This is a genomic window from Pontibaca methylaminivorans (genome assembly GCF_900156525.1).
Taxonomy (GTDB): Bacteria; Pseudomonadota; Alphaproteobacteria; order Rhodobacterales; family Rhodobacteraceae; genus Pontibaca; species Pontibaca methylaminivorans.
In genome coordinates, this window is the sequence record NZ_FTPS01000001.1 from 726,557 (window position 1) to 782,370 (window position 55,814).

At 67.4% G+C, this 55,814-nt stretch carries 52 protein-coding genes and 1 tRNA gene (2 of these 53 running past the window's edge); 29 read left to right on the forward strand and 24 right to left on the reverse strand.

Features of this window, described 5'->3' with window-relative positions; translation table 11 throughout:
* Positions 1-255 carry the beginning of an RluA family pseudouridine synthase gene (locus tag B0B01_RS03540; RefSeq protein ID WP_076647477.1) on the reverse strand. Its footprint begins 777 nt before the window's first position, so the window shows 255 of its 1,032 coding nt (coding positions 1-255); it begins with the start codon at positions 253-255; its stop codon lies beyond the left edge, outside the window.
* On the opposite strand from B0B01_RS03540, the gene B0B01_RS03545 reads away from it, so the two are divergent.
* Positions 254-556, forward strand: a complete 303-nt coding sequence (locus B0B01_RS03545; RefSeq protein WP_076647480.1) for a DUF6476 family protein — start codon at positions 254-256, stop codon at positions 554-556. The genes B0B01_RS03540 and B0B01_RS03545 overlap by 2 nt on opposite strands.
* Positions 557-612: 56 nt before the next feature.
* On the opposite strand, the gene B0B01_RS03550 is transcribed toward B0B01_RS03545, so the two are convergent.
* Positions 613-689: transfer RNA gene (locus tag B0B01_RS03550), tRNA-His, on the reverse strand.
* A 111-nt stretch (positions 690-800) separates the two neighbouring features.
* On the opposite strand from B0B01_RS03550, the gene B0B01_RS03555 reads away from it, so the two are divergent.
* A complete protein-coding gene (locus tag B0B01_RS03555) occupies positions 801-995 on the forward strand; it encodes a DUF6324 family protein (RefSeq protein WP_076647483.1) in 195 nt (64 codons plus the stop codon).
* 398 nt (positions 996-1,393) lie between these two features.
* Here the strand turns inward: B0B01_RS03555 and B0B01_RS03560 are convergent, their stop codons facing one another.
* Genes B0B01_RS03560 through B0B01_RS13000 form a run of 3 tightly spaced genes read right to left on the reverse strand, consistent with a single transcriptional unit; the run spans position 1,394 to position 4,076 of the window.
* Positions 1,394-2,122 carry a response regulator transcription factor gene (locus B0B01_RS03560; RefSeq protein ID WP_234967697.1) on the reverse strand — a complete coding sequence of 243 codons (729 nt, stop codon included), beginning with the start codon at positions 2,120-2,122 and terminating at the stop codon, positions 1,394-1,396.
* The gene (locus B0B01_RS03565; protein ID WP_083946020.1) at positions 2,104-3,582 is read right to left on the reverse strand and encodes a sensor histidine kinase; all 1,479 of its coding nucleotides are present in this window, start codon (positions 3,580-3,582) and stop codon (positions 2,104-2,106) included. The genes B0B01_RS03560 and B0B01_RS03565 overlap by 19 nt, the downstream gene beginning before the upstream one ends.
* Positions 3,579-4,076 carry a hypothetical protein gene (locus B0B01_RS13000; RefSeq protein ID WP_076647487.1) on the reverse strand — a complete coding sequence of 166 codons (498 nt, stop codon included), beginning with the start codon at positions 4,074-4,076 and terminating at the stop codon, positions 3,579-3,581. Before B0B01_RS13000 ends, B0B01_RS03565 begins: the two co-directional genes overlap by 4 nt.
* A gap of 352 nt (positions 4,077-4,428) precedes the next feature.
* Here B0B01_RS13000 and B0B01_RS03575 point away from each other — a divergent pair, with 352 nt between their 5' ends.
* The 18 genes from B0B01_RS03575 to B0B01_RS03660 all read left to right on the forward strand — a co-directional run bounded on the left by B0B01_RS03575 (position 4,429) and on the right by B0B01_RS03660 (position 21,887).
* Positions 4,429-6,333: a methanol/ethanol family PQQ-dependent dehydrogenase gene (locus B0B01_RS03575; protein WP_234967698.1), complete on the forward strand. Its 1,905-nt coding sequence runs from the start codon at positions 4,429-4,431 to the stop codon at positions 6,331-6,333.
* 121 nt (positions 6,334-6,454) lie between these two features.
* Positions 6,455-7,309, forward strand: coding sequence for a methanol oxidation system protein MoxJ (gene moxJ / locus B0B01_RS03580; protein WP_076647490.1), 855 nt, complete (start codon positions 6,455-6,457; stop codon positions 7,307-7,309).
* Positions 7,306-7,839, forward strand: coding sequence for a cytochrome c(L), periplasmic (gene moxG / locus B0B01_RS03585; protein WP_076647493.1), 534 nt, complete (start codon positions 7,306-7,308; stop codon positions 7,837-7,839). Before moxJ ends, moxG begins: the two co-directional genes overlap by 4 nt.
* Positions 7,840-7,894: 55 nt before the next feature.
* A complete protein-coding gene (locus B0B01_RS03590; RefSeq protein WP_076647496.1) occupies positions 7,895-8,206 on the forward strand; it encodes a methanol dehydrogenase [cytochrome c] subunit in 312 nt (103 codons plus the stop codon).
* 140 nt (positions 8,207-8,346) lie between these two features.
* On the forward strand, positions 8,347-9,378 hold the full coding sequence (locus B0B01_RS03595; RefSeq protein WP_076647499.1) for an AAA family ATPase: 1,032 nt from the start codon (positions 8,347-8,349) through the stop codon (positions 9,376-9,378).
* A complete protein-coding gene (locus B0B01_RS03600) occupies positions 9,375-10,247 on the forward strand; it encodes a DUF58 domain-containing protein (protein WP_076647502.1) in 873 nt (290 codons plus the stop codon). Before B0B01_RS03595 ends, B0B01_RS03600 begins: the two co-directional genes overlap by 4 nt.
* Positions 10,244-11,074, forward strand: coding sequence for a nonribosomal peptide synthetase MxaA (locus B0B01_RS03605; protein WP_076647505.1), 831 nt, complete (start codon positions 10,244-10,246; stop codon positions 11,072-11,074). Before B0B01_RS03600 ends, B0B01_RS03605 begins: the two co-directional genes overlap by 4 nt.
* Entirely contained in the window at positions 11,071-12,084 is a 1,014-nt protein-coding gene (locus B0B01_RS03610; RefSeq protein ID WP_076647508.1) for a vWA domain-containing protein, read from the forward strand. The genes B0B01_RS03605 and B0B01_RS03610 overlap by 4 nt, the downstream gene beginning before the upstream one ends.
* On the forward strand, positions 12,081-12,632 hold the full coding sequence (locus tag B0B01_RS03615) for a hypothetical protein (RefSeq protein ID WP_076647511.1): 552 nt from the start codon (positions 12,081-12,083) through the stop codon (positions 12,630-12,632). The genes B0B01_RS03610 and B0B01_RS03615 overlap by 4 nt, the downstream gene beginning before the upstream one ends.
* Positions 12,632-13,567 carry a VWA domain-containing protein gene (locus tag B0B01_RS03620; protein WP_076647514.1) on the forward strand — a complete coding sequence of 312 codons (936 nt, stop codon included), beginning with the start codon at positions 12,632-12,634 and terminating at the stop codon, positions 13,565-13,567. Before B0B01_RS03615 ends, B0B01_RS03620 begins: the two co-directional genes overlap by 1 nt.
* A gap of 113 nt (positions 13,568-13,680) precedes the next feature.
* The gene (locus B0B01_RS03625; RefSeq protein ID WP_159438953.1) at positions 13,681-14,709 is read left to right on the forward strand and encodes a LysR family transcriptional regulator; all 1,029 of its coding nucleotides are present in this window, start codon (positions 13,681-13,683) and stop codon (positions 14,707-14,709) included.
* 101 nt (positions 14,710-14,810) lie between these two features.
* On the forward strand, positions 14,811-14,891 hold the full coding sequence (gene pqqA / locus B0B01_RS03630) for a pyrroloquinoline quinone precursor peptide PqqA (protein WP_076647517.1): 81 nt from the start codon (positions 14,811-14,813) through the stop codon (positions 14,889-14,891).
* A gap of 40 nt (positions 14,892-14,931) precedes the next feature.
* On the forward strand, positions 14,932-15,867 hold the full coding sequence (pqqB, locus tag B0B01_RS03635; RefSeq protein ID WP_076647520.1) for a pyrroloquinoline quinone biosynthesis protein PqqB: 936 nt from the start codon (positions 14,932-14,934) through the stop codon (positions 15,865-15,867).
* A gap of 50 nt (positions 15,868-15,917) precedes the next feature.
* Positions 15,918-16,637, forward strand: coding sequence for a pyrroloquinoline-quinone synthase PqqC (gene pqqC, locus B0B01_RS03640; protein WP_143733054.1), 720 nt, complete (start codon positions 15,918-15,920; stop codon positions 16,635-16,637).
* A gap of 13 nt (positions 16,638-16,650) precedes the next feature.
* A complete protein-coding gene (gene pqqD, locus B0B01_RS03645) occupies positions 16,651-16,965 on the forward strand; it encodes a pyrroloquinoline quinone biosynthesis peptide chaperone PqqD (RefSeq protein WP_076647527.1) in 315 nt (104 codons plus the stop codon).
* Entirely contained in the window at positions 16,962-18,161 is a 1,200-nt protein-coding gene (gene pqqE / locus B0B01_RS03650) for a pyrroloquinoline quinone biosynthesis protein PqqE (protein ID WP_076647530.1), read from the forward strand. Before pqqD ends, pqqE begins: the two co-directional genes overlap by 4 nt.
* Before the next feature lie 7 nt (positions 18,162-18,168).
* The gene (gene pip / locus B0B01_RS03655; RefSeq protein WP_076647533.1) at positions 18,169-19,140 is read left to right on the forward strand and encodes a prolyl aminopeptidase; all 972 of its coding nucleotides are present in this window, start codon (positions 18,169-18,171) and stop codon (positions 19,138-19,140) included.
* Entirely contained in the window at positions 19,137-21,887 is a 2,751-nt protein-coding gene (locus tag B0B01_RS03660; protein WP_076647536.1) for an insulinase family protein, read from the forward strand. Before pip ends, B0B01_RS03660 begins: the two co-directional genes overlap by 4 nt.
* A 105-nt stretch (positions 21,888-21,992) precedes the next feature.
* Here the strand turns inward: B0B01_RS03660 and B0B01_RS03665 are convergent, their stop codons facing one another.
* Positions 21,993-24,284 (reverse strand): adenosylcobalamin-dependent ribonucleoside-diphosphate reductase, encoded by a 2,292-nt coding sequence (locus tag B0B01_RS03665; protein WP_076647539.1) that lies wholly within the window; start codon positions 24,282-24,284, stop codon positions 21,993-21,995.
* Between the two features lie 131 nt (positions 24,285-24,415).
* On the opposite strand from B0B01_RS03665, the gene B0B01_RS03670 reads away from it, so the two are divergent.
* Positions 24,416-24,841 (forward strand): DUF1489 family protein, encoded by a 426-nt coding sequence (locus tag B0B01_RS03670; RefSeq protein ID WP_076647542.1) that lies wholly within the window; start codon positions 24,416-24,418, stop codon positions 24,839-24,841.
* A 55-nt stretch (positions 24,842-24,896) separates the two neighbouring features.
* Here the strand turns inward: B0B01_RS03670 and hisG are convergent, their stop codons facing one another.
* From hisG to hisS, 3 genes are read right to left on the reverse strand one after another with little or no spacing between them, the layout of a single operon-like run.
* Positions 24,897-25,595, reverse strand: coding sequence for an ATP phosphoribosyltransferase (hisG, locus tag B0B01_RS03675; RefSeq protein WP_076647545.1), 699 nt, complete (start codon positions 25,593-25,595; stop codon positions 24,897-24,899).
* On the reverse strand, positions 25,592-26,686 hold the full coding sequence (locus B0B01_RS03680) for an ATP phosphoribosyltransferase regulatory subunit (protein WP_076647548.1): 1,095 nt from the start codon (positions 26,684-26,686) through the stop codon (positions 25,592-25,594). The genes hisG and B0B01_RS03680 overlap by 4 nt, the downstream gene beginning before the upstream one ends.
* On the reverse strand, positions 26,683-28,197 hold the full coding sequence (gene hisS, locus B0B01_RS03685; protein WP_076647552.1) for a histidine--tRNA ligase: 1,515 nt from the start codon (positions 28,195-28,197) through the stop codon (positions 26,683-26,685). Before hisS ends, B0B01_RS03680 begins: the two co-directional genes overlap by 4 nt.
* Positions 28,198-28,342: 145 nt before the next feature.
* On the opposite strand from hisS, the gene B0B01_RS03690 reads away from it, so the two are divergent.
* On the forward strand, positions 28,343-28,549 hold the full coding sequence (locus B0B01_RS03690) for a SlyX family protein (RefSeq protein WP_076647555.1): 207 nt from the start codon (positions 28,343-28,345) through the stop codon (positions 28,547-28,549).
* A 31-nt stretch (positions 28,550-28,580) separates the two neighbouring features.
* On the opposite strand, the gene dnaE is transcribed toward B0B01_RS03690, so the two are convergent.
* A complete protein-coding gene (dnaE, locus tag B0B01_RS03695; protein ID WP_076647558.1) occupies positions 28,581-32,084 on the reverse strand; it encodes a DNA polymerase III subunit alpha in 3,504 nt (1,167 codons plus the stop codon).
* A 71-nt stretch (positions 32,085-32,155) separates the two neighbouring features.
* Positions 32,156-32,578 carry an HIT family protein gene (locus B0B01_RS03700; protein ID WP_076647561.1) on the reverse strand — a complete coding sequence of 141 codons (423 nt, stop codon included), beginning with the start codon at positions 32,576-32,578 and terminating at the stop codon, positions 32,156-32,158.
* A 226-nt stretch (positions 32,579-32,804) separates the two neighbouring features.
* On the opposite strand from B0B01_RS03700, the gene ctaD reads away from it, so the two are divergent.
* Both ctaD and B0B01_RS03710 read left to right on the forward strand, forming a co-directional pair.
* Complete coding sequence (gene ctaD / locus B0B01_RS03705; RefSeq protein ID WP_076647565.1) at positions 32,805-34,481, forward strand: cytochrome c oxidase subunit I; 1,677 nt, start codon at positions 32,805-32,807, stop codon at positions 34,479-34,481.
* A gap of 228 nt (positions 34,482-34,709) precedes the next feature.
* On the forward strand, positions 34,710-35,201 hold the full coding sequence (locus tag B0B01_RS03710) for a DUF2244 domain-containing protein (protein ID WP_076647569.1): 492 nt from the start codon (positions 34,710-34,712) through the stop codon (positions 35,199-35,201).
* Between the two features lie 25 nt (positions 35,202-35,226).
* Here B0B01_RS03710 and B0B01_RS03715 read toward each other — a convergent pair whose 3' ends face one another.
* Positions 35,227-35,691, reverse strand: a complete 465-nt coding sequence (locus B0B01_RS03715) for a GatB/YqeY domain-containing protein (RefSeq protein ID WP_076647575.1) — start codon at positions 35,689-35,691, stop codon at positions 35,227-35,229.
* A 190-nt stretch (positions 35,692-35,881) separates the two neighbouring features.
* On the opposite strand from B0B01_RS03715, the gene carA reads away from it, so the two are divergent.
* Positions 35,882-37,024, forward strand: a complete 1,143-nt coding sequence (carA, locus tag B0B01_RS03720) for a glutamine-hydrolyzing carbamoyl-phosphate synthase small subunit (protein ID WP_076647578.1) — start codon at positions 35,882-35,884, stop codon at positions 37,022-37,024.
* A gap of 98 nt (positions 37,025-37,122) precedes the next feature.
* A complete protein-coding gene (locus B0B01_RS03725) occupies positions 37,123-39,051 on the forward strand; it encodes a glycosyltransferase (RefSeq protein WP_076650038.1) in 1,929 nt (642 codons plus the stop codon).
* A 322-nt stretch (positions 39,052-39,373) separates the two neighbouring features.
* Here the strand turns inward: B0B01_RS03725 and B0B01_RS03730 are convergent, their stop codons facing one another.
* The gene (locus B0B01_RS03730; protein ID WP_076647581.1) at positions 39,374-40,030 is read right to left on the reverse strand and encodes a GntR family transcriptional regulator; all 657 of its coding nucleotides are present in this window, start codon (positions 40,028-40,030) and stop codon (positions 39,374-39,376) included.
* Positions 40,031-40,134: 104 nt separating this feature from the next.
* Here B0B01_RS03730 and B0B01_RS03735 point away from each other — a divergent pair, with 104 nt between their 5' ends.
* Positions 40,135-40,779, forward strand: a complete 645-nt coding sequence (locus B0B01_RS03735) for a pyrimidine 5'-nucleotidase (protein WP_076647584.1) — start codon at positions 40,135-40,137, stop codon at positions 40,777-40,779.
* Positions 40,780-40,868: 89 nt separating this feature from the next.
* Entirely contained in the window at positions 40,869-42,062 is a 1,194-nt protein-coding gene (locus B0B01_RS03740) for a UbiH/UbiF family hydroxylase (RefSeq protein ID WP_076647587.1), read from the forward strand.
* Between the two features lie 29 nt (positions 42,063-42,091).
* Here the strand turns inward: B0B01_RS03740 and B0B01_RS03745 are convergent, their stop codons facing one another.
* The 3 genes from B0B01_RS03745 to B0B01_RS03755 all read right to left on the reverse strand — a co-directional run bounded on the left by B0B01_RS03745 (position 42,092) and on the right by B0B01_RS03755 (position 44,249).
* Positions 42,092-43,216, reverse strand: coding sequence for an aminotransferase class V-fold PLP-dependent enzyme (locus tag B0B01_RS03745; RefSeq protein ID WP_076647590.1), 1,125 nt, complete (start codon positions 43,214-43,216; stop codon positions 42,092-42,094).
* A 105-nt stretch (positions 43,217-43,321) separates the two neighbouring features.
* A complete protein-coding gene (locus tag B0B01_RS03750; RefSeq protein ID WP_076647593.1) occupies positions 43,322-43,777 on the reverse strand; it encodes an Lrp/AsnC family transcriptional regulator in 456 nt (151 codons plus the stop codon).
* A 16-nt stretch (positions 43,778-43,793) separates the two neighbouring features.
* Positions 43,794-44,249 (reverse strand): Lrp/AsnC family transcriptional regulator, encoded by a 456-nt coding sequence (locus B0B01_RS03755; RefSeq protein WP_076647596.1) that lies wholly within the window; start codon positions 44,247-44,249, stop codon positions 43,794-43,796.
* Positions 44,250-44,381: 132 nt separating this feature from the next.
* Between B0B01_RS03755 and ilvC the strand changes: the two genes are divergently transcribed.
* Positions 44,382-45,404, forward strand: coding sequence for a ketol-acid reductoisomerase (gene ilvC, locus B0B01_RS03760; RefSeq protein ID WP_076647599.1), 1,023 nt, complete (start codon positions 44,382-44,384; stop codon positions 45,402-45,404).
* A 106-nt stretch (positions 45,405-45,510) separates the two neighbouring features.
* On the opposite strand, the gene glmM is transcribed toward ilvC, so the two are convergent.
* The 8 genes from glmM to B0B01_RS03800 form a co-directional block, all read right to left on the reverse strand.
* Positions 45,511-46,854: a phosphoglucosamine mutase gene (gene glmM, locus B0B01_RS03765; protein WP_076647602.1), complete on the reverse strand. Its 1,344-nt coding sequence runs from the start codon at positions 46,852-46,854 to the stop codon at positions 45,511-45,513.
* The gene (gene folP, locus B0B01_RS03770; RefSeq protein WP_076647605.1) at positions 46,847-47,875 is read right to left on the reverse strand and encodes a dihydropteroate synthase; all 1,029 of its coding nucleotides are present in this window, start codon (positions 47,873-47,875) and stop codon (positions 46,847-46,849) included. The genes glmM and folP overlap by 8 nt, the downstream gene beginning before the upstream one ends.
* The gene (locus B0B01_RS03775; RefSeq protein ID WP_076647609.1) at positions 47,872-48,804 is read right to left on the reverse strand and encodes a dihydroneopterin aldolase; all 933 of its coding nucleotides are present in this window, start codon (positions 48,802-48,804) and stop codon (positions 47,872-47,874) included. Before B0B01_RS03775 ends, folP begins: the two co-directional genes overlap by 4 nt.
* Positions 48,805-48,938: 134 nt before the next feature.
* Positions 48,939-49,643: a cell wall hydrolase gene (locus B0B01_RS03780; protein ID WP_076647612.1), complete on the reverse strand. Its 705-nt coding sequence runs from the start codon at positions 49,641-49,643 to the stop codon at positions 48,939-48,941.
* A gap of 145 nt (positions 49,644-49,788) precedes the next feature.
* Positions 49,789-52,398: a putative PEP-binding protein gene (locus B0B01_RS03785; RefSeq protein ID WP_076647615.1), complete on the reverse strand. Its 2,610-nt coding sequence runs from the start codon at positions 52,396-52,398 to the stop codon at positions 49,789-49,791.
* Positions 52,399-52,524: 126 nt separating this feature from the next.
* Positions 52,525-54,579 carry a glycine--tRNA ligase subunit beta gene (gene glyS / locus B0B01_RS03790; protein ID WP_076647618.1) on the reverse strand — a complete coding sequence of 685 codons (2,055 nt, stop codon included), beginning with the start codon at positions 54,577-54,579 and terminating at the stop codon, positions 52,525-52,527.
* Positions 54,579-55,115: a DUF6446 family protein gene (locus B0B01_RS03795; protein ID WP_076647621.1), complete on the reverse strand. Its 537-nt coding sequence runs from the start codon at positions 55,113-55,115 to the stop codon at positions 54,579-54,581. The genes glyS and B0B01_RS03795 overlap by 1 nt, the downstream gene beginning before the upstream one ends.
* Positions 55,112-55,814: the 3' portion of a glycine--tRNA ligase subunit alpha gene (locus B0B01_RS03800; protein ID WP_076647624.1), read on the reverse strand. The gene runs 230 nt beyond the window's last position; the window shows 703 of its 933 coding nt (coding positions 231-933); the start codon falls outside the window, past its right edge; its stop codon occupies positions 55,112-55,114. Before B0B01_RS03800 ends, B0B01_RS03795 begins: the two co-directional genes overlap by 4 nt.

Sequence of the window (55,814 nt, forward strand, 5' to 3'; positions counted from 1 at the left end):
AAGCGCGATGGGCTCCGGGGCGATCACGCTCTCCGCCGCCTCCTGCAGGGTGATATCGACCTCCGCCCCCGCAGTCGGGCGCAGCCGCGCATCGCGCACCACCTGCCCGTCCAACCGGACCGCCCCGTCCGCCAGCAGCCGCGCAAGCCGCGTGCGCGAAAGCGCCGCCGTCTCTGGCACATCGCGGGCAAGCGCCTTATCAAGGCGCGGCGGCGGATCCTCCGCGATGATGAACCTGACGCGACGGACAGCCATGACGCCCTCCCCGGATGCCACGGAAGAGCCCGCCAACCTGCGCTTCCTGCGCCGGCTGGTCACGACCCTCGCCGCGGTAATGATCGTCGGGCTTGTAATCGTGATCGTGCTGCTTGTCATCCGCCTCTCGACTCCTGCCGCCGTGCCCGCCCTGCCCGACACGATCACCCTGCCCGAGGGCGCCTCGGCGCAGGCCGTGACCATCGGGGCGGACTGGTATGGCGTGGTGACCGATGACGGCCGCTTCCTGATCTTCGACCGCACAAGCGGTGCCCTGCGCCAGAGCGTGACGCTGGACTGAGGCCACGGAACGCGGACACGCCCGGGCACCACAGAAAGACGAGGGATATCCGGAACTGGTACCGCCTCCCCGGCTTGAACGGGGGACCTCTGGATCCACAATCCAGCGCTCTAACCAACTGAGCTAAGGCGGCACGCGCCCGCGATGTAGCGGCGGCCTGCCTCGATTGCAAGGGCTTTCCCCACCGCGCTTGCGCTTCCATGCGCCAGGCGATAGCAGGACCGGCGAATTCAGGAGACCGGCCATGGGCATCAATACCGAGAGCGACATCGTCGCCAACCTGCAGATCGGCCCGACCGACAAGGGCATGGTGCGGCTGTTCGTCGAAGCCGGCGAGATCGAGATCCCGATGGATTTCGAACCCGAAGAGGCCGAGGAAATCGCCGAGGAAATCCGCGCCGCCGCGCAAAGCGCCCGGACCCGCAAGACCAGGGGCTGACCGCGCCGCCGGTTCTGCACCCGACCGGGCAATCGCGCGGCAGGGTTTCTTCTGGCCGGAAATATCCCCGCCGGAGGCCCCCGCCGCCGCAACCCGCGGCACCAGGGGGAATTAAGCCCCCGCCCGGGGGGATCCCGCGCGCCGATCTTCCGGCCGATCCCCGCACCACCCCTTGCCGCGGCGCCGCCGGCTGCCTATCTGTCTCGGCGTGGCGGGTTCTGCCCTTCGCGTGCGGCTGCATTCCAGTGGCCTTAAGCAACTCCGAGGGAGCTGGCTCTGTTCGGATCCTGGTCCGATTACCCGGCGCCCACCTGTACATACAGGTCCTCGGGAATCATCGCCCCACGGTTGCCGGCGGTCCCGTCACATGTCCGCCCGCGCCGAAGCAGGGGCGGCGCTCACATCTCCTCGAAATAACGGATGCCCTTGACCACCAGGTCGGCCAGATTCGATGCCCCGAGCTTTTCCCGCAGGGCAAAGCTCACGTTCGAGACGGTCTTGTAGCTGATACAGGCGCGGTTCGCGATCTCGCGATAGGGCAATCCGTCGGCGATCATGCCGAGGATCTCCTCCTCCCGCGGCGTCAGCCGGGAGCGGCGGCTCGCACCGCCCGACACGTTCATGAGCGCGATCTGCGTGGCCAGGCGGCTTTCGACGAAATTCCCCCCCGCAAGAACCTCGCTCAGCGCGGTCAGGATCTCTTCGGGGGGCGAATCCTTGTTGATGATCCCGTTCGCCCCCGCATGCAGGGCGCGGCGCGCGAGAACCGGGCTGCGATGCATGGTAAAGACGAGAATCGGCAGTTGCGCGTCCGAGCGCCGCAGGCGGCGGATCAGCTTGATGCCGGCGATCTTGTCCTCGCCGAGGGTCAGGTCGATCACCATCAGATCGGGCCGGTCGCGGCGCCAGGCGCGCCAGCCCTCGAGCGCGGTGGTGGCCGAGACGATCTCGCAGGGGAGCCGGGCGCGGATGATGCGCCCCCAGCCCTCCACCACCACCGGATGGTCGTCGATGACGACGATGCGCTTGAGCGGCGCGGAGCCCGCCCGGGTTCCGGTTCCGCTCCCGGCACCGGTCTGGACATCGGTTTCGGCTTCGGCTTCGGCGATCATGGCAGGAACAGGCATTGGAAGGGCATCCTCAGTTCGGTTATGGTCCATGCCCCGTCGCGGCAGGGGGCGACATAGGTGGCGCCGAGCGCGCGGGCGCGGTCGCGGATTCCGATCAGTCCGTAACCGTGCCGGACCGGAGCAGTCGGGGGGCCGCAGCCGTCATCGCTGACCCGCACCACGATCTGCGACACGCAGCCGGCATCGGACCCGTGGCCGGGGCTGCGCCGGATTTCCCCGCCCGGCCCGGGGCCATGTTCGGTGCGCAGGCTCACGCGGATGTTCCCCGCTTTCCCGTGACGCACGGCATTCAGCAGGCTTTCGCGCACGAAACGATAGATCGAGAGTTCGGAAAGCTCGTCCGAGTCGAGCACGCACTCCCCGGTCAGGCGGATGTTCACATCGGGCGCGATCTCGGAAAACTGCGCGATCAGTTCACCAAGCAGTTCGGTCAGCGACCCGTAACCCAGCAGCATCGGCCGCAGGGTGTTGATGGCGTCGCGGGCGCTGTCGCGCACCGCATGGGCGTGAATCTCGGTCGCGCGCAGCGCCTCGTCAAGCTGCCCGCGCCCCGCGCCGTTCACGCTCTGCACCGCATCGCGGGCCTCGGCCAGCGCCGCGTTCAGGGCAAACAGCCGCGGCCCCATCTCGTCATGCAGATCCGAGGCGATCTTGGCCCGTTCGGCTTCCGAAAGGGTCAGCAGGCGGGTCTGCAGCAGGTCGTTCTCGCGATGCTCCGCCTGCAGATGGGTCGCAAGGTCGTTGACCCCCCGCGCGAGGGCGGAAAATTCGGTCAGGCAGTCATCCGGGGCGCGGCAGCTCATGTCGCCGCGGCGCACCGCCGCCAGCGCGTCGAGCAGCCGCCGCAGCCGCCGCAGGATCAGCCGGTTGACCGCCACGATCAGCCCGACCACCCCGAACACCGCCATGACCAGCATGGGCACGACCAGGCGAAAATTGTTCCAAAGCTCCGTGATCCGCGCACTCGGGTCCGAAACGATCAGCACGTTGCTGGGAAGATTGGGGTGCGGAACCTGAATCTGGTCCATCTGCAGCGGCGGGCGCAGCAGCGCATCGAACCATTCGGGCACCTCGGGCGAGGACAGCACGCTGCCCACCGCCGGCGGCGCGGCGCGCGCGATGCGCCCCGGAAAGACGATATCGACCGCCACATGCGGCATGGCGCCGATTTCCTCGGCCACCCGCGTTGCCTCGCGGATCATCTGATGCGCGTCATGGGTAAAGGTCATCCGCTGCGCCGCCGCCTGCCGCGCGGCATGAAAGGCTGCCGCGGTTTCCGCCTCGATCGAACGGCGCGCGTTCAGCATGAGAACCGCCATCACCGCACCGCAGAGCGCAAGCCCGCCGAGAACGGAAAACGCGGTCGCCAGCCCGTTCAGCGACAGCCGCCGCTGCGGCACCAGCACCGCGATCCAGCGGATGATGTCCAGACCGAAACGGTCTTCGACATGAATCACGATCCTTCCCCGGTCGCCATCGCCACCGCCTCCGCATGGTTGCGCCCCTGCCGGCGCTGGACGCGATAAAGCTGGATCACCGCGGCGAGGCTGTCCTCGGCCCGGTGCCGGTCGGATGCGAGATCATCGAGCAACTGACGCAGGCCCAGCCCCGGCCCGTCGTTGCGTTCGATCTCGCGCCAGAGCTGCAGCACGCGATTGGCGATCATGCGCGGGCTCTCGCTGTAGTCGTCGCCCAGCCGCCGGAAACCCGGTGCGAGATCGTCACCGGCGGCCCCGCTGCGGCGCGCGAGAAAGACGAGAGGCGCCTCGGATTCCTCCACCCGCAGCCAGTCGTCGCCCCGCTCCGCCTCCGGCTCGCTGATGGCGGCGGTGCCGGGCTCGCTTTCTCCCGCGAGCGTCTCGTCCTCGTCCTCATAGCAGCCCGGCAGCATCAGCATCATGACCAGACCCACGGCCATGACCCAGTTGCCACCGGAGATTTCCTGACGCATGCCTCTGCCCCGCTGCGACAATGATTCGCGTTCATACTATAGCAGCGGTCTGGCAAAGAGCCCGGACATGACCTCGGGATTCGGCGGTTTCAAGCGGAAATGGCCGGATTTCGCCCTCTTCCCCTTTCTCTTTCCCCGGCAATCCGGGGCATTTCCCCCCTGCGGGATGGGACATTTGCCCCGTGCAATTCGAGGCGCATCGCCCAAAGACAGCCTTCCCCACTCTATGCTCCAATCAGGCTGCGCAGGACCGCTGCCGGCAGGGCACCGGTCAAGATGCAGGATTGCGCCGACCGGGAGGGGGGAGACTTCGGTCCGGTTCCGGGACGGCGCAGCAACGGGAGAGGATCATATGAAAATGACACTTCGCAAGGCGATGTTGCGTGCTTCGCCGCTGACCTTGCTCAGCGCGGTGGTGGTGGGCACGCTCGGGCTGCAGCCGGCACAGGCGAATGACAAGCTGATCGAGCTGGCCGAGGATCCGGCGAACTGGGTCATGCCCGGGCGCGACTATGACGAGCGCAACTATTCCGTGATGGACGAGATCAACAAGGAGAACGTCGGTTCGCTGCGTCCGGCCTGGTCCTTCTCGACCGGGGTGCTGCACGGCCACGAGGGCACGCCGCTGGTGGTCGATGGCAAGATGTATGTCCACACGCCGTTCCCCAACACCGTCTTTGCGCTCGATCTGGACGATCCGGGCCGGATCCTGTGGCAGAACAAGCCGCAGCAGGATCCGACCGCGCGCACCGTGGCCTGCTGTGACGTGGTGAACCGGGGCCTGGCCTACTGGCCCGGGGATGACGACATGGGGCCGCTGATCTTCCGCACCCAGCTTGACGGGCATATCGCCGCGCTCGACGCCGAAACCGGCAAGACCGTCTGGATGATGGAAAATGCCGACATCAGGGTCGGCGCGACCCTGACCATCGCCCCCTATATCATCCGGGACATGGTGATCGTCGGCAGTTCCGGCGCAGAGCTCGGCGTGCGCGGCTATGTCACCGCCTATGACGTCAAGACCGGCGAAAAGCGCTGGCGCGCCTATGCTACCGGCCCCGATGAAGAGCTTCTCCTGGCCGAGGACTTCAACGAGCCGAACCCGCATTACGGCCAGTTCAACCTCGGCACCGAGACCTGGGAAGGCGACGCCTGGAAGATCGGCGGCGGCACCAACTGGGGCTGGTATGCCTATGACCCCGACGAGGACATGTTCTATTACGGGTCCGGCAACCCCTCGCCCTGGAACGAGACCATGCGGCCCGGCGACAACAAGTGGACCATGGCGATCTGGGGCCGCGATGCCGAAACCGGCGAGGCCAAGTTCGCCTACCAGAAGACCCCGCATGACGAATGGGACTATGCCGGCGTCAACGTGATGATGCTGTCCGAGCAGGAGGACGCCGAGGGCAACACGCGCAAGCTGCTGACCCACCCGGACCGCAACGGCATCATCTATACGCTCGACCGCACCAACGGCGACCTGATTTCGGCCGACAAGATGGACGATACGGTCAACTGGGTGAAGGAGGTGCAACTGGATACCGGGCTGCCGGTGCGCGATCCCGAGTTCGGCACCCGCATGGACCACAAGGCCCGCGACATCTGCCCGGGCGCCATGGGGTATCACAACCAGGGCCACGACAGCTATGACCCCGACCGCAAGCTGTTCATGCTGGGGATCAACCACATCTGCATGGACTGGGAACCGTTCATGCTGCCCTACCGCGCCGGCCAGTATTTCGTTGGCGCCACGCTCAACATGTATCCCGGCCCCAAGGGCGACCGGCAGAACGGTCTCGGCCTCGGCCAGATCAAGGCCTACAACGCCATCAGCGGCGAAATGGCCTGGGAGAAGATGGAGCGCTTTGCCGTCTGGGGCGGCACCATGGCGACCGCCGGCGGGCTGACCTTCTACGGCACGCTCGACGGGTTCATCAAGGCGCGCGACAGCGACACGGGCGAACTGCTGTGGAAGTACAAGCTGCCCTCGGGCGTGGTCGGCCATCCGATGACCTATACCCATGACGACCGCCAGTATGTCGCCATCTACTACGGTGTCGGCGGCTGGGCCGGTGTCGGGCTGGTGTTCGACCTCGAGGATCCGACCGCGGGCCTTGGTGCCGTGGGCGCCTTCCGCCGTCTGCAGGAATTCACCCAGATGGGTGGCGGCGTGATGGTGTTCTCGCTCGACGGCGAAAGCCCCTACACCGACGACGTCAATCTCGGCGAATACGCGGACGACGACGAAGCCTGATGATCGAGGGACGCACCGGGCGGCGCATCCTGCCTCGCCCGGTGCCGTTCGCGAGAACGGGTGACGTTCGGAAAGTGACGGAAAAAGACATGACAGTCAGAGATATGACGGAGCAAGCGACATGAGCACGAGACTTTCGTGCCTGCTGGGCAGCGCGGCACTGGCCCTTACGACGACAGCGGTTGCGGCCCAGGATGCCGAAGACAGCCTGCGCGTCTGCGCCTCGACCGATGATGCCCCCTATTCGACCGCCGATCGGGACGGGTTCGAGAACCGCATCGCCGAGGTCATCGCCGACGAGGCCGGGATGACGCTCGAACTGGTGATGATCGACCAGCCCGGAATCTTCCTGTTCCGCGACGGTATCGACGCCGGCACCTGCGATGTGCTGATGGGCGTCGACGAAAACGACGACCGGCTTCTGGTCAGCGAACCCTATTACCGGTCCGGCTATGCCTTCGTCAGCCGCGAGGACCGCGACTTTCAGGGCGAGAAATGGGAGGACGTGGACCAGGAGGGATATGAGACCTTCGCCTATCGCTACTACACCCCGGCCGAAACCATCCTGAAATATACCGGCCGCTACGAATACAACCTTGTCTACCAGGCATCGCTGACCAATTTCACCGACCGGCGCAACCAGTACACCCAGGTTCCCGCCCGGCTCGTGGTGAGCGAGGTCGCGGACGGCAATGCCGATCTCGGCATCATCTTCGCCCCCGACGCGGGACGCTATGTGCGCGATTCCCGCACCCCGCTCAGGATGACGCTGATCACCAATGACATCGAACGGTCGGACGGGGTGATCATCCCGCTGCAGTTCAACCAGGCGGTCGGCGTATCGAAGGACCGGCCCGGGATCCTGGAAACCGTGCAGGATGCGCTGAACAGCGGACAGGACCGGATCGAAGCCATCCTCGACGAGGAAGGCATCCCCACCCTGCCGCTGGACAAGACAGACAAGGACGAGAAATGAGAAAACTATCGCTGGCAGTTGCGGCTTTCGCGCTCGGCACCACCGCGGCCATTGCCGAGCAGCAGTTCTATCACACCACCGAAGGCACCCCGCTGGATCTCGATCTGGCCAGGGAAGAAGGGCGCGACACCGAGGCCGTCAAGGAATTCCTCGACACCGGGGTCAACATCTATGTCGAGGATCCCGAAGTCCTTCCCGAGGGCGAAGACCTGTACCTGACCATGTGCTCGGGCTGTCACGGCCATTACGGCGAGGGCAAGATCGGCCCCGGCCTGAATGACGCCTACATGAGCTACAGAAGCAACGAAACCGATGTCGGGCTGTTCTCGACCATCTTCGGCGGCGCGTCGGGCCAGATGGGGCCGAACTACAGCACCCTGACGCTGGACGAGATCCTCAAGGTCATGGCCTGGGTGCGTCATCTCTATGTCGAGGATCCGGCCGATGCCGTCTGGCTGACCCCGGAACAGCGCGAGGAATTCACACCATTCGACCCGGATGCGGACGGCGGTGGCGACAGCGAGGAGTAACCACCCCGGCCCGTTCCGGCCAAAGCGGCTCAACATGGAGAAGGAGGAGACGACCATGAAACTGACACTGCTCGGCATTGCTGCTGCCGTTGCGCTGGCGACACCGGCGCTTGCCTATGACGGCACCAACTGCAAGGCGCCCGGAAACTGCTGGGAGCCGAAACCGGACTATCCCGAAACGGTCGAGGGCTCGAAATACGACCCCCAGCACGACCCGGCCGAAGTCTCGAAACAGGGTGATTCACTGGCCGCCATGGACGAACGCAACCAGTGGCGGATCTGGAACATGAAACAGACCGGCGATTTCGTCTATGACGTGAACAAGATCCCGGACTACGAGGAAGGCTCCGCCCCGCCGAGCCAGTGATCGCGGCCCCGCGGGATCGCCCCTGAAACAGGCAGTCCACGAGGTTCGTGCCGTGCGCGTCATGCGCTCCCCCGGCGCAACGCCTCCCCCTGGCGGCGTGTGCGGCACGGACCCTGCCCTTTGCGGAAGACGAACAATTCATGTCGGACAAGGACGACCCGGCCACCGATGACTGGCGGCAGCGCTTTCGCGCGGCCGAAGCCGAACTCGGGCACATCATTCTCGGCCAGCAGCGGGTGATCCGCCTGCTGCTGCTTTCGGTGCTGGCGCGCGGCCATGTGCTTCTGGCCGGGGATGTCGGCACCGGCAAGACGACGCTCCTGCGGGCCATGGCGCGGGCACTCGGCGGCCCCTTTGCCCGCATCGAGGGCACGGTCGATCTGCTGCCCAGCGACCTGATCTATGACGCCCATCTCGACGACCAGGGCCGCCCCCTGATCGAGCCGGGGCCGGTGTTGTCGCGGGGCGAAGACCTTGCCGTTTTCTTCTTCAACGAAATCAACCGCGCCCGGCCGCAGGTTCATGCCCTGCTGCTGCGGCTGATGGCCGAGCAGAGCCTCACCGCCTTTCGCCGCGAACACCGCTTTCCCCATCTCCAGGTCTTTGCCGACCGCAACCAGATCGAGCGGGACGAGACCTTCGAACTGCCGGCCGCCGCCCGCGACCGGTTCATGTTGGAAATCGAGGTCGGGCTGCCGCAGACGCGCGAGGACCGCATCGCGCTTGCCTTCGACACCCGCTTTCACGACACCGACAGCCTGATTTCCCATGTCACCGAAGGGTCGCTGCCCTATCGCGGGCTGAACGGGCTGGCGCGCGAGGTTCAGGACCGGGTGCATGCAAGCGAGGCGCTGCAGCGCTACGTGTTCGACCTTTGCGATGCGCTGCGCGACCCCGGGGCAGCGGGGCTTTCGATCGAGGGCGCCGACGCGGAGCGGCTTGTGCGCGGGGGCGTCAGCCCGCGCGGCATGCAGTCGCTCGTGCGCGTGGCCCGCGCCGCCGCCTGGATCGAGGGGCGCGACATGGTGCTGCCGCAGGACGTGCGCGCGGTGTTCCAGCCGGTCATGGCCCATCGCACGTTCCTCAATCCCGCCTATGAACCGCGCCGGGAGCTTCTGGTTCCGGCGCTGATCTCCGCCGCGTTCGACGCGATCCCGGTTCCGGCGCAATGACCGCCGGGGGGGAAGAACTTTATCTGTTCGACGCGCTCGCCTGGCGGCTTGGCCGGCGCCAGCCGGGCCAGCACGAGGGCGCGCATCGCGGGCGGATGCGCGGCAGCGGCGATTCATTCGCCGACATCGCGCCGCTGCTCGCCTATCCCGATCCGCGCCGGCTGGACATACGCCGCTCGCTCACCGATCCTTTCGGCGGCTTTTTCGTGCGCCGTTTCGAGCGCCGCACCGACATCGCCCTGCATATCCTGCTGGACGGATCGGCCTCGCTCGGGGCGGGGGCGGCGTCGGACCGTCAGGGGCTGGCGGCGCTGCTCGCGGGGGGGCTCGCGCAGGCCGCGCGCCGGGGTGGCGACCGTGCCGCGATACAGGTCATCGGCGGCGAGCAGGTGCTGTTCGAGGCGCCCGCGACCCGCCGCCCGGGCCTGGGCGAGGAACTCCGCGCCGGAATCAATGCGCTGCAGCCCGCAGGCCGGGGCACGGCGGGGCTCATCCGTGCGGCGGAGGCCCTGCCGCTGCGGCGCGTGCTGGTGGCGCTCGTGTCAGATTTCGATCACGGGGCGGATGAACTCGACCACTTGCTCGGCGCGCTGACACCGCGCCCGGTCCTGCCGTTCTGGCTGCGCGACAGCGGTCTGGAAAACCCGCCGGGCCGGCCCGGCCTCGCCGAGGCACGCGACCCCGAGACCGGGCGCCGCCACACCGTCATCACGGGCCGCAAATGGGCCGCCCGCCAGCAGGAGGCCGCGCGGGAGCGCCGCCGCGACCTGCGCCGTGTGTTCTCGAACCACGGGCTGCGCGCGGTCGAGATCCGCGACAGCATCGACATCGACCACCTGGTCGCGGCGCTTGGCGAGGGGCTGCCATGAAATGGCTGATGGTCCTTGCCCTGCTGCCGCTTCCGGCCCTTGCCCAGCCCGTGATCGAGGCCGAAAATCCGCGTCATCATGGCTGGTGGCTGGGCGATGAGCTGATCCAGCGCCTGCATGTCCCCCTGCCCGAGGGGGTCATGATCGAAAGCGCGAGCCTGCCGCGCCCGCGCGCTGTGGATTACTGGCTCGACCTGCGCGAGGTGACGACCCGGAGGACCGAAAACGGCGTCGATGTGACGCTGCGCTGGCAGAATTTCTATGCGGCGATGGAACCCAAGCTGCGCGAAGTGCCGCCCTCGCCGATCCGCCTGTCCGACGGCACGGAAACGACGCTCCCCGGCTTTGAATTCGTCACCTCGCCGATCCATCCGATCATGATGCGGCCCGGCCCGGACGAAATGATGCCCGATCCCGTCTATCGCCTGATCGACGCGCGCCCGAACCGGATCGGGCTGGCGCTCATGGCGCTCGTGTTCGTGCTGACGCTCGCGGTTCTGGCCTGGCATCAGGCATGGTGGCCCTTTCATGCCCGCCCGGCGCGCCCCTTTACCCGTGCCGCGCGGCAGATGGGCCGGGCGAATGACGCGGGCGCGCAGCGCCGGCTGCTGCATCGTGCCTTCGACGCCGCGTTCGGGCGGGTGCTGATCGGGGCGGACCTGCCCCGGTTTCTGGCCGCGCGGCCCGAATTCCGCCCGCTCGAGGATCGGCTGGCAACGTTCTTCCACGACTCGGATGCCGCCTTCTTCGGCGCCGGACAGCAGGTCACGGGCGAGGCGCCCACGCTCGCCCGTGACCTCTCGCGCATCGAGCGGGGGCAGCGATGATCGCCTTCGGCCTGCCGCAGATGCTGTTCGCCCTGCCCCTCGCGCTGTTGCCGCTGGTCGCGCGCTGGCTGCGGGCGTCGGATGTGCCGCGGCTCGACCTGCGCCCCGCCGACCAGGCATCCGGTATCATCGACCGGGCGCTGACCGGTTCCGGGATGCTGGCGATCGCGGCGCTGGTTACAGGGCTGGCCGATCCCCATCTTGCAGGCGGCACGGTCAGCTATCGCGGCAAGGGCACGAACCTTGTGCTGCTGATCGACCGCTCGGCCAGCATGGACGACACCTTTGCCGGGCTCCGCCCGGATGGCGAGAACGAAAGCAAATCGGTCGCGGCGCGGCGGATCCTGCAGGATTTCATTGCCGAACGCCCGGACGACCGCATCGGCATTGCCGCCTTTTCGACCTCGCCCATGCAGCTTTTGCCGATGACCACCGACCGCGCCGCGATCCGCGCCACGATCGACGCCCAGGGCGAACGGGGCCTGTCGCAGACCGATGTGGGGCGCGGGCTCGCGCTCGCCATGGACATGATGCAGGATGCCTCGATGCTTGGCTCGCGCGCGGTGGTCATGGTCTCGGACGGGGCCGCCGTCATCGCCCGCGAGGTGCAGGAACAACTGCGGGAGATGGCGCTTGAACAGCAGGTGAACCTTTACTGGCTTTATCTGCGCAGCGCCGGCGACAAGAGCATCTTCGACAAGGGCAAGCCCGGCGAACCCGACACGCCGCAGGCACGGCCCGAACGCCACCTGCACCTGTTCCTGCAGCGGCTGGGCGTGCCCTACCGCGCCTTCGAGGCCGAGGATTCCGAAGCGGTCCAGCAGGCGGTGGACGAGATCGGCAAGCTCGAGGCCAAGCCGATCCTGACCGAGCACAGCGTGCCGCGCCGCGATCTCGACTGGATGTTCTATCTGGTGGCGGCGCTCGCGGCGGCGGGGCTTACGCTCGCGCGCTGGGTCGAACGCCCGTTTGCGCCGCGCCGCCCCGAACCGCTCATGAGGTCGCGATGAGACGTCTGGCGCTGATCCTGATGCTTCTGATCCTGCTCGCTTCGGGCGCCGGAATCGCATGGTTCGCCCATGGAGCCTGGGGCGACTGGCGCGACAATTCCGACATCCGCGCCATGGCGGCCGGGCGGCAGGCGGTGCCGCGCGAGAATGCCGATGCGCGGGCGATTCAGGGGCGCGTGCTGTACCTTGCACATCGCGACCTGCTGACCGAGGCGCTCGAGGTGCTGCCGCTGCTGAGCGATGCGCCCCCCGCGCTTCTGGCCGAAGCACGATATGCGATCGGCAATTCGCGGCTGCGCGGCGCCTTCGTGACGCTTGAAACCGGAATCATCGACGACGCCACCCCCGAGGTGAACCTTGCCAAGTCCGCCTATCGCGCGGCGCTGCGGGCCAGACCCGGGGACTGGAACGCCAAGCTCAACCTCGAACTGGCCATGCGGCTGGTCCGCGACCTTCCCCGCCCCGAAGCCGAGGGCGAGAGCGACCCCGACACGCGCCCGCGCCGGCTCTGGACCGATGTGCCGGGGATGCCGCGGGGTGGCCCGTGATGCGCCGGATCCTGCCGCCGCTGATCGTGACCGCGCTGGCGCTGCTTGCCGCCTTCCGCCCCGGATTCCTGCGCGAACAGCGGGTGAGCGACGCGCTGGTGATCGTGGACATCACCCGTTCGATGAACGTGCGCGACATGGGCGGGGAATCGCGGCTCGATTACACGCGCCGCGCCATGCGCGACTGGATCGCCACCCGCCCCTGCGGCAGCCGGATCGGGCTTGGCGTGTTCACCGAACGCCGCAGCCTGACCCTGTTCGAGCCGATCGAGGTCTGCGAGAGCTTTGCCGCGATCGAGGGTGCGCTGTTCGGGGTCGACTGGCGCATGGCCTGGGATGGCGACAGCATGATCTCGAAGGGGCTGAACTACGCGGTGGAGCGGGCGGCGGAGCTCGACGTGCCGCTGATCTTCATCACCGAGGGGCAGGAATCGCCGCCGCTGCCCTATTCCGGCGCCGACCCGTTCCGGGGCGACAGTCCCGGCGGGCTCGTGCTTGGCGCCGGCGGCGATACGCCGGCACCGATCCCCTTTTACGATGACCTCGGGCGCGAGGTCGGATTCTACGGACCCGAGGATGTGCAGCACGCCCCGGCCCGGATCGGCCCGGCGCCCGAGGACGCATCCGAGCGCCCCGGCTATCACCCCCGCAACAACCCCTATGGCGAATCCGATCTGGAGGGGTCCGAGCATCTGTCCGAACTGCGCATGTCCTACCTTCAGGACCTGGCGCAGGAACGCGGGCTCGGTTTTCTGCGCGTCGATGCCGGCACGGCAGCGATCGACCGCGCCCTGGCCGAAAACGCACCGCAGCACCTGGTTCGCGCAAGGCAAAGCCTCTCGCCGCCCGTCGCCCTGGCGGCGCTGATCCTGCTGGTCGCGGCCTGGGTGCCGGCGCTTACGCTGCCGCGGCTCCGCCGGCAGGCGCCGGCATGACCCGGCCGATGCCACCCCGCGAGGCGAGCCGCGCGGATCGGGTCGCGCAATCGCCCGGTGCCGCCCCGTCGGGAAGGCCGGGCCGGAGGCCGGAAAGGAAGAGGCAGAAGGCAATGGATGATCGCAACGAGGCCGATACGGACGACGCTGCATTCGGCCAGAGCATGATCTCGGGCGGGGGCGTCACGCTTCGGCGACTTCAGATTTTCATCGTGGTCGCCTATTGCGAGACCCTGACCCGGGCGGCAAAGCAGCTTGGCCTTGCGCAGCCGTCGCTGTCGCAGCAGATTTCGGCGCTGGAACAGGCGCTCGGGATGCAGCTTTTCGACCGCCGCTCGAACCGGATGGAACTGACCGGCGAGGGGCACAAGGCGCTCGCGCTGGCCGAACGGGTGCTGAACAGCATGCAGGCGCTCGAGGACGGGGTTCGCGCCATCGGTTCGGGCGCGCGCCAGACGATCCGGGTGGCGGGGCTGAGCTCGGTCCTGCGGGTGCTGCTGCCGCCCGCGCTCGAGGCGATGCCGGGCGCGACCACGGGACTTGATTTCGACATTCACGAAAGCGCGCCGGCCGATGTGCTTGATCTGCTTTACGGCCGGCATGTGAGCCTCGGGCTCGTGGCCTCGGAATCGATCGAGGCGCCGCCCGCCGGATTCCAGATGGTGCCGATCATGACCGATCCGCTGGTGCTGGCGGTGCCCGGGCATCTTGACCTTGCGGGAATGCGCGACCCGGCCGAGGACCTTTGCGCCGATGACCTCGCGCTGCTTCATCGCACCGTGCAGTTCGTCTTTGGAACGCGCACCGGCGACGGGGTGCGCGAATGGTACGGCCGCGCCCTGCCCCGCAGCCGGATGCTGGCACAGGTGCGCAGCTATGAAAGCGCGCTCGCGCTCGTGCAGCAGGGGCTCGGCATCTGCGTCGTGCCGGTGCTCGCCACGAGGCTCGGCGGCAGGGTGGCCGAGAACCTCCGCCTTTACCGGACCGGGCTCGAACCGCGCCACATCGTTGCGATCCTTCCGTCGCAATATCTGCACAACCCGACCTATTCGGCCCTGATCGAGGCGCTCCAGCGCGCGGCCGGGCGTCTTTCGGGGGCGCCCCTGCATGATTGCCCGCCGTTCATCGGGGCCGCGTTATAGGCAAACCCTATGGGAGCGATAGATGGACATTGGACAGGGGTGCCATACCTTGAACACTGCAGCACAGCGCTGTTCATATCATCAGAACGGGAGAAATCACCATGGCATGGAATGCCCCCAAGATCGAAGAAATGCCGGTCGGCATGGAAATCAACATGTACTCCTGCGCCAAGCAGAAGTGATTTCCGACCTTCGCCCGCCTGAGGCCGGGGACCGCCGGACATGCTGAAGGTGATCGTTCTCGGCGTGGCGGCGGGCGGAGGGATTCCGCAGTGGAACTGCAACTGCCCGGGCTGCCGGGCAGCACGCGAAAGGCCGGAGCTTGCGGGAACGCAGGCTTCGATCGCGGTCAGCGCCGACGGGCGCAACTGGTTTCTGGTGAACGCATCGCCGGATATTCGCCAGCAGATCAACCGCACCCCGGCGCTTTTTCCGGCCGAGGGCACGGTCCGGCACAGTCCGATCACTGGCGTGATCCTGACCAACGGCGAGATCGACGCGATCACCGGGTTGCTGTCGCTGCGCGAAGGGTCGCCCTTTACCATCTACGGCCACCGGCGGGTGCTTGACGGGCTTGCCGGGAACAACGTCTTCAACGTGCTGAAGCCTGAACTCGTCCCCCGCGTCGCGATCAGGGCCGACACGGATTTCGAACCGCTCCTGCCGGACGGCAGCCCTTCGGGCCTTCTGGTCACGCCTTATGAGGTGCCCGGAAAACCCGCCTGGTATCTGGAGGAAACCGCGAGGGCGACCGCCGAGGTGCTGGAATATACGCCGGGTGATACGCTCGGCCTTCATATCCGGGAACGGGGCAGCGAGCGCGGTTTTCACTTCATCGCCGCCTGTGGCGGCATGACCGGAGAACTGGCCGAGAGAATCCGGGGAACCCCGCTTCTGTTCTTCGATGGCACGCTCTGGAAGGATGACGAGATGGTGTCGGCCGGGCTCAGCCACAAGACGGGGCGAAGCATGGGCCATGTCCCGATGACGGGCGAGAGCGGCGCGATCAACGCGCTGGCCGGGCTCGGGATAGGGCGCAAGATGTTCGTCCACATCAACAATTCGAACCCCGCGCTGCGGCCCGAGAGCCCCGAGCGCCGCCGCCTCGAAGCTGCGGGCTGGCATATCCCCCACGAGGGAGAGGAGATCACCCTGTGAGCACCGCCGAAGAGTTTTCCGCAACCGGATCCGCAACCGAAGCGCCGCTCATGGATGCCGAGGCGCTCGAGCGGCGGCTGCGCGAAATCGGGGCCGCGCGCTATCACAACCTCCACCCGTTTCACGACCTGCTGCACGGCGGCAAGCTGAACCGGGGGCAGGTGCAGGCCTGGGCGCTGAACCGCTACTATTACCAAAGCTCGATCCCGATCAAGGATGCGGTGGTGCTTTCGCGTTTCCGCGACCGCGAGACCCGGGTCGAGTGGCGCCACCGGATCGAGGATCACGACGGCGACCGCGGCTCCGAGGGCGGCATCGAACGCTGGCTGAAGCTCACGACCGGGCTCGGCCTCGACCCCGATTATGTCCGCTCGACCGAAGGGATCCTGCCGGCGACGCGCTTTGCGGTCGATGCCTATGTGAATTTCGTGCGCGACCATTCCCCGCTCGAGGCGATCGCGTCCTCGCTCACCGAGCTTTTCGCGCCGACGATCCATGAACAGCGGATCGCCGGGATGCTCGAGCATTACGATTTCATCAATCCCGATGTCATGGTCTATTTCCGGCGCCGGCTTGAACAGGCGCCCCGCGATGCGAATTTCGCCCTGAACTATGTCAAGGCCCATGCCACGACCCCACAGATGCGCGAGGACGTCTGCAAGGCGCTGATCTTCAAGACAAATGTGCTCTGGGTGCAGCTTGACGCGCTGTATCATGCCTATGTCTCGGGCTTTCCGCCGCCCGGTGCCTTCGTTCCCGCGGAACACTGAAAGGGGGTCCGGGATGACAGCCAGAGCGCCGAAATTCAGCATAACCCCGGAAAGCCGCCCGGTGCTGCCGCGCTATGTGACGCTGAAACACGACCGGATGCGCGAACGCTGGCTGCTGCTGGCGCCCGAGCGGATTCTCATCCCCGACGACATCGCGGTCGAGGTGCTGAAGCTCTGCGACGGCAGGGCGACGGTGCAGGATCTCGTCGTCACGCTCGCGGCCCGCTACAGCGCGCCCGAAAGCACGATCATGCAGGACGTGACCCATATGCTGCAGGGGCTTGCCGACAAGGGTTTCCTTGTCGAAACGAAGGAGGTCGCATCATGACCGAGAACCGGCCCGGAAGCATCGAACCGGACAAATCCTCCCCCTACGGCCTGCCGCTTTCGGTTCTGGCCGAGATCACCCATCGCTGTCCGCTGCAGTGCCCCTATTGCTCGAACCCGGTCGAACTCGAACGTGCGAAAGGCGAACTCACCACCGAGGAATGGCACCGCGTGCTCGGGGAACTGGCCGATATGGGCGTGCTTCAGATCCATTTTTCGGGCGGCGAGCCCACCGCGCGCAAGGATCTGGTCGACCTCGTGCAGCGCGCGACCGATGTGGGGCTTTATTCCAACCTCATCACCTCGGCGGTGCTGCTTGGCCGCGAGCGGCTGAAGGCGCTTTACGATGCGGGGCTCAGCCATGTGCAGATCAGCTTTCAGGGCAGCGAGGATGCGCTCGCGAACCGCATCGGCGGCTACAGGCGGGGCCATCAGAAAAAGCTCGAGGCGGCGCGCTGGACCCGCGAGGTCGGGCTGCCGCTTACCGTGAATGCGGTGATGCACCGCCAGAACCTGCACCAGCTTCCCGACATGATCGACATGGCGGTCGAACTGGATGCCGCCCGGCTCGAGGTCGCCAATGTGCAGTATTACGGCTGGGCGCTGAAGAATCGCGCTGCCCTGATGCCGACCTATCGCCAGCTTGAAGAAACCACCCGCATCGTCGAAGAGGCCCGCGAGCGCCTCGCCGGCATACTGGAAATCGACTATGTGATTCCCGATTACTATGCCAAGCGGCCCAAGAAATGCATGGGCGGCTGGGGTCGGCAGTTCTTCAACATCTCGCCCTCGGGCAAGGTTCTGCCCTGTCACGCGGCCGAAACCATCACCGGCCTCCGCTTCGATTCGGTGCGCGACCACTCATTGGCCTGGATCTGGGACAATTCTCCTGCCTTCAACCTTTATCGCGGCACCGACTGGATGCCCGAGCCCTGCCGCAGTTGTCCGATGAAGGAAGAGGATTACGGCGGCTGCCGCTGCCAGGCATTCGCCCTTACGGGAAATGCCGCCAGCACCGACCCGGCCTGCGAACTTTCGCCCCTGCACGAAGAGATTTTCGCCATGGCCGCCGAAGAGGCCGAGGGCGAACAGAACCGTTTCGTCTATCGCAATTTCGTCGGTGGAACGCCCGAACGGGATCCCGCCGCCGATGCGCCCGCCGCGCAGACCCCGGCAACGGAGAAGGAAAATACCTGACGACAGCATGAAGCCGGCCCCGGGCCCGGGGCTCCTGAGCGCCGGACACGTTCCGGTCGGCGAGGGGCATGACATCTATGTCGAAACATCGGGCGATCCCGGCGGGGTGCCGGTCGTTTTTCTGCATGGCGGCCCGGGCAGCGGCTTTCGCGCCGAACAGCGCCGGCTGTTTCCCCCGGATGCCTTTCTCGTGATGTTCGACCAGCGCGGCGCCGGACAGAGCCGCCCGGCACGCAGCCGGATCGACAACACCACCGTTCACCTGATCGCCGACATGGAACATCTGCGCGACCGTCTCGGCATCCGGCGCTGGATCGTGACCGGCGGTTCCTGGGGGGCGACGCTTGCGCTGGCCTATGCCGAACGCCATGCCGAGCGCGTCGCGGGGCTGGTGCTGCGCTCGGTGTTCCTCGGCACCCGGCAGGAACTGGACACCGCCTTCCTGCACAACCCGGCGCTGTTTCACCCGGACCTGCATCGCGACTTTCTGGCGCTGCTGCCACCATCCGAACGCGGTGATCCGCTGCCCGCCTACTGGGCGCGCATCCTCGGGCCGGACATGGCCGAAAGCCGCCGCTTTGCCCATGCCTGGCACGACACCGAGCGGATCCTTTCGGTCATCGCGCCAGCGCAAGCGCGGCTGGACCCGGCGGCGCTGAACGATCCAGCCCGCCCCCTGCCCGCGACGCCCTTCATGGAGGCGCATTATTTCAGCCACGGCTGTTTTCTGGACCACCGCCCGCTGCTTGAGAACGCCGCTGCGCTGCATGGCATTCCGGGAATCCTCATCCAGGCGCGCCACGACCTGCTGTGCCCGCCCGCGACCTCCCATGCGCTGGCCGCGCGCTGGCCGGACGCCGAAATCCGCCATGTGGAGCAGGCCGGCCATTCGGTGAGCGACGGCGCGACGGCGGAGGCGCTCAAAGCGGCCATTCGCGACATGTCAGCCCGCATCGTGACTGCCCCTGCTGTGCCATGACCCGCACCGCCCATCCGGGGTTTGCCGGGATCGAGCGGCGCGACCTGCCCGAGATCGGGGCGCGCGCCCTGCACCTGCGCCATATCCGCACCGGCGCGGATGTGATCTTTCTGCAGGACGGCGACAGCACCCGGAGCATCGCCATCGCCCTGCGCACCCGACCCGAGGATTCCAGCGGCGTCGCCCATGTGCTGGAACACTGCGTGCTTTCTGGATCGCGCGCCTATCCGGGCGCCCAGCCCTTTGCAGACCTGCTGAAAACTTCGCTCCACAGCCATCTGAACGCCGCGACATTTCCCGATTTCACGATCTATACGGCCGCCAGCTTTCACCCCGGGGATTTCCGCAATCTTTCCGACGTCTATCTGGATGCGGTGTTCTTTCCGCTTCTGCGCGAGGATGATTTCGACCGCGAAGGCTGGCACGGCGGACCGGGCGGCGCGAAAGGCGGGATCGTCCTGAACGAGATGCGCGGGTTCCATGCGTCACCCGATGCGCAGATCGAGGAATTCGCGCGCCGTTCCCTGTTTCGCGCAGGGCCGGGCCGCCATTCCGAGGGCGGCGAAGCAGATGCGATTCCCGCGCTCACGGTGGCAGGGATGCGCGCCTTCCACCGCCGTTTCTATCACCCTTCGAACGCGCTTGTCGCCTTTGCGGGTGCGGTGGACATGGCGGCGGAGCTTGCGCGGCTCGACAGGCTGTTTTCCGATTTCGCCCCCGCCGCGGCGGCCCCGGCCGGAACTGGCGAAACGATCCCCGCGCCGCGGTTCCTGACGCTCGACCATCCGGGGGCGCGTCATGCGCAACTGGCGCTGAACCGGGCCTTTGCCCCGCCCGAAACACGGTTTCACGAGCTCGGACTCGAACTGCTCTGCGAGGCGGTGATCGGCCATCCCGGCGCGCCGCTGCGCCGGGCCCTTGCCGACGCCGGCGTCTGCCGCAGCATCCGCGAAGCACGCTATCGTGACGACACCTTTCCGCCGCGTCTTGCGATCCGGCTTGACGGGATCGCGCCGGACCGGGCCGAGGCCGCCAGCGAGATGGTCGAGGCGGCCCTTGCCGGCCTTGCGCGCAAGGGGATTGCCCCGCAGGTCGCTGCCGCCGCGCTCGATGCGCTGGAACTCCGCCTGCGCGATCCGGCGACCCGCAAGCGGCCCGAACCACTCGCGCGGCTGCTCGGGGCGGCAAAGGCATGGCGGGCGGGACGGCCGCCGCTTGCCGCGCTCGGCTTTGCGCCCGAGATCGCGTCGCTGCGCAGCCGCACGGCGCCGATCCTTATGGATCTGCTCGAACGCGAGATCGTCGCCAATCCCCGCCGCAGCGTCATCCTGATGCGACCGGCGCCGGCAGCGATGGCCCGCGACCTGCCGCCCCCGACCCCGGCCCCGCGCCCGCAGATGGGACACGACGCGCCGGCAACGCCCGGCTCCGTGCCGCGACTGCGCCGCGCCGCCCTTGGCCAGCCGGCGCCGCACCCACGCATGCATGCCGAGCGCGTCCATGGCGTGCCGGTTCTGCTTTGTCCGCGCCGCACGAACGGCCTTGTCCATATCGACCTTGCGTTCGATGCGGGCGGCGCCGGGCTGTCCCTCGCGTCGCTCCTTGGTCCGGTGCTTGTGCATGGGCCGGCGGGGCGGCGGATCGCGGGGCTTTCCGTCGCGCGGCAGAGCGTTCCGGGCGCCGCGGGCGGGGCACGGGGGCTGCTCCTGCTGCGCGCGCGGGCGCTGCCCGGACAGGCCGCCGCTGTTATCCGCGCCGTGAGACGCATGCTCGCGCCACCGGAGTCGCCGCCACCCCCCGACCGGTTTGCCCGCATCATAGCCGCCGAAATCGCGCGCATCCGCGCCGCCCTGCTGCCCCGCGCGCACGAGTTTCTGGACCTGCGCCTGCGCGATCCGGCCGGCGACCATATGAGCGGGATCGAATATCTGCGGTTCCTGCATGTTCTTGACGCGCTGAACGGCGCGGATCCGCAAGCGGCGGCGGCAGCAATCGGTATGGCCCGCGATACACTCATCACCCGCACCCGGCTCGGGATCGCGGTGACGTGGGACGGGACGGACAGCGACGCGCTGCTCGCCACCGTGGCAGAGCTGGCCGCGGTGCTGCCGGGCGGCCAGGACAACCGCGCGCCCGCCCGGCCTGCGCCCGCCCTGCCCTGCGCGCGCGAGGGATTTTCGATCACCGGCAGCGCCAGCCACATCGGCATGGGCCTTGCTCCGGCGGCACCGCCGGCGGCGCTGTTCGTGGCGCTGCGGGCGCTGGAAACCGGCTGGCTGCGCCGCAAGCTGCGCGACCGGGGCGGCGCCTATGGCGTGGTCTGCCGCGGCGACCGGGAAGGCGGGCGCTGCGCGCTGCTGTCCTATCGCGATCCGAACCTGCTCGGGACGCTCGACACCATGGCCGGCGCGGGGGATGCGCTTGCGCGCGGGATCGGCGGGCAGGCGGTTGAGAATGCCGTCATCTCGGCACTCGGCCTGCTCGACCGTCCGCTTGCGGTGGGCGAACAGGGGCCGGCCGCGCTTGCCGACCGGCTCGCGGGGCGGGACGAGGCGCAGCGGGGGCGATTCCGTGCCGAGGTGCTCGGGCTGGCCGCGCAGGAGATCCGCGCCGCCGGCGACGCGCTTTCCGCCGCGGCGGCAAATGCGCGAATCGCGATCCTTGCCAATGCGGCGACGCTGGAGAGCGCCCTTTCCGAAAGGCCCGGCCTGTTCGAGGTCGGCCGGCTTCCCGGCAGCGCCGGATAGCCGCCGCGTTGAAACCGGTCCCGGCGGTGCCGCCCGGCATGACGTCCGCGACAGGAACGGCGGCATCACCCGATCACGAATCCGGGCCCACCCGGCCGGGGGCAATCAGGAACAGCGTGAATAGCCGCAGCTCGGGCAGGTCATGCAGCCCTCGATCATGCGCATGCCGAACTGTCCGCAGGACGGGCAGACCGCGCCGGGCGCGCCCTCTCCGGCCGCCATGGCCAGGGCTTGCGGATCGTTCTTGAGGCCGAGCCCCTCGCCTTCGAGAAAGCCGATCGCGATCATGTGCTGCTCGATCACGCCGCCGATCAGCGCAAGGATCGAGGGGATATACTTGCCCTTGATCCAGGCGCCGCCGCGCGGGTCGAACACGGCCTTCAGTTCCTCCACCACGAAGGACACGTCGCCACCGCGCCGGAACACCGCCGAGATCATCCGTGTCAGCGCGACCGTCCAGGCGAAATGCTCCATGTTCTTCGAGTTGATGAACACCTCGAAGGGCCGGCGGCGGCCGCTGATGATGATGTCGTTGATCGTGACATAGATCGCATGTTCGCTGTCGGGCCACTTGAGCTTGTAGGTATTGCCCTCGAGCGCCTGCGGCCGGTCGAGCGGATCGGCCATGTAGATCACGTCGCTGTGCGGCTCGCGCGGCTCGCCCATGCCGCTCGCCACCACCGCCGGCGCGGCGTCCTTTTCCTCCGACACGCTCAGCACCGATCCGGTCACGTCATTGGGGCGATAGGTGGTGCAGCCCTTGCAGCCGCTGTCCCAGGCCTGAAGATAGACATCCTTGAACGCATCAAAAGCGATGTCCTCGGGGCAGTTGATGGTCTTGGAGATCGAGGAATCCACCCATTCCTGCGCCGCCGCCTGCATGCGCACATGTTCCGCCGGGGTAAGCGTCTGGGCATTGACGAAATGATCCGGGAGCGGCGCGTCGCCCTTCAGGTCGCGCCACATCTGCACCGCGTAATCGACGACCTCTTCCTCGCTGCGCGAGCCGTCCTTCTGCAGCACCTTGCGCTTGTAGGCATAGGCGAACACCGGCTCGATCCCCGAACTCACGTTGCCGGCGTAAAGGCTGATGGTGCCGGTCGGCGCGATCGAGGTCAGCAGCGCGTTGCGGATGCCGTGTTCGCGCACCTGATCGCGCACATCGTCGTCCATCTTCTGCATGGTGCCGCTCATGAGGAATGCATCGGCATCGAACAGCGGAAAGGCGCCCTTTTCGCGGGCAAGCCGCACCGAGGCCAGATAGGCGGCGCGGGCCACCCGGCGCAACCAGCGCCCGCTCTGGCGCGCCGCCTCTTCCGAACCATAACGCAGGCCCATCATCAGAAGCGCATCGGCAAGCCCGGTCACGCCGAGCCCGATCCGGCGCTTGGCCTGTGCCTCGGCGCGCTGTTCGGGCAGCGGGAATTTGCTGATGTCCACCACGTTGTCCATCATGCGCACCGCCGTCGCCACCAGATCGTCCAGCGCTTCCTCGTCGAGATGGGCCCCCTCCTCGAAGGGTTCCGCCACCAGCCGCGCCAGATTCACCGACCCGAGCAGGCAGGCCCCATAGGGCGGCAGCGGCTGCTCGCCGCAGGGGTTGGTGGCGCTGATGGTCTCGCAATAGGCAAGATTGTTCATCGCGTTGATACGGTCGATGAAGATCACGCCCGGCTCGGCATAATCATAGGTCGCACGCATCATCCGGTTCCACAGATCGCGCGCGGGCAGGGTCCGGTACACCCGGCCGTCGAACTGCAGGGTCCAGGGCGCATCCGATTTCACCGCCTCCATGAAGGCATCCGTGACCAGCACCGAAAGGTTGAACATGCGCAGCCGGGCCGGGTCGGATTTCACCGCGATGAATTCCTCGATGTCGGGGTGATCGCAGCGCATCGTGGCCATCATCGCACCGCGGCGCGATCCGGCCGACATGATGGTGCGGCACATGGCGTCCCACACATCCATGAAGGACAGCGGCCCCGAGGCATCCGCCGCCACGCCCCGCACCTCGGCCCCTTTGGGGCGGATGGTGCTGAAGTCATAGCCGATGCCCCCGCCCTGCTGCATGGTGAGCGCGGCCTCGCGCAGCGCGCTGAAGATGCCGTCCATGCTGTCGGGGATGGTTCCCATGACGAAACAGTTGAACAGGGTCACCTGACGCGCGGTGCCGGCACCGGCGATGATGCGCCCGGCCGGCAGAAAGCGGAAATCCTCGAGCGCACCGTAGAATTTTTCCTCCCAGCGGGCGGAATCGGTCTCGACCGAGGCAAGGTCGCGCGCGATTCGCCGCCACGTGTCCTCGACCGAGCCGTCCTCGGGCGTGCCGTCGGCCGCGCGGAATCGATATTTCATGTCCCATATCTGTTCAGCGATCGGGGCGGAAAATCGACTCATGGGAACCTCCTTGGGGATGTCCGCGCGTCAATGGCTTGCCGCCGCGCCGGACCCGGCTACAATATACGCCATCGCAGACAGGCTCAATGCCCGTGACCGGGCAAGATGCCCATGCGGCAGCCGGAGGCGCAATGACGGAAATCCACCTCGTGAAGCTGAGCGTCGGAACCGAATCGGTGGCCGACCTGATCGCATGGCAGAAACGGCCCGCCGTGCAGACGGTGGACGGGCTGCCGCGCCATATCACCCGCATGTGGCCGAAACGCGCCGCGGAACTGATCCGGGGCAGCTCGATCTACTGGGTGATCAAGGGGGAAATCCTGGCCCGCCAGCGCATCATCCGCCTTGACGAGACTACGGGCGAGGATGGCATAAGGCGCTGCGCCATCGTTCTTGACCCGGAAATGATACGCACGCGCCCGGCGACGCGCGCGCCGTTCCAGGGCTGGCGCTATCTGTCCGCCGCGGATGCTCCGCCCGACCTGCGGCCTCTCAAAAGCGACGGGGCACTGCCCGAACAGCTCGACCGCGCACTGTCCGAGATCGGGTTGATCTGACCGGGCCCGCCGCGCGGCCGGCGCGCGCCCTGGTCCGGGCAGGCCCCGGGCGCCGTCAGCCGGAGTGGTGCACCTGTTCGAACATCCGCGCCAATGCCTGGCGCTGGGTCTCGGAGGTGGCCGCCACGCGGCTGCGCCAGAGCGTCGCCTGACTGCGCAGGATCACCCCGTCGGACAGCAGCTTCAGATGATTGGCGCGCAGGGTCTCGCCGGTCGAGGTGATGTCGGCGATCGCCTCGGCGGTCTCGTTCTTGACCGTTCCTTCGGTTGCCCCCTGACTGTCCACCAGCATGTAATCGGCGACCCCTGCCCGGCGCAGGAACTCGCGCACCAGGCGGTGATATTTCGTCGCGATGCGCAGACGGTGGCCATGCACGGCGCGGAACGCGGCCGCCGCGGCGTCGAGATCGTCGAGCGTATCCACGTCGACCCAGGCGCGCGGCACCGCGAGCACCAGATCCGCCTGCCCGAAGCCGAGCGGCGCGACCTCTTCCAGCTGCTGTTCCCAGAGCGGCAGCCGGTCATGCACAAGATCGGTGCCGGTCACGCCGAGATGGATGCGCCCCGCCGAAAGCTCGCGCGGAATCTCTCCGGCCGACAGCAGCACCAGCGACACACCGTCCACACCGTCCACGCGGCCCGAATATTCCCGGCTCGCGCCGCTGCGCGACAGGCGCACGCCGCGCTTTTCGAACCAGTCGAAGGTCTTGTCCATGAGCCGCCCCTTGGACGGCACGCCGAGTTTCAGGGTCATGATGCGCCCCCGCCGAGTTCCAGCATCAGCCCCGGCCGCAGCACCCCGCCCACCGCCGGAATCGCCCGTCCCCGCCCAAGCCGGCGGGTCAGCGCGTCATAGCGTCCGCCGCTCGCGACCGCCGGCCAGCCGGGGCGGGTGTCGGCGTGGAAACCGAACACGAAACCGTCGTAATATTCCATCGTCATGCGCCCGAAACTGGCCTCGAAATCAAGGGCATCCACATCGACGCCGCGCGCGGCCAGCGCCTCGAGCCGGGCCGAGAGCCGATCGAGCGCGGGCACGAGGCCCGGCAGATCCACCGCGATGTCGCGCAGATGCTGCAGCGCATGCGGCGCGGTCTCGCGCACCGAAAGCAGCGTCTCCAGCGCATCAAGCTCGTGTTCCGCGATCGGCGGCAGGGCCGCATCGGCCCGCAGCGCCTCGATCCGCAACGCGATCTCGGCACGGCTGCGCTTGCCGATCAGGGGGCCGGCTTCCCGGAAGGGATCGGCGGCGGCAAGCAGCGCCACGCGCGCCTCGGGCGGCGGGGTGCGGCGCGCATAGCGGTCAAGCAGCGCGCGGAACCGCCGCGGCCGCCAGATGTGACGCATCAGCGCGGCCTTGCGCGCGGCACTGGTGGTGAGGCTCGACACCGCGGCGGTCAGGATGCCCATGTCACCGGTCGCGGCCCGCACCGGCAGATCCGAGAGCGCCTCGCCGATGCGGGTGAAGACCTCGGCATCGGCCGCCGCCGGATCGTCCCGGGCGAAAAGCTCGTAACCCACCTGCACATATTCGTTCGCGCGTTCCTCGTCATGTTCCTGACGGCGGAACACGGTGCCGGAATAGGTATAGCGCGCCGGTTCCGCCCCGCCCTGCATGTGCATCTGCACCACCGGAACGGTGAAATCGGGGCGCAGCATCTGTTCGCCGCGTAGCGCGTCCGAGGTTACATAGGCACGGGCGCGGATGTCTTCGCCGTAAAGGTCGAGCAGCGCCTCGGCCGGTTGCAGGATCGGCGGCTCGATCACCTCGGCGCCGGCGGATTCGAATCCCGCGCGCAGCCGCGCGGCCAGCGAAAGTTCGGCCTTGCGTGTCACGTCGCTCACGTCGCCGCCCCGCCCTGCCCGGCCAGCATATCGCGCAGCGCCGCGACCAGTTCGCCGCGCGGCACCTCGATCTGGCTTGGCCGTTCCTTCCATTCCTCGAGCGTTGCGCTTTCGGCGATCCGCGCACCCAGCACCAGATCCTTGATCTGCACCACGCCGCGCGCCTTTTCGTCGGCGCCCTCGATCACCGCTGCCGGACTGGCGCGGCGGTCGGCGTATTTCAACTGGTTGCCGAAGTTCTTGGGGTTGCCAAGGTAGACCTCGGCGCGGATGCCGGCGCTGCGCAGTTCCGCGACCATGGCCTGATAATCCGCCATGCGGTCGCGATCCATGACGGTGACCACGACCGGCCCCGTTTCCCGCGCGCCGATCCGCCCCTTTTCGCGCAGCGCCGCAAGCAGCCGGTCAACGCCGATGGAAATGCCGGTCGCCGGCACGTTCTGGCCGGTAAAGCGCTTCACCAGGTCGTCATAGCGCCCGCCGCCGGCGACGCTGCCGAACTGGCGCTTGCGGCCCTTTTCGTCGAAGATCTCGAAGGTGAGTTCAGCCTCGTAAACCGGGCCGGTGTAATAGCCAAGACCGCGCACCACCGCGGGGTCGATGACGATGCGGTCCGGGCCGTAGCCCGCAGCGGTGAGGAGCGATTCGATCCCGGCCAGTTCCTCGACCCCCTCGCCCCCCGTGGCGGAGGCCCCGACCAGTTCGCGCAGGCGGGCAAGCGTCGCCGTGCCGCTGTCGCGCCGCGCCGAGACGAAGCCGAGCACGATGTCGGCCTGTTCGCCGGCAAGCCCGGCGCCCTTTGTGAAATCGCCGCTGTCGTCGCGCCGTCCCTCGCCCAGCAGGGCGCGCACGCCATCCGGCCCGAGGCGGTCGAGCTTGTCGATCGCGCGCAGGACGATGCCGCGCTCCGCCTCGAACCGCGCCGGATCCGCCGGGTCGAGAATGCCCGCCGCCTCCATCACCCCGTTCAGCACCTTGCGGTTGTTGATGCGGATCAGGTAGTCGCCCCGCGCGATCCCGACCGCTTCGAGCGTATCGGCAAGCATGGCGCAGATCTCGGCATCCGCGGCCATGGATGCGGCCCCGACCGTATCGGCATCGCATTGATAGAACTGGCGGAACCGCCCCGGCCCCGGCTTTTCGTTGCGCCAGACCGGCCCCATGGCATAGCGGCGGTAGGGCGTCGGCAGATCGTTGCGGTGCTGCGCATAGACGCGCGCCAGCGGCGCGGTCAGGTCATAGCGCAGCGCCAGCCAGTCGCCGCCGCCCGCGTCATCCTCCTGCCAGGCGAACACGCCCTCGTTCGGGCGGTCCACATCGGGAAGGAACTTGCCCAGCGCCTCGACCGTCTCGACCGCCGAGGACTCGAGCGCATCGAAGCCGTAGCGATGATAGACCCCGGCGATCACCCGCAGCATCTCTGCGCGTTCGGTCACCTCGGTGCCGAAATAGTCGCGGAATCCCTTGGGCGTCTCGGCCCTCGGGCGGGGCGGTTTGCGGGTCTTGGCCATGATGGATCCTTGGCGGGTGGGTTGCGCGCGATGTAACCCAAGCCCGAATGGGGGGCAAGGCACGCGCCCCGGGGGCGACATGTGCTGACCCGGGCGCGGCAATGCGCTATGGCGGGCGGGCCATCACACCCGGAGGAAGCCCATCATGCCGCAGAGCGCGCAGAAAATCGAAGAGACGCTTGCCCACCTCTCGCGCGAAGTCGAGGATCTGAGCGGTATTGTCGCAAGCCAGGCGGACGAGATTGCGCGGCTGCGGCGGCAGGTCGGGCTTTTGCTTGAGCGCGAAAGCGAACGCGAGGCCGCCGCCGGCGGCGGCGTGATTCTGGGGGACGAGCGCCCGCCGCATTACTGATCGCAATTACCGCGCACGACCTGGCAGATGCTTAGAGATCCTCGACCGCCATCACCCCGTCGAGGCTTTTCAGCGCGCCGCGAATCTGCGGGCTGATGGCGAATTCGGCGCCAAGGTCGATTTCGACCTCGCCCGGAAGCCCGGCATCCAGCAGGCAAAGGTGCACCGGCCCCCGCGCCGCGCCGCGCGCGACCTCGGCCGCCTGTTCAAGCACATTGGCAAGGGTCTCGACCACGCCGGGACGTTCGACATAGACCCGCAGCCCGCTCGTCCCGACCGAGGCCGTCACCGCGTCGATGGGCGCGACAGAGCGGGCCAGCAGCTTGAGCTGGTCGCTTTCCAGCGTCGCCTCGGCCGTGACCACGATCTTGGCGCCCGGTTCCAGAAATTCGCGCGCCGCCTCGAGCGCTTCGGAAAACAGCGTGATCTCGTAGGCGCCGCTGCGATCCGAAAGCTGCACGAAGGCAAAGCGGTTGCCCTTGGCCGATTTGCGCTCCTGCCGCCCGGCGACCACGCCGGCGAGCTTGGCCACGAAAGGCCCGCTTTCGGCGCGCGCGGTGACCTCTTCCAGCGTCATCACGCCCTTGCGCCGCAGCGGTGCGGCATAGTCGTCGAGCGGATGGCCCGACAGATAAAAGCCGATGGCGGCGAATTCCTCGGCCAGGCGCTCCGCCGGGAGCCAGTCCGGCCGCTCGGCGAGGCGCGGCTCGGGCAGGTCATCGCCCGATTCACCGAACAGCGACACCTGGTTCGAACGCGTCTGCTCCTGCACCGCCGCCGAATAGGCGACCAGCGCATCAAGGCTTTCGAACACGCGGCGCCGGTTGCGGTCGAGCGCATCAAAAGCTCCGGCACGGGCCAGCATCTCGAGCGCGCGCTTGCCGACCTGCTTCAGATCGACCCGGCGGGCGAAGTCGTAAAGCGTGGCAAAGGGGCGATCGCCGCGCGCGCGGGTGATCAGGCGCATCGCCTCGAGCCCCACGTTCTTGAGCGCCGCAAGCCCATAGACCAGCGCGCCATCGACCACGGTGAACTCCGCACCCGATCGGTTCACGCAGGGGCCGACCCAGGGCAGCGACAGGCCCTTTTCCACCTCTTCGAAATAGACGGCGAGCTTGTCGGTCAGGTGGATGTCGCAGTTCATCACCCCGGCCATGAACTCGACCGGGTGGTTCGCCTTGAGCCATGCGGTCTGATAGCTCACCACCGCATAGGCGGCGGCGTGGGATTTGTTGAATCCGTAATTGGCGAATTTTTCCAGCAGGTCGAACACTTCGGACGCCTTCTGGCGATCGACCCCCTTTTCCATCGCCCCCTTTTCGAACTTGGGGCGCTCCTTCGCCATTTCCTCGGCGATCTTCTTGCCCATGGCGCGGCGCAGCAGGTCGGCGCCGCCAAGGCTGTAGCCCGCCATCTCCTGCGCGATCTGCATCACCTGTTCCTGATAGACGATGATGCCCTGGGTTTCCTCAAGGATATGGTCGATCAGGGGATGAATGCCGGCGCGTTCGCGGGTGCCGTTCTTCACCTCGCAATAGGCGGGGATGTTCTCCATCGGGCCGGGGCGGTAGAGCGCGACCAGCGCCACGATATCCTCGATGGTGGTCGGGCGCATGCGCTTGAGCGCATCCATCATGCCGCTCGATTCCACCTGGAACACCGCGACCGTCCGGGCGGCGGAATACAGGCGATAGGTCGCCTCGTCATCCAGCGGGATCGCGCCGATGTCGTCCACATGTCCCTCGGGCGGGGTGAACAGGTCGCGCCCGTCCGCCGCGACATGCAGATGCCGCCCGGAGGCGCGGATCAGATCGACGGCATTCTGGATCGCGGTCAGGGTCTTGAGGCCGAGAAAGTCGAATTTCACCAGTCCCGCCTGCTCGACCCATTTCATGTTGAACTGCGTCGCCGGCATGTCCGAGCGCGGATCCTGATAGAGCGGCACCAGTTCGTCCAGCGGCCGATCGCCAATCACGACCCCGGCGGCATGGGTCGAGGCGTTGCGCAACAGCCCCTCGAGCTGGCGCCCGTAACGCAGCAGGCGGTCCACCACCTCTTCGGCGCGGGCGGCCTCGCGCAGGCGCGGCTCGTCGGCCAGTGCCTTTTCGATGCTGACGGGTTTCACCCCCTCGACCGGGATCAGCTTCGACAGGCGATCGACCTGCCCGTAGGGCATCTGCAGCACCCGCCCCACGTCGCGCACCGCCGCCTTGGACAGCAGCGCGCCGAAGGTGATGATCTGTCCGACCCGGTCGTGACCGTATTTCTCCTGAACGTAATGGATCACCTCTTCGCGGCGATCCATGCAGAAGTCGATGTCGAAGTCGGGCATGGAGACCCGTTCGGGGTTCAGGAAGCGTTCGAACAGCAGGCTGTAGCGCAGCGGATCAAGGTCGGTGATGGTCAGCGCATAGGCCACGAGCGACCCGGCACCCGACCCGCGCCCCGGCCCGACCGGAATCCCCTGTTCCTTGGCCCATTTGATGAAATCGGCCACGATCAGGAAATAGCCGGGAAACCCCATCTGCTCGATGACGCCCAGTTCGTATTCGAGCCGCGCCTCGTAATCCGCGATCTCCGCCGCATGGGGAATCACCGCGAGCCGTGCCGCCAGCCCGGCATGGGCCTGCCGGCGCAGTTCCTCCACCTCGTCATCGGCGAATCGCGGCAGGATCGGCGCGTGACGGGGCACCACGAAGGCGCAGCGCCGGGCGATCTCGACCGTGTTTTCCAGCGCCTCGGGCAGATCGGCGAACAGGGTCGCCATTTCCTGCTGCGACTTGAAATAATGCTGCGGCGTCAGGCGGCGGCGCGGTTCCTGCTGATCGACATAGGCTCCCTCGCTGATGCAGATCAGCGCGTCATGGGCCTCGTACATGTCGGCATCGGGGAAATAGACGTCATTGGTCGCGACCAGCGGCAGATCCATGGCATAGGCAAGCTCGACATGCCCGCGCTCGACAAGGCGGGCGGCATCGCTCGGGCCGCCCTCCCCCGGGTGGCGCTGGAGCTCGACGTAAAGCCGGCCGGGAAAGGCGCGTGCAAGCCGGGACAGCAGCGCCTCGGCCCCGGCCCGCTGCCCCTGGGCCAGCAGCCGCCCGACCGGGCCGTCAGGTCCGCCCGAAAGGCAGATCAGCCCCTCGGCATGGGCCTCGACCTCGTCAAGGCCGACCTGCGGGCGCTGCCCGTGCCGGGCCAGATAAAGGCGGCTGTTCAGCTTCATCAGATTGCCGTATCCCGCCGCCGACTGGGCAAGCAGCACGAGTGGCGCGGGCGGCTCCTCCGTCTTGCCGCCCGGTCCCGCCGGCGCACCGAGGTCGATCTGGCAGCCGATGATCGGCTGGATCCCGGCCCCGACGGCCCCCACCGAAAAGGTGAGCGCGCCGAACATGTTGTTGGTGTCGGTCACGGCGACCGCCGGCATCCCCGCCTTGCGGCAGAGTCCGGGCAGCGCATCGAGCCGCACCGCCCCCTCGAGCAGGGAATATTCGCTGTGCACCCGCAGGTGGATGAATTGCGGCGGTTCCTTGGTCACGGGGCGGGGGTTCCTTCCGGTTCCGAAGCGGCCCTGCAGGCGGGCTGCGCGGGGAGCGCGATCAGGGGCGTTCAGCCCTCGGCCAGCACGGCGCGAATCTTTTCGGCATGGGCGGCGATCTCTTCCTGGTCGCCCATGTGCCCGGGCGGCAACAGCCGGTCCCCCTCGCGGCGCGGGAGCACATGGAAATGCAGGTGGAACACCTCCTGCCCGCCGATGGTCTCGTTGAACTGCTGAACCGTGACCCCGCCGGCACCGAACGCCTTCATCACCGCGTGGGACAGCTTCTGCGTGGTCGCCATGCAGGCCGCAAGCTGGGCCGCGCTTGCGTCCAGCAGGTTGCGGCAGGGGGTCTTCGGAATCACCAGCACATGCCCCGGCACGCGCGGCATGATATCCATGAAGGCGAGCGTCTCGTCATCTTCGTAAACCCGCGTCGACGGAAGCTCCCCGCGCAGGATCCTGGCGAATATGTTGTCGGGATCGTAAGCCATGGGCTCAAACCTTTCTCACTAGGGGCGCGGAATATCCGGGCCGGGGCGGATGGAAAGAGGACGGGACCGGATCGCAGGGCCGTGCCGGCCGGCGCCGCGGCCCCGGTCCATATCCTGTCCGCACCTTCAACTCCACCATTGAAGCATCTTGTTCTCCACTCTAAAAGCTATTGTGATAGCCGACCAGCAACCAGGCCGGAACAGATTCATTCAACGGGAGGCCCCCATGGCGGACGCAGCCATTCAAGAACAAGGGCAGGACGGAAAACACGGTTTCTTCACGCGGTGGTTCATGTCCACGAACCACAAGGACATCGGCATCCTCTACATGTTCACGTCGGCCTTCGTGGGGCTGATCGCGGTCCTGCTGTCGGTCTACATGCGGCTCGAACTGATGGAACCCGGCGTGCAATACATGTGCATGGAGGGGGCGCGGCTGCTTCCTTCGGCCGGGGAATGCACGCCGAACGGGCATCTCTGGAACATCATGGTCACCTATCACGGCGTCCTGATGATGTTCTTCGTGGTGATCCCGGCGCTGTTCGGGGGGTTCGGCAACTATTTCATGCCGCTGATGATCGGCGCGCCCGATGCCGCCTTCCCGCGCATGAACAACCTCAGCTACTGGCTTTATGTCGCCGGCACGAGCCTGGCGGTGCTGTCGATGTTCGTGCCCGGGGGCGATGGCCAGACCGGCGCCGGCGTCGGCTGGGTGCTCTATCCGCCGCTTTCCACCCGTGACAGCGGCATGTCGATGGATCTGATCATCTTTGCCGTGCACCTGTCGGGGGCGTCCTCGATCCTCGGCGCGATCAACCTGATCACCACCTTCCTCAACATGCGCGCGCCCGGCATGACCCTGTTCAAGGTGCCGCTTTTCGCCTGGTCGATCTTCGTCACCGCATGGATGATCCTTGCCGCGCTGCCGGTGCTGGCAGGTGCCATCACCATGCTGCTGATGGACCGCAACTTCGGCTTTACCTTCTTTGATGCCGCGGGCGGGGGCGACCCTGTGCTTTACCAGCACCTGCTGTGGTTCTTCGGCCACCCCGAGGTCTATATCGTGATCCTGCCCGGCTTCGGCATCATCAGCCACGTGGTCGCGACCTTCTCGAAAAAGCCGATCTTCGGCTATCTGGGCATGGTCTGGGCGCTGATCGCCATCGGCTTCCTCGGCTTCGCGGTCTGGGCGCACCACATGTTCACGGCCGGCATGTCGCTCCAGCAGCAGGCCTATTTCCAGCTTGCCTCGATGACCATCGCCGTGCCGACCGGCATCAAGGTCTTCAGCTGGATCGCCACCATGTGGCGCGGCTCGATCGAGTTCAAGACGCCCATGCTCTTCACCATCGGCTTCCTGTTCCTGTTCACCATCGGCGGCGTGACCGGCGTGGTCGTGGCGCAGGCTTCGGTCGATCGCTACTATCACGACACCTATTACGTCGTCGCGCATTTCCACTATGTGATGAGCCTCGGCGCGGTGTTCGCGATCTTTGCCGGCGTCTATTACTGGTTCGCCAAGATGTCGGGGCGCCAGTATCCCGAATGGGCCGGAAAGCTGCATTTCTGGATGTTCTTCATCGGCGCGAACCTGACCTTCTTCCCGCAGCACTTCCTGGGCCGTCAGGGGATGCCGCGCCGCTATATCGACTACCCCGAGGGCTTCGCCTTCTGGAACCATGTCTCGAGCATCGGCGCCTTCATCTCCTTCGCCTCGCTGATACTGTTCATCGGCATCGTGTTCTACACGCTGTTCGCGGGGCGGCGGGTGACCAGCCCGAACTACTGGAACGAATATGCCGACACGCTGGAGTGGACCCTTCCCACCCCGCTGCCCGAGCACACGTTCGAAGACCTGCCCAAGCCCGAGGACTGGGAGCGCCACCCGCACCCGGCCGGCTGAGCAGACTTCCAGCACGACAAATGATCCCGCCCGAAGCCGCTTCGGGCGGGATCGTCATTTCGGGCCGGGCGCCATTTGGCGGCTTTATCCGTGCCGGGCCCCGCACGCGCTCTCGGGCGCAGACGGGCAGCGCGCCCCCGTTCTCCCCCGCCCGTGACTTTCCCGCACCGCAAGGTGCAGCACGGCGTTCCGCCGGCGGCCGGCCTGTGCTAGGCTCGTGGTCTGATCATGCCATACGACTGGAACAGGACCGAAGCGGGCAGCAATGTGCAGGAGCTTCATCTCTGGCCGCATCAGTCCCTGCGGCCAAAGGGCTATGCCTGGTTTCTCGGCATCACCTTCGCTCTCATGGCGCTGCCGCTTGTCGCGCTGCTGGGCACTCCGGTGCTCTGGGGCGTGCTGCCATTCGTGCTGCTCGTGGTCGGCGGCATCTGGTTCGCGCTGGACCGCAACCGGCGCGACACGCAGATCCTGGAAATCCTGACCCTGACCGGCGACATGGCGCGGCTGGTCCGGCTCGACCCCCATGGCGAGCGGAAGGAATGGGCCTGCAACCGCTACTGGGTCCATGCCGAGATGCACGACGCCGACGGCCCCGTGCCGCATTACGTGACGCTGCACGGCGCCGGGCGCGAGGTCGAGATCGGGGCCTTCCTGTCCGAAGACGAACGCCTGTCGCTTTACGACGACCTGAACATCCGGCTGCACCGCAGCGGCTGAGCCCGCCACCGGCCGGCCCGCGGGCCTATTCGCCGCAAAGCCGCGCCTTGACCATGGGGCCGACCACGGCAAAGTTCATCTGCCCGCCGTATTGGGCCTTGAGGTCGGCCATGACCCGGCCCATGTCGCGGATCGACCCGGCCTCGAGCCGAGTGATCGCATCATCAATCGCCGCCTCGACCTCGTCATCGGTCAGCTGGCGGGGCAGGAATTCATTGATGATGCCGATCTCGTCGCGCTCGTGTTCGGCAAGGTCGAGCCGCCCGCCCTCCTCATAGGCATGCGCGCTTTCCATGCGCTGCTTGACCATGCGACTCAGGATCGCGAGGATCTCGGCATCGCCAACGCTGGCGTCGCCTTCCTGCGCGCGGACAGCGATATCCTGATCCTTGATCGCCGCATTGATCAGGCGAAGCGTCGAAAGGCGGCTCGTGGCCCTTTCTTTCATCGCCTGCTTGATCGCCTCGCTGATCCTCGTGCGCATATCCATGTTTCGGGCTCCATCCGGCCAGTCAGGGGTGCGGAGATTATCCCTGCCCGCGGGACAAGACAACCGTCTGCGATAGCGCCACCGCCTTGCAACCGCCCACCCGCACAAACCGGCGCGCGAGCGGGTTGACCACATCCGGCCCTGCGCGTAAACCGCAGCCAACCACCCGCCGCAGCAGGAGAGTCGCGCCATGGCCCCATCCAAGCCAACCGCCTGTCTCGCCCTTTCCGACGGCACCTTGTTCCCGGGTCACGGCTTTGGCGCCACCGGGCAAGGCACGGGCACCCCCGCCTTCAGCACCGCGATGAGCGGCTACCAGGAAGCGCTGACCGACCCCGCGAGCGCCGGTCATATCATTGTCTTTACCTTTCCGCATATCGGCAACACCGGCACCACCCCCGAGGACGACGAATCCGGTGTCGCCACAGCCGCCGGCCTCGTGCTCGGCTGCGCGCCGGGTGCGCCGAGCAACTGGCGCAACCGCCAGCCGCTCGATGCCTGGGCCAAGGAAAAGGGGCTGATCGGCATTCATGGTGTCGATACCCGCCGCCTTGCCCGCGCCATCCGCGACCGCGGCGTGACGGGCGCCGCGCTGATCCACGATCCGGCCGGCAATATCGACGCGACGGCCGCGCTTGCCACGGCACGCGCCATGGCCGGCACGCAACCCGACTCCGGTGCACCAAACACCGCGAACGACTGGACGCAGCCGCTCTGGACCTGGCCCGAGGGCTATGGGCAGGCCGGCACCGCGCAGCATAGCGTGGTGGTGATCGACCTTGGCGCCAAGCGCAACAGCCTGCGCGCGCTCGTCTCCGCAGGCTGCGCGGTGCAGGTCGTCCCCGCCAGCGCCACGATCGAAGAGGTGCTTGCGCTGAAGCCGGACGGGGTGTTCCTGTCGGGCGGGCCCGGCGATCCGGCCGTTGTCGCCGAAACGGCGCTGCCCCTGATTCGCGCGCTGCTCGCGCAGGAGGGGATTGCGCTCTTCGGCACCGGACTTGGCCATCAACTGCTCGCGCTGGCGCTCGGGGCGCAGGTGCTGCGCCTGCCCCACGGGCATCACGGAACGAACCATCCGGTCATGGATCTGGCCACCGGCAAGGTCGAGATCACCAGCATGAACCACGGGTTTGCGGTGGACGCCCGCTCGCTCCCCGCCGGAGTGGTCGAGACCCACCGTTCGCTGTTCGACGGCACCAACTGCGGGATCCGGGTCGAGGGCCGCGCGGTCTGGTCGCTCCAGCATGGCCCCGAGGCCAGCCCCGGCCCTCACGACAGCCTGCATCACTTCACGCGCTTTGCCGCGGCCATGGCGACGGGCGCGCTCGCCTGATCGCGGGGCGGCGCAGGTTCGTCACACTCATTTTAACCGCCTGTTAACAAAGCCTGTTCAATCTTGGCGCGAGTTTCGTTCTTGCGTCCGGTATGTTCATGGCGACCCTTCTGCAGTTTCACGACCGGTCAACGCCCGCGCGCCAAACGCCGCGGGTGCATGTCCTGCTCGGGCGTCAACTGGTCCGCATGGGCGCGATCCGCGCCGATCAGTTGCTGAAGGCGCTGCGCCTGCAGCCAACGCTGGACGCCCCGATCGGGGAAATCCTTATGGCCGAGGGCTGGGTCGAGCCGGACCAGATCGAGACCGCGCTCGCGGCGCAGCACCGCCTGCCCCGCGCCGACCTGCACCGGGATCCGCCGGAATCGTCGCTCTGCCGAAGCCTGCCGTCGTCATTCTGGCTGCATCACCGTGTCATCCCGTGGAAACGCCAGGACGGGCGCGTGCTGGTGGCGACATCGCGGCCGGACCAGTTCGAGGCGCTTCGGGGACCGCTTGGCGACGTATTCGGGGATACCGCGCCGGTCCTGGCGGGTGACGCGATGATCGCGGCCGCCATAGCGGCAGAGTTTTCGCAGGATCTTGCGGCCTCGGCGAGCGAACGGGTCGCGCCCGAATACAGTTGCCGCAACTGGCGCCATACGAATCGCACGATCCTGCCCGCGGTGCTCGTGCTCATGGTGCTGGCGCTCGCGCTCGCGCCCGCGCAGGTCTTTGCCATGCTCTGCGTTCTGGCGGTCGCGTCGCTCACGCTCTTTGCCGTGCTGAAGCTCGTCGCGGCGAGTGCGAATTTCCTGGCCCCGATCCCCGATGCCGGGCCACCCGCGATGCCCGCCGGCAAACCCCTGCCGCGCGTATCGGTGCTGGTGCCGCTGTTTCGCGAGCGTGAAATCCTTGGCGACCTGCTGGCGCGGCTCGACCTTCTGACCTATCCGCGCGCCCTGCTCGAGGTGATCCTCGTGCTCGAACAGGAAGACGACGTGACCCGGGCGACGCTGTCCGAACACAGCCTGCCCGGCTGGATCCGCGTGATCGAGGTTCCGGCCCATGGCGGCCTGACGACCAAGCCCCGCGCAATGAACTATGCGCTGGATTTCTGTCGCGGCGACATCATCGGCGTCTGGGATGCCGAGGACGCCCCCGAACCCGACCAGATCGAGACCGTGGCCGCCCGCTTTGCCGTCGCCCCGCCCGAGGTCGTCTGCCTGCAGGGCGTGCTCGATTACTACAACCCGCGCACCAACTGGCTCGCACGCTGCTTCACCATCGAATATTCAGCCTGGTTCCGGGTGATCCTGCCCGGAATCGCGCGGCTTGGCCTCGTGGTGCCGCTCGGCGGGACGACGCTGTTCTTCCGCCGCAGCGTGCTCGAGGAACTGGGGGGATGGGATGCGCATAACGTGACCGAGGATGCCGATCTCGGCGTGCGGCTCTGCCGGGCCGGTTATCGCACCGAGATGATCCCGACCACCACCTATGAAGAGGCGAACTGCCGCCCCTGGCCCTGGATCAAGCAGCGTTCGCGCTGGCTCAAGGGGTTCATGGTGACCTATCTCGTGCATATGCGCGACCCGCTGGGGCTGCTGCGCGATCTCGGACCGTGGCGGTTTCTCGGCGTGCAGACGTTCTTCATCGGAACGCTCAGCCAGTTCCTGCTGGCCCCGGCGCTCTGGTCGTTCTGGCTGATCCTGGCCGGGCAGCCGCATCCGCTGCTGACCGGGCTCGCATCCTCCACAGTGATGGGGCTTTGCGCGCTGTTCCTGGCCGTCGAAGTCCTCGGGATCATCCTGGGTGCGGCCGGTGTCTGGCGCGGCGGCCGGCGCTCTCTCGCGCTTTTCGTGCCGACGATGATCTTCTATTTCCCGCTCGGCTGCATCGCCGCCTACAAGGCGCTTTACGAACTGCTCATGCGGCCCTTCTACTGGGACAAGACCCAGCACGGACATGCCGCGCCCGAAACCGGCTCCCCCGCGCAGCCGGTCGCCCAGCCGGTGCCGGGCCCGGATCCGGTCGGAGCGATCCCCTGAGCGCAACCCGCGCGGCGCCCGATCGGGACCACGGCATCGGGATTACCGTCCTCGGGATCACCCTCATGGCACCCTCTCCGGCGCTGTCCTCACTCCCGGCGCGCAGCGGTGCCACCCGAAGGCAAGGCCCGTGTGCCGCCCGGGGCGGGTCGGCCACCCTGCCGTTTTCGCACCGCCGCTGACCCGGCGGAGCCTCTCTCACGACCCTGCAAGGCCGCAAGCGCTAGCCCCGGTTCCGCCGGCCGATGGCCCGAAACAGAACCGCCCGCCCCTGCCGCGGCGGGGCGCCCGGGCACGCGGCGTGCACAATCGGCGTTCCGGTTCAGCCGCCCTGCTGTTCCCGCGCGTCGGCATCGCGGCGCAGGCGGGTCATGAAGGCATCCGAGATATGCGCGCGCACCGCCTTTTCGGCGGCCTCTTCATCGCGGGCAGCGATCGCGGCCACGATGCCCTCGTGCTCTTCCTGCGCGACCTGGCCCCGCCCTTCGGCGGCGAGCGACGTGCTCGCCATCAGCGCCATGGTGCGATAGACGAGATCGAGCTGCTGCACCAGATAACGGTTGTGCGACGCCAGATGGATCTGCTTGTGGAAACGCCGGTTCGCCCGCGACAGCGCCACCGGATCCTCGATCAGCCGGTTGTCGGCGGCCACCATCTCGCGCAGCACCGCCACCTCTTCGCTGGTGGCGTGGCGGGCGGCAAGACGCGCCGCCAGCCCCTCGAGTTCGCGGCGCACCACGTAAAGCTCGGCCATCTGATCGTGATCGAGCGTCGCCACGATCAGCGACCGCCCGTCGCGCTCCAGCAGCGACTGCGTTTCGAGCCGCTGCAGGGCCTCGCGGACCGGGGTGCGCGATACGCCGAACCGCTCCGCCAGTTCGCTTTCCACCAGCCGGTCGCCCGGACGGTAAAGCCCCGCGTCGATGGCCCGCACGATCATCTCGTAGACATCCGCCGGCTGTTTGCTGACATTTCCCATGAGGATGCGCCTCCCCTGACACCGCGCTCTTACTAGCGGCGATATTCGCGCCGGATCAAGCCCGGTCGTTGCAAAGGCCGCCGCCGCGGCATAGATCACGGGGCATGACGCGCACGCATTTCTCACATGTAAAGCACTGGGTGTTCGACCTCGACAACACGCTTTATCCGGTCGAGGCCCGGCTGTTCGACCAGGTCCGGGCGCGCATGACCGATTATCTCATGGACAAGCTGAAGCTCGGCCGCAGCGAAGCCGACCGCCTGCGCCACGATTACTGGCGCCGCTACGGCACGACGCTTGCCGGGCTCATGCAGGAACACGGAATCGAGCCCGGCCCCTACCTGGCCCATGTGCATGATATTTCCTTTGACACGCTGGTGCCCGACGCGGTGCTGGCCGGGCACATCGCCGGCCTGCCGGGGCGGCGCATCGTCTATACCAACGGCAGCGCGGCCTATGCGGCGCGGGTGCTGGCCGCGCGCGGGCTGTCGGGCGTGTTCGACGCGGTTTACGGGGTCGAACATGCGGGTTTTCGTCCCAAGCCCGAGCGGGCGGCTTTTGAAACCGTCTTTGCCCGCGACGGGCTGCAGGCCGACCTTGCCGCCATGTTCGAGGACGACCCCCGCAACCTCACCGAGCCCCATGCCATGGGAATGCGCACCGTTCACGTCGCCCCCGAACGCGACACGGGGCTTCATATCCACCACCACACCGACGACCTGAGCGGGTTCCTGGCAAAACTGGTCTGAAGGCGGCTGCCCGCGCGCCGTCGGCCGTTGCCGCTGGCCTGCATCCCGCCGCCGCATTATGCTGCCGTCGCAAACGGCGCGGAGGCACCATGGACGAGGTCGATATCCTGATTTCCGGCGGCGGCATCGCCGGGCTCGCGGCCGCGGCCGGTTTCGGCAGCGCGGGGTTCCGCGTGCTCTGCGTCGATCCTGCCGCGCCGGTCACCGAGCGCGACGCGGCCGGGTCCGATCTGCGGACCACCGCCTTTCTGCAGCCGGCGCGCGCGCTGCTCGACCGCTGCGGGCTCTGGGACCGTCTTGCGCCCCATGCCATGCCGCTCGAGGTGATGCGCATCATCGACGCCGGCGGCGCCCGGCCCCAAGCGCGGGTCTCGCGCGCTTTTGATTCGGACGAGCTTTCGGACCTGCCCTTCGGCTGGAACCTTCCGAACTGGCTGCTGCGGCGGGAATGCCTGGCCCGGCTCGACGATCTGCCCGGCGTCACCTTCCGCCCCGGCATCGGCACCACGCACCTGTTCACCCGCAGCGAAAGCGCCCGCGTCACGCTGAGCGACGGCAGCCGAATCCGCGCGCGCCTCGTGATCGCCGCGGACGGGCGCGATTCGCCCATGCGGCAAGCGGCCGGCATCGGCGTGCACACGATCCGCTACGGGCAGAAGGCGCTGGCCTTCGCGGTCAATCATCCGGTTGCCCATGACAGCGTCTCGACCGAGATCCACCGCAGCGGCGGCCCGTTCACGCTCGTGCCGCTGCCGGATTACCAGGGCGCACCGTCCTCGGCGGTCATCTGGATGGAACGCGGCCCGCGCGCGCGCGACCTGTTCGACATGGAGGTCGCGCAGTTCGAAGCGGCGATGACCGAGCGCTCCTGCGAGATCCTCGGCCCGCTGCGGCTGGCATCGCGGCGCACCATCTGGCCGATCATCAGCCAGAAGGCGGCGCGCATGACCGCAGAGCGCGTTGCGCTGATGGCCGAGGCCGCGCATGTGGTGCCACCGATCGGCGCGCAGGGGCTGAACATGTCGCTTGCGGATCTGCGCGCCCTGCTGGATCTGGCCGAATCCGCTCCCGCCGACCTGGGCAGCGCCTCGATGCTCGACGCCTATCACCGCGCGCGGATTCGCGACATCCGCCTGCGGGTGCACGGGATCGACCTGCTGAACCGCGCCTCGATGGCAGGGGCGCGGCCGCTGCGCGACGCGCGGGCGCTCGGGCTTGATGCGCTTTATGGCCTGCCGCCGCTGCGCCGGGCGCTGATGCGGATGGGGCTCGGCGCGCGCTGATGTGACGCGCGCCGGTCCGTTCTTTCTGATCAGAGAACCTTGTCGAGCACCTTCTTCAGCCGCTCGATGGTGCCGTCGACATCGTAAAGCTTGTCGAGGCCGAACAGGCCGATGCGGAAGGTGCTGAAATCCGCCGGCTCGTCACAGGCGAGCGGCACGCCGGCCGCGATCTGCATGCCTTCGGCCAGGAATTTCGAGCCGCTCTTGACGTCGGGGTCGTTGGTATAGCTGACGACCACGCCCGGCGCACCGAAACCTTCGGCCGCGACCGAGGTGATGCCGCGTTCGCGCAGCAGCGCCCGCACGCCGTTGCCAAGATCCCACTGCGCCTGTTCCAGCTTGTCGAAACCGTAGTCGCGGGTTTCGAGCATGGTATCGCGGAAGGCACGCAGCGGATCGGTCGGCATGGTCGTGTGATAGGCATGACCGCCGGTTTCATAGGCCACCATGATCTGGCGCCATTTCTTGAGGTCGAGCGAAAAGCTGTCGGATTCGGTTTCTTCGAGCCGCTTGAGCCCGCGCTCGGACAGCATCACGAGTCCGGCCGAGGGCGAGGCGCTCCATCCCTTTTGCGGCGCCGAGATCAGCACATCGACGCCGGTGGCCTTCATGTCCACCCAGACCGCGCCGCTGGCGATACAGTCGAGCACCATCAGCGCCCCGACCTCATGGGCCGCCTCGGCCATGGCGGTGATGTAATCGGCAGGCAGGATCACACCCGCGGCGGTCTCGACATGGGCGGCGATCACCACGTCGGGACGAATCTCGCGGATTTCCTTCGTCACCTGCTCGATCGGGGCCGGCGCAAAGGGGGCCGGACGGTCATTGCCGGTCTGGCGTGCCTTCAGCACGTGGCTTTCGCGGGTCTTGACCCCGGTTTCGAAAATCTGGGTCCAGCGGTAGGAGAACCAGCCGTTGCGCACCACGAGCGTGCTTGCGTCGCGCATGAACTGGCGCGCGACCGCTTCCATCGCATATGTCCCGCCACCCGGCACCACGGCAACGGCATCAGCCTTGTAGACATCCTTCAGGATGTCCTGAATGTCGTTCATCACCTTCTGGAAGGTCTTCGACATATGGTTGAGCGAGCGGTCGGTAAAGACGACCGAGAATTCCTCAAGGCCCTCGGGATCGACAGTATCAAGCAGTGCCATTGCAGTCTCCATGTTGTTCGTTGCAAGATCATTAGCGAGGACGAATGGATATTGCAAAGATGTTTCCGTGCGGTCACAATCGGCCGGTCACGGCCCGCCGATGCGTCAAAGCGGGCCGGGCAGCCGCTCCTCGCTCAGCAGCACGTTCGCCTCGACCTCGCCGGCGCCGGGCAGGGTCATGATCCGGCGGCGCAGCAGGCGTTCGAAATCCGCCAGGTCGCGCGCAACGATGCGCAGCCGGTAATCGAAACGCCCGAGCACATGTTCGACCAGTTGCACCTCGGGGATGGCGCTGACCGCGCGCTCGAAATCCTCGAGGCTCACGTGGCTCTTGCGGTCGAGCTTGATGCCAAGGAACACGGTCACGCCAAAGCCGAGCGCCGCCCGGTCGAGCACGAGCTGGCGCCCGTTGATCGCGCCGCTGTCGCGCAGCCGGCGCAGACGCCGCCAGGCGGCCGGTTGCGACAGCCCGCAGCGCCGCCCGAGCGCACCGGCGCTCAGCGTCGCATCGCGGACCAGCGCGCGCAGCAACTGGCGGTCGATATCGTCGAGGTCGATCATGGCCCGCCGGTTCCGTTCATACGGGCAGCGCCTCTTCGTTCTTCACGCGTGAAATCAGCATTAGGGCCTCCACATCGGCGATATGGGGCAGGGTGAGGATGCGCTCGCGGTAGATCTGCCGGTAATGGACCAGATCGCGGGCGATGACCGAAAGGCGCAGATCGACGCGGCCGAGAAAGCTTTGGATCTCCAGCACCTCGGGCACCTCGCGCGCGGCGGCGGTGAATTCGTCAAAGGCGAGCGGCCGGGTCTTGTCGAGCGCGATGCGCAACGAAACCTCGACCGCATAGCCAAGCGCATGCCAGTCGATCACCGCGCGCTGGCCCTTGATGATCCCGCCCGCCTGCATCCGTTCAAGCCGGCGCCAGCAGGTGGCGGCGGTGATCCGGCAACGCTGCGCCAGGTCGGCCGTGGACAGCGCCGGATCCGCCTGCAACTGGCGCAGGATGCGGCGGTCGATGTCATCAAGCATGATACACCCGGAAAACTGCAGTATCGCGAATTGATATTGCGCATTTTGGCGGAAATCATGGCGGCGGACAATCGCCTTTCTCGCCTGTTCTGGCTAAACAGCGCCGACAGCAACCGAAAAAGGAGTTGTGCCATGCGCGTTTATTATGACCGCGACTGCGACATCAATCTGATCAAGGACAAGAAGGTGGCGATCCTCGGCTATGGCAGCCAGGGGCATGCCCATGCGCTGAACCTGCGCGACTCGGGGGCGAAGAACGTCGTCGTCGCCCTGCGCGAAGGGTCGGCTTCTGCGAAAAAGGCCGAGGCCGAAGGGCTCAAGGTCATGGGCATTGCCGAGGCCGCCGCATGGTGCGACCTGATCATGTTCACCATGCCCGATGAACTCCAGGCCGAAACCTACCGCAAGCATATCCACGACAACCTGCGCGAAGGTGCGGCGATCGCTTTTGCCCACGGCCTGAACATCCACTTCGGCCTGATCGAGCCCAAGCCCGGCGTCGACGTGATCATGATGGCCCCCAAAGGCCCCGGCCACACCGTGCGCGGCGAATATGTAAAGGGTGGCGGCGTGCCCTGCCTTGTCGCCGTCGAGCAGGACGCATCGGGCCGTGCGCTCGAACTGGGCCTGTCCTACTGCTCGGCCATCGGCGGCGGACGCTCGGGCATCATCGAGACCACCTTCCGCGAGGAATGCGAGACCGACCTGTTCGGCGAACAGGCGGTGCTCTGCGGTGGTCTGGTCGAACTGATCCGCATGGGCTTCGAAACCCTGGTCGAGGCCGGCTATGCGCCGGAGATGGCCTATTTCGAATGCCTGCACGAAGTGAAGCTGATCGTCGACCTGATCTATGAGGGCGGCATCGCCAACATGAACTATTCGATCAGCAACACCGCCGAATACGGCGAATATGTCAGCGGCCCGCGCGTGCTGCCGCGCGACGAGACCAAGGCGCGGATGAAGGCCGTGCTCGACGACATCCAGTCCGGCAGGTTCGTGCGCGATTTCATGCAGGAAAACGCGGTCGGCCAGCCGTTCTTCAAGGGAACGCGCCGCCTGAACGACGCCCACCAGATCGAAAAGGTCGGCGAAACGCTGCGCGGCATGATGCCCTGGATCTCGGCCGGCAAAATGGTGGACCGCGAAAAGAACTGATCCCGGACCGTCAGACCGGAACGGTTCGGCCTCCCCGGATGCACGCGCATCCGGGGATTTTCCTTATCCGTGCCCCCGCGGCGGGCACCCGGTCAGCCGGGCCATGTCAGGCCCCGGATCGCTCGACCGCGGCGATCACCCGCTCGACCACCCGCTGCATGAGGACTTCGTCCTCGGATTCGGCCATGACGCGCACCAGCGGCTCAGTACCCGACCGGCGGATCAGGAGCCGCCCCCGGCCGCTGATCTCGGCCTCGGATTCGGCGATCGCCGCCTTGACCCCGGCCGCTTCGAGCGGCGCCTCGCCGGCACTGTAGCGGACATTGCGCAGAAGCTGCGGCACCGGCTCGAACTGGCACAGGAGCTCGCCCGCACGCCGTTCTGAAGCGACCATCTCGGCCAGGAAATGCAGGCCCGCCATCAGCCCGTCGCCGGTGGTCGCGTGGTCGCTCATGACGATATGGCCGGACTGTTCGCCGCCCAGATTGAAGCCGCCCTCACGCATCCGCTCGACCACGTAGCGATCGCCGACAGCCGTGCGTTCGAGCGCGATGTCATGGGCCGAAAGATGGCGTTCAAGCCCGAGGTTCGACATCACCGTCGCGACCAGCGCCCGGCCCGCAAGCCGCCCAGCCGCCGCATGGCGGATCGCGAGCAGCGCCATCAACTGGTCGCCATCGGCAACCCTGCCCTGCTCGTCGATCAGGATCACGCGATCCGCGTCGCCGTCAAGGCAGATGCCCACATCCGCGCCCCGCTCGACCACCAGTTTCGCCGCCGCCCCGGGGCTGGTGGAGCCGCAGTCGCGGTTGATGTTGAAGCCATCCGGTTCGACCCCGAGCGGGATCACCGTCGCGCCCAGTTCCCACAGGATTTCGGGCGCGGCGCGATAGGCCGCGCCGTTCGCGCAGTCGATCACCACCCGCAGCCCCCTGAGGCCAAGCCCGCGCGGCAGCGACGCCTTGATCCGCTCGCCATAGCGGAACCGTGCGTCATCCACGCGCTTTGCCCGCCCGATGCCCTCGGCCGGGGCGGGCTCGACACCGGACTCGATCAGGCGCTCGATCGCGGCCTCGGCCCGATCCGACAGCTTGAACCCGTCCGGGCCGAAGAACTTGATGCCGTTGTCCGGCGCCGGGTTGTGACTGGCGGAAATCATCACGCCGAGGTCGGCCCGCATCGAGCGCGTCATGAGCCCGACCGCCGGGGTCGGAACCGGCCCGAGCAGAAGCACATCCATGCCGGTGCTGGTCAGCCCCGCCGTCAGTGCGTTTTCGAACATGTAGCCGGAAAGGCGCGTGTCCTTGCCGATCACCACGCGGTGGCTGCCGCCATCCTCGCGGTGGAAATGGCAACCGGCCGCGGCCCCGATGCGAAGCGCCATCTCGGCCGTCATCGGGTGCAGGTTGGCCGTGCCGCGCACGCCATCGGTTCCGAAAAGTTCACGCATCCGCAATCTCCTCTGCTCCGAAATGCACCGCCTGCCAGAGCCGCACCGCCTGCGCGGTCTCGGCCACGTCATGAACCCGCAGAACCTGCACCCCCTGCGCAAGCCCGGCAAGCCCGACCGCGATCGAGCCGGGCGCCCGCGCCTCGGCCCGTTTCTCGCGCCCGAAACGCCCGATGAAGCCCTTGCGCGACACACCAAGCAGAATCGCGCAGCCAAGACCGTGAAACAGGCCGATACTGCGCAGGAGCGTAAGATTGTGCTCATGCGTCTTGCCGAAACCGATGCCCGGATCCGCAAGGATCGCGCTACGCGGGATGCCGGCGCTCACCAGCAGCGCGATGCGTTCTTCCAGCGCGTCATAAACATCAAGCAGCACGTCGTCATAGCGCGGATCGTCCTGCATGGTCTTCGGGTCGCCCTTGCTGTGCATGACGCAGACCGGAACGCCCCGCGCGGCGCAGAGCGGGGCAAGCGCCGCGTCATAGGCAAAGGCCGAAACGTCATTCACCAACGCCGCGCCGGCATCGAGCGCGGCCGCCGCCACCGTTGCCTTGCGGGTGTCGATCGAGATCGGCGTGCGGGTCTCCTGCGAAAGCGCTTCGATCACGGGCAACGCGCGGGCGATCTCTTCGGCCTCGCCGATCGCGGAGGATCCGGGACGGGTCGATTCGCCGCCGATGTCGATCATGTCGGCGCCAGCGGCCACCATGGCCAGCGCCCCCTGCCGCGCGGCGGTGAAATCCCCGTGGACCCCCCCGTCCGAGAAACTGTCGGGGGTGACGTTCAGGATTCCCATGATCCGGGGCCGATCCAGCCTGAGCCCGGCAATGGCCGGGCGCGGCGCGGTCAGGGCCTCGCGCCAGTCGGCAGGCAGGTCGGTCGCAGGCAGAATGCGCGGGGGCATGGCGCGTTCAAGCCGCTCGACATGGGTGAACCAGAGCGGCCCGCCGGTCAGCGGCAGCGCCCCGCCGGGGCGGCCCTCGCCGCATTGCACGAGCGGCCGGAACCGCGGCGCGCTCACAGCGTCACCTGGTCGAGCGGCACCGCGCGCATGGCGACATCCGCCGTTTCGGGAAGGCCGGCGCCGATCACGATCATTTCGCTCGCCTCGAAGCTGGCCGCGAACCAGGCGGCGAGCGCCACCGCGTCGCCGCGCCCGACCGCCGGGCCGTCAACCGCGTCGAGCACGATCTTGGACGGCGCCCAGACGCTGATCTGGCCATTCTTCATCGCCCAGTCGAGCTCGGTCCGGGTCGCCACGACCTTGCAGCGCTCATCGCGCGCCGCCAGCACCCAGGCGTTCTGCTCGATCGCCAGCAGGTCGATGCGGCGCTGCGTCATGCGGTGGCCCGTTTCGGGCACCTCGAAATCGGGCGCGCCGACGCAGAGGATCAGCGGCTGGCCGCCGGCGCGCGCCTGGTCGATCCAGTCCGGCAGATTGGCCGAAGCGATGGCGCCGTTGCCGAGAAACACAAGCCGGGGATGAGGGCGCGCCCCGTTGTCGGCGGGCGCACCGGCGGCCTGAACGCGGGCCTCGCGCGAGCGCACGATTTCGACCCCGAGCGCGCCGGGCCCCCGGTCGAGCTTTTCGATACGCACGAACACCCGCACCGCCTGCGAGGCCCGCAGGATCCGCGCCGCCACGCGCTCGGCCAGGGTTTCGAGCAGGTTGAGCCGTTCCTCGGCAAGGGATTCCGCGATCGCCTCGGTCACGCGGTCATAGGACAGGATCCGGTCCACATCGTCATCGACCGGATCAGTCAGGGGGCGCACCTCGACCACGATGTTGAAGCGCACCCGCTGAATGGTGCCGCGTTCGTCCTGAAAGGCGCCGATCTCGACCTCGACGATGTGGTCGCGCACCGAAATCCGGTCGAGCGGGTTGTTCATGCGCATGGCTTCGGCCCGCTCTGAGGGATGTGCAAAAGCGGTGCGGATCTCGCTGTCCATGAGTGGGCGGCCCTTCGGGAATGCAGTATGACACAAGCCCGGTTCCGAGCCTGGAACGGCCTTCTAGCGCGGTTCGGCAGCGATCTGAACCCTGTATCTTGCCCCGATCGTTCCGGTGCCGTGGCGGGTGGCGATCAGTTGATGCTCGCGGTCTGATAGCTGTCGCGATAGAAAAGATGCGATCCGATTTCCGCGGTGCGCACATAGGTGTGGGCCCAGGACGGCTGCACGTGGCGGGCATGGAAATGCGTCGCACCGCCGGTCAGCGCAGGCACCGTCCCGTCGAGCGTCGCCCGCGCAACCTTGGCGACCCGCTCGAAGGCGCGCTTTTCGCTGATCGTCTCGGATTTGCCGTCGCAGGCATAGGAGAACTGGCAGCTGTTGCCGGCGCCCTGCCGCACCACTCCGCAGACGGTCTTGGGATATTGCGCAGCCCGCGTGCGGTTGAGGATGACTTCGGCGACCGCGAACTGGCCGCGGATGGCCTCGCCCCGCGCCTCGAAATAAAGCGCCTCGGCCAGGCAGGCAAATTCCTCGCCCCCTTGCGCCTTGGGCTGACTGTCGATCCAGGAGCGGGTGAAGCTCACCTTGCCGATCCATTTCGGCAGTTCGGCCGGCGGGCGCGGCGATGTGGCCGGCCCGGTCGAAGCGGCGGCAACCTTGGTCGCGACCTGCGCCGGGTCCGCCGTATTGGATTCGACCAGCCCGAAGTCGGCACCCTTGGCCGGGGCGGCGGATTTGGCTTCTGGATGGATCGTCGATTCGGCCCGCGTCTGGTGTATCGGCAGCATGGCGGCGAAGGCGGTTGCCAGCGCAACCGCAACGAAATGTCTATTCATGCGTTCCCTTTCGAGACACGCCCCGGAGGCGCAATTGAATTGCAGCAGAATCAAATGCAGCAGACGGGACCGGCCATTAGCCTGCAGAGGACGAGAGGTCCAGTTTCAGGATCCTGACCGGGAAAATCGGTCAAGATCTGCCGATTCATGCCGGATAATGCGGCCCGGCTCCGCCGTGCGGGGAAATGTCGCGGGACCAGGGCAGATCGCCCAGCCGGCTGCGGATCGCGAACTGCGCCGCCGCGAGCCGGGCCAGCGGCACCCGGAACGGTGAACAGGAGACATAATCGAAGCCGGCATCGCGACAGAAGGCGATCGAATCGGGGTTGCCGCCATGCTCGCCGCAGATCGACAGGGTGATCTTGGGGCGCGCGGCGCGGCTGCGGGTGGCGGCGATCTCCAGCAGCTCGCCCACCCCGTCGAGGTCGAGCACATGGAACGGATCCTCGGCATAGACGCCCTGCTGCACGTAAAGCGACATGAACCGCCCGGCATCGTCGCGCGACAGGCCATAGGTCATCTGCGTGAGGTCATTGGTGCCGAAGCTCAGGAAATCGACCAGCGGCGCGATCTCGCCGGCGCGCAGGCAGGCGCGCGGCGTTTCGACCATGACGCCCAGCCGATAGGCGAAATGGCGCCCGGTCTCGGCCCGCACCGCCGCCGCCACACGGTCGATATGCGCCCGCACCAGTTCGACCTCGCGCGCGGCCGAAACCAGCGGGATCATGATATCGGGCACGAGCGGCGCGCCTTCCTCGCCGGCGCGGAGCGCGGCCTCGAAGATCGCGCGGGCCTGCATCTCGTAGATTTCCGGCACGGTTACGCCCAGCCGCACGCCGCGCAGCCCGAGCATCGGGTTGTATTCCGCCATGGCCTCGATCCGGCGGGTGACGTCCGACACCGGCAGGTCCAGCGCCTCGGCCAGTTCGCGCTGCCCGCTGCGGGTCGCGGGCAGAAATTCGTGCAGCGGCGGATCGAACAGGCGGATGCAGACCGGCTTTCCCTCCATGATGCGGAAAAGCTGGGTGAAATCCTCGCGCTGCATGGGCAGCAGCCGGGCCAGAACCTCGGCCCGGTTCTCGCTGGAATCGGTAAAGATCATCTGGTGCAGCACGGTCAGGCGGCCGGGATCGACGAACATGTGTTCGGTCCGGCACAGGCCGACGCCCTGCGCCTTGAAATCGCGCGCGAGGCGGGCATCCTCGGGCGTGTCGGCATTGGCACGGATCTCGATGTCGCGGGCACGGTCCGCCCATTGCATCAGCACCTGGAAGGCATCGTCCTGCGCCGCCTCGAGCAGGCGCGGCTCGCCCGCCAGGATCTGCCCGGAGGTGCCGTCCACGGTGACGATGTCGCCGGCCTGAAGAACCCGCCCGTCAGCGGTCTTGACCGGCCCCTTGCCGCTTTCGAACCGCAGCGAGGTGGCGCCGACGATACAGGGCAGGCCAAAGCCGCGGGCAATCACGGCCGCATGGCTCGACATGCCGCCGCGCACGGTCACCACGGCAACCGCTGCATGCATGCCCCGGACATCCTCGGGCGAGGTCTCGCGGCGCAGGAGCACGCAGGGCTCCTCGCGGGCGGCCGATGCCAGCGCTTCGGCAGAGGTGAACACGACCCGCCCGCGGGCGGCGCCGGGGCTTGCGGCGATCCCCCGCGCCAGCACGTCGCGCCGCACCCCCGGCGCGACCTGGCGGTGCAGCAGCGAATTGACGCTGCTCGGCTCGATCCGCAGCACCGCCTCCTCGCGGGAAATGATGCCGTCCTCCGCAAGCCGGACGGCGATGCGCACGGCGGCGCGGCTGCTGCGCTGCACGCGCACGCCATCCAGAAGGTGCACGTGGCCGTTCTCGATCAGGAACTCGACCTGCATTTCCTCGCGCAGCCGCTGCCGCATCCGCGCGGCATAGGCTTTCAGCCTGGCAAATGCCTCGGGCGCCACATCTTCGAGCGACGGCCCGCGGGGATCGTGTTCGAGATAAAGCGCCGACTTCGCGCCCAGCGCCTCGCGCCCCTGCCCCCGGCTGAGATAGCGTCCGGTGATCTGCGGCAGCCCGGTTTCGGAATCGACAAGCTGAAGCACCCCCGCGCCGCATTCCGACGTGCCGACCATCGGGATCATCTGCTGCACCACAAGGCCGAGCCCCGCCTCGGCGGGCGCCCCCTTGGCCTGCCGCAGGAGCCGCGCCGAGGTGCTGCTCCAGGCACGCGCCATGGACTGGAGCACCCCGGCAAGCTGATCGCCCCGGTTCTGCGGAAAGGGCTCTTCGGTCTCGGCCTCGTAGATGCGCAGCGTTTCCGCCAGACCTTCGCATTCGTCCTCGGGAAGGTCGTCGAAAAGATCGGGGTCGAGCCGCGCCACATGCACCGCATAGGCCTGCACGAAGCGGCAATAGAGCCGCGTCGCGGCCTCTGCCCCCATCAGTTCGGACAGCCGCGCCTGGTGGTCGTCGTTCATGCCGATGTTCAGCACCGCGCCGGGCCCGCCCCAATCCGGATCCTCGGACGAGGGGCGCACGCAAAGCAGGCTGCCGGCATCGAACTGTTCGAGAATGAGGCGGATATTCGGCAGGTTGCCCGCCGCCGTGCGCCGCACCGCGGAAAAGGACAGCGCCACCGTCCGGGGCACCGGCATGTCGAGCCGCACCAGCCGTTGCAGACACTTGGCCCGCCCGCCGTGAGTCGCTGCCTTGATCGGCGCGTTTGGCGTGATCAGCGTGATATCGGGATCATTCTGCACCGCAGCACCCTCCATGCCGGTGCAACATAAGAACCACGGGACGGGACGCAAGGAAAAGATCCTGTCTTCCCTTGCGGCAATGGGCCGGCGATCGCGGCGCCCGGACGCATATGTCGCCCCCTCGGCACCGCCGGGCGTGGTTCAACCGATGCGCGAGAGATCCGCCACCTCGCGGCAGGTCGCGCAGATCCGGTGCAGGAGATTCAGCCGGTTGCGGCGCAGAACCGCGTTGTCGGTGTTGATCTGCACCGCCTCGAAAAACGCGTCGATCGGCGCGCGCAATGCAGCCATCGCGCTCATGGCGGTGGCGAAGTCCTCGCGTTCGAGCGCCGCGCGAATCTCGGGCTCGGCCTTATCAAGCGCCGAAAACAGCGCGGATTCGGCCGGGTCTTCGGCAAATTTCGCATCGGCGCCGAAGGAATACTCCACCCCGTCGCGTTCCTCGGCCTGGGTCAGGATGTTATGCGCGCGCCGGAAACCCTGCAGCAGGTTCTCGCCGTCCCCCGTCCTGAGCACCGCATCAAGCGCCCGCGCCCGGTGCACCAGCAGCACGAGGTCATCGCTCCCCTCCATGCCGATGCAGGCGTCGATCACGTCATGGCGGATGCCCTCGTCGCGCAGGTGAACTTTCAGGCGGTCGTGGAGGAAGGACAGGAGGTCCGCCCGGTCATGTCCGGCATGCCCCTTTGCAAGAACATCGCCCAGCCGCGCGTGCAAGCCGTTCTCCAGCACCAGCCGGACCACACCCAGTGCCGCCCGACGCAGCGCAAAGGGATCCTTGCTGCCGGTCGGCTTTTCATCAATCGCCCAGAACCCGGTCAGCGTGTCGATCTTGTCCGCAAGCGCCACGGCGACCGAAACCGGCGCGGTCGGAACGGCGTCGGTCGGTCCCAGCGGCGAATAATGGTCGCGCGCGGCATCCGCGACCGCGATGGGCGCGCCGGATTCGAGTGCGTAATAGCGCCCCATCACGCCCTGGAGTTCGGGGAATTCGCCCACCATTTCGGAGCGCAGGTCGAGCTTTGCAAGCCGTGCCGCCTGTTCGGCAAGGTCCGCATCGGCCCCGACCAGCGGCGCGATTTCCCGCGCGAGCGCCGCGATGCGCTCCACCCGCTCGGCCTGCGAGCCGAGCCTGTTGTGGAACGTGACCGATTTCAGCCCCTCGGCCCAGTCCTTCATGCCCGCGCACGCCTCGCGCAGGTCGTTTTCCCAGAAGAACCGCGCATCCGAAAGCCGGGCCGCCAGCACCTTCTGGTTGCCGGCAAGGATGGTCGCGCCGCCGTCCGCGGTGTCGCGGTTCGCCACGGTGATGAAGCGCAGGATCCGCCCCGTTTTCGCATCGCGCAGGGAAAAGAATTTCTGGTGTTCGCGCATGGACGTCCGCAGCACCTCGGGCGGCAGGTCGAGGAATCGCTCCTCGATCTCGCCCATCAGGACCACCGGCCATTCGACCAGCCCCGCAACCTCGGCCAGCAGCGCCGGATCCTCGATCAGGTCGAGCCCGGTGGCAAAGGCAAGGTTTTCGGCCTCGTTGCGGATGTGGTCGGCGCGCTCCGCGCCCGAGAGCACCACATGGGCATGCTTGAGACGCTCGGCGTACTCCTCGAACCCCGTGACCGCGAACCGCCCCGGCGCCATGAAGCGATGCCCCTCGGTGGTGTCGCCCGCGGTGATCGCCTCGATCTGCAAGGGCACCACCTGCGCACCCGCGCCGTCCGTCAGGATGCAGAGGATCGACTGCAGCGGCCGCACCCAACGCAGGGTTCCCGTGCCCCAGCGCATGGATTTGGGCCAGGGAAAATCGCGGATCACCGCATCCAGCACCTCGGCCACGATCTGGTCCGCGCCGCGGCCCGGCCGTTCGATCACCGCGAACCAGATCTCGCCCTTCGGCGTCTCGCGCCGCTCGAGCGCGGCAACATCCACCCCGGCGCCCCGGGCGAACCCCTCGACCGCCTTGTCGGGCGCACCGACGCGCGGGCCCTTGCGTTCCTCGCGCAGCGCGCGCGACCCCTCGGACAGCCCCTCGATGGCCAGCGCAAGGCGGCGGGGCGTGGCGAAAGCGGCGGCATGGGCATAGGTCAGCCCCGCCTCGACCAGCCCGTCGGTCATGCGCTTCTTCAGCACGAGGGCCGCGTTTTCCTGCATCCGCGCGGGGATTTCCTCCGACAGCAGTTCGACCAGAAGATCGGGCATCACTCGCCCCCTTTCGCATTCGGAAGCGGCGGGCAATCCGCGCCAAGCTCGGTGCCGTCATAGGCCTTTTCGCCGCAGTCGTTGAGGTCGTGCCAGACATAGCCATGGCCGTCTTCGGTGATCGCGATGATGCGATCAACGCCGTAGGAGATGTTGGATTCACCAACGAACAGCGTCGCGCGCCCGGACTGGATAGCCTCGTCGATCTTTCCGGCATCGAAACAGCGGAACCAGAACGGCCCGATGCGCGGCACGCGGTCCTTGAGCGTCTGGTGGTCGCGGGCGAGCGCGGCCGGGTCGGCTGTGGTGGTGAAACAGGCGCGATAGCGGATCGGCGAGCTTTCGGCGTCGATGGCCTGGAAATCGGCATAGGGGATCGGCTGCGGTTCGCCCGAATCCCGCGCGGCAAGCCGGACGTCGCGCCCCTGCACCGGCTCGACCGTGTGATAATAGCCGTAGACCTGCAGATACCAGACCGCGGCCCCGGCGATCAGCCCGCAGGCGAGGATGACAATGGCGACGATGCGCCCGCTCATGCCTGCCACCCGCCGGCTTCGGTGGCAAGGAACGCCTCGGCGCATCTGCGGGCCAGCGCCCGCACCCGGCCGATATAGGCCTGCCGTTCGGTCACGGAGATCACGCCCCGCGCGTCGAGCAGGTTGAAGACATGGCTCGCCTTGATGCACTGGTCATAGGCCGGATGCGCCATGACGATGCGCTTGCCGCTGGCCGGATCCTGCGCCGGGGCGGCAAGAATCGCCGCGCATTCGGCCTCGGCATCCTCGAAATGCTGAAACAGCATCGCCGTGTCGGCCACGTCGAAATTCCAGCGGGCGTATTCCTCTTCGGTCTGGCGGAACACGTCGCCATAGGTCAGCGGCACCGGCGCGTCCGGGGCGTTGAACGGCATCTTCATCACGTGATCGACCCCGAGCACGAACATCGCGAGCCGTTCGAGCCCATAGGTCAGCTCACCCGAAACGGGATGGCAGTCCTGCCCGCCGACCTGCTGGAAATAGGTGAACTGGCTGATTTCCATGCCGTCGCACCAGACCTCCCAGCCAAGCCCCCAGGCGCCGAGCGTCGGGCTTTCCCAGTCGTCCTCGACGAAGCGGATGTCATGCAGCGCCATGTCGATCCCGATCGCGTCGAGGCTGCCAAGGTAAAGATCCTGCAGCTCCGGCGGGCTCGGCTTCATCAGCACCTGGTACTGGTAATAATGCTGCAGGCGGTTC

What these genes read in the sequence shown, in the direction of transcription:
- B0B01_RS03750 (WP_076647593.1), bottom strand. Translation starts at nt 43,777, where the DNA reads ATGATCGACCTCGACGATATCGACCGCCAGTTGCTGCGCGCGCTGGTC.
- moxG (WP_076647493.1), top strand. Translation starts at nt 7,306, where the DNA reads ATGAGAAAACTATCGCTGGCAGTTGCGGCTTTCGCGCTCGGCACCACC.
- B0B01_RS03555 (WP_076647483.1), top strand. Translation starts at nt 801, where the DNA reads ATGGGCATCAATACCGAGAGCGACATCGTCGCCAACCTGCAGATCGGC.
- B0B01_RS03725 (WP_076650038.1), top strand. Translation starts at nt 37,123, where the DNA reads ATGGCGACCCTTCTGCAGTTTCACGACCGGTCAACGCCCGCGCGCCAA.
- B0B01_RS03745 (WP_076647590.1), bottom strand. Translation starts at nt 43,216, where the DNA reads ATGGCACTGCTTGATACTGTCGATCCCGAGGGCCTTGAGGAATTCTCG.
- B0B01_RS03605 (WP_076647505.1), top strand. Translation starts at nt 10,244, where the DNA reads ATGAAATGGCTGATGGTCCTTGCCCTGCTGCCGCTTCCGGCCCTTGCC.
- B0B01_RS03665 (WP_076647539.1), bottom strand. Translation starts at nt 24,284, where the DNA reads ATGAGTCGATTTTCCGCCCCGATCGCTGAACAGATATGGGACATGAAA.
- B0B01_RS03775 (WP_076647609.1), bottom strand. Translation starts at nt 48,804, where the DNA reads ATGGACAGCGAGATCCGCACCGCTTTTGCACATCCCTCAGAGCGGGCC.
- pqqC (WP_143733054.1), top strand. Translation starts at nt 15,918, where the DNA reads ATGGATGCCGAGGCGCTCGAGCGGCGGCTGCGCGAAATCGGGGCCGCG.
- glmM (WP_076647602.1), bottom strand. Translation starts at nt 46,854, where the DNA reads ATGCGTGAACTTTTCGGAACCGATGGCGTGCGCGGCACGGCCAACCTG.
- pqqB (WP_076647520.1), top strand. Translation starts at nt 14,932, where the DNA reads ATGCTGAAGGTGATCGTTCTCGGCGTGGCGGCGGGCGGAGGGATTCCG.
- B0B01_RS03545 (WP_076647480.1), top strand. Translation starts at nt 254, where the DNA reads ATGACGCCCTCCCCGGATGCCACGGAAGAGCCCGCCAACCTGCGCTTC.
- B0B01_RS03700 (WP_076647561.1), bottom strand. Translation starts at nt 32,578, where the DNA reads ATGGCTTACGATCCCGACAACATATTCGCCAGGATCCTGCGCGGGGAG.
- carA (WP_076647578.1), top strand. Translation starts at nt 35,882, where the DNA reads ATGGCCCCATCCAAGCCAACCGCCTGTCTCGCCCTTTCCGACGGCACC.
- ctaD (WP_076647565.1), top strand. Translation starts at nt 32,805, where the DNA reads ATGGCGGACGCAGCCATTCAAGAACAAGGGCAGGACGGAAAACACGGT.
- B0B01_RS03710 (WP_076647569.1), top strand. Translation starts at nt 34,710, where the DNA reads ATGCCATACGACTGGAACAGGACCGAAGCGGGCAGCAATGTGCAGGAG.
- B0B01_RS03735 (WP_076647584.1), top strand. Translation starts at nt 40,135, where the DNA reads ATGACGCGCACGCATTTCTCACATGTAAAGCACTGGGTGTTCGACCTC.
- B0B01_RS03590 (WP_076647496.1), top strand. Translation starts at nt 7,895, where the DNA reads ATGAAACTGACACTGCTCGGCATTGCTGCTGCCGTTGCGCTGGCGACA.
- B0B01_RS03670 (WP_076647542.1), top strand. Translation starts at nt 24,416, where the DNA reads ATGACGGAAATCCACCTCGTGAAGCTGAGCGTCGGAACCGAATCGGTG.
- B0B01_RS03620 (WP_076647514.1), top strand. Translation starts at nt 12,632, where the DNA reads ATGCGCCGGATCCTGCCGCCGCTGATCGTGACCGCGCTGGCGCTGCTT.
- B0B01_RS03575 (WP_234967698.1), top strand. Translation starts at nt 4,429, where the DNA reads ATGAAAATGACACTTCGCAAGGCGATGTTGCGTGCTTCGCCGCTGACC.
- moxJ (WP_076647490.1), top strand. Translation starts at nt 6,455, where the DNA reads ATGAGCACGAGACTTTCGTGCCTGCTGGGCAGCGCGGCACTGGCCCTT.
- B0B01_RS13000 (WP_076647487.1), bottom strand. Translation starts at nt 4,076, where the DNA reads ATGCGTCAGGAAATCTCCGGTGGCAACTGGGTCATGGCCGTGGGTCTG.
- pip (WP_076647533.1), top strand. Translation starts at nt 18,169, where the DNA reads ATGAAGCCGGCCCCGGGCCCGGGGCTCCTGAGCGCCGGACACGTTCCG.
- B0B01_RS03795 (WP_076647621.1), bottom strand. Translation starts at nt 55,115, where the DNA reads ATGAGCGGGCGCATCGTCGCCATTGTCATCCTCGCCTGCGGGCTGATC.
- B0B01_RS03625 (WP_159438953.1), top strand. Translation starts at nt 13,681, where the DNA reads ATGGATGATCGCAACGAGGCCGATACGGACGACGCTGCATTCGGCCAG.
- pqqA (WP_076647517.1), top strand. Translation starts at nt 14,811, where the DNA reads ATGGCATGGAATGCCCCCAAGATCGAAGAAATGCCGGTCGGCATGGAA.
- B0B01_RS03780 (WP_076647612.1), bottom strand. Translation starts at nt 49,643, where the DNA reads ATGAATAGACATTTCGTTGCGGTTGCGCTGGCAACCGCCTTCGCCGCC.
- pqqE (WP_076647530.1), top strand. Translation starts at nt 16,962, where the DNA reads ATGACCGAGAACCGGCCCGGAAGCATCGAACCGGACAAATCCTCCCCC.
- B0B01_RS03730 (WP_076647581.1), bottom strand. Translation starts at nt 40,030, where the DNA reads ATGGGAAATGTCAGCAAACAGCCGGCGGATGTCTACGAGATGATCGTG.
- B0B01_RS03615 (WP_076647511.1), top strand. Translation starts at nt 12,081, where the DNA reads ATGAGACGTCTGGCGCTGATCCTGATGCTTCTGATCCTGCTCGCTTCG.
- B0B01_RS03740 (WP_076647587.1), top strand. Translation starts at nt 40,869, where the DNA reads ATGGACGAGGTCGATATCCTGATTTCCGGCGGCGGCATCGCCGGGCTC.
- glyS (WP_076647618.1), bottom strand. Translation starts at nt 54,579, where the DNA reads ATGCCCGATCTTCTGGTCGAACTGCTGTCGGAGGAAATCCCCGCGCGG.
- ilvC (WP_076647599.1), top strand. Translation starts at nt 44,382, where the DNA reads ATGCGCGTTTATTATGACCGCGACTGCGACATCAATCTGATCAAGGAC.
- B0B01_RS03785 (WP_076647615.1), bottom strand. Translation starts at nt 52,398, where the DNA reads ATGGAGGGTGCTGCGGTGCAGAATGATCCCGATATCACGCTGATCACG.
- B0B01_RS03660 (WP_076647536.1), top strand. Translation starts at nt 19,137, where the DNA reads ATGACCCGCACCGCCCATCCGGGGTTTGCCGGGATCGAGCGGCGCGAC.
- B0B01_RS03715 (WP_076647575.1), bottom strand. Translation starts at nt 35,691, where the DNA reads ATGGATATGCGCACGAGGATCAGCGAGGCGATCAAGCAGGCGATGAAA.
- B0B01_RS03595 (WP_076647499.1), top strand. Translation starts at nt 8,347, where the DNA reads ATGTCGGACAAGGACGACCCGGCCACCGATGACTGGCGGCAGCGCTTT.
- hisS (WP_076647552.1), bottom strand. Translation starts at nt 28,197, where the DNA reads ATGGCCAAGACCCGCAAACCGCCCCGCCCGAGGGCCGAGACGCCCAAG.
- B0B01_RS03755 (WP_076647596.1), bottom strand. Translation starts at nt 44,249, where the DNA reads ATGCTTGATGACATCGACCGCCGCATCCTGCGCCAGTTGCAGGCGGAT.
- B0B01_RS03600 (WP_076647502.1), top strand. Translation starts at nt 9,375, where the DNA reads ATGACCGCCGGGGGGGAAGAACTTTATCTGTTCGACGCGCTCGCCTGG.
- hisG (WP_076647545.1), bottom strand. Translation starts at nt 25,595, where the DNA reads ATGACCCTGAAACTCGGCGTGCCGTCCAAGGGGCGGCTCATGGACAAG.
- pqqD (WP_076647527.1), top strand. Translation starts at nt 16,651, where the DNA reads ATGACAGCCAGAGCGCCGAAATTCAGCATAACCCCGGAAAGCCGCCCG.
- B0B01_RS03690 (WP_076647555.1), top strand. Translation starts at nt 28,343, where the DNA reads ATGCCGCAGAGCGCGCAGAAAATCGAAGAGACGCTTGCCCACCTCTCG.
- B0B01_RS03560 (WP_234967697.1), bottom strand. Translation starts at nt 2,122, where the DNA reads ATGCCTGTTCCTGCCATGATCGCCGAAGCCGAAGCCGAAACCGATGTC.
- B0B01_RS03610 (WP_076647508.1), top strand. Translation starts at nt 11,071, where the DNA reads ATGATCGCCTTCGGCCTGCCGCAGATGCTGTTCGCCCTGCCCCTCGCG.